General features: G+C 36.5%; 34 protein-coding genes and 7 pseudogenes (1 of these 41 running past the window's edge). 10 read left to right on the top strand and 31 right to left on the bottom strand.

Annotated elements, in window-relative coordinates:
- The 9 genes from C568_RS0100195 to C568_RS0100155 all read right to left on the bottom strand — a co-directional run.
- On the bottom strand, nucleotides 1-6,850 hold the 5' portion of the coding sequence (locus C568_RS0100195; protein ID WP_018780391.1) for an amino acid adenylation domain-containing protein. 305 nt of this gene lie to the left of the window's left edge; 6,850 of the gene's 7,155 nt are visible here — the first part of the coding sequence; the start codon lies at nucleotides 6,848-6,850; its stop codon lies off the left edge, out of view.
- A 14-nt stretch (nucleotides 6,851-6,864) separates the two neighbouring features.
- On the bottom strand, nucleotides 6,865-7,785 hold the full coding sequence (locus C568_RS0100190) for an isochorismatase (RefSeq protein ID WP_006094823.1): 921 nt from the start codon (nucleotides 7,783-7,785) through the stop codon (nucleotides 6,865-6,867).
- A gap of 46 nt (nucleotides 7,786-7,831) precedes the next feature.
- Nucleotides 7,832-9,448: a (2,3-dihydroxybenzoyl)adenylate synthase gene (locus tag C568_RS0100185; protein WP_018780390.1), complete on the bottom strand. Its 1,617-nt coding sequence runs from the start codon at nucleotides 9,446-9,448 to the stop codon at nucleotides 7,832-7,834.
- An 18-nt stretch (nucleotides 9,449-9,466) separates the two neighbouring features.
- Nucleotides 9,467-10,684, bottom strand: a complete 1,218-nt coding sequence (gene dhbC, locus C568_RS0100180; protein WP_006094825.1) for an isochorismate synthase DhbC — start codon at nucleotides 10,682-10,684, stop codon at nucleotides 9,467-9,469.
- Between the two features lie 25 nt (nucleotides 10,685-10,709).
- Entirely contained in the window at nucleotides 10,710-11,495 is a 786-nt protein-coding gene (locus tag C568_RS0100175; RefSeq protein WP_006094826.1) for a 2,3-dihydro-2,3-dihydroxybenzoate dehydrogenase, read from the bottom strand.
- A 742-nt stretch (nucleotides 11,496-12,237) separates the two neighbouring features.
- Complete coding sequence (locus C568_RS0100170; RefSeq protein WP_018780389.1) at nucleotides 12,238-15,327, bottom strand: AAA family ATPase; 3,090 nt, start codon at nucleotides 15,325-15,327, stop codon at nucleotides 12,238-12,240.
- Nucleotides 15,324-16,481, bottom strand: a complete 1,158-nt coding sequence (locus tag C568_RS0100165) for an exonuclease SbcCD subunit D (RefSeq protein WP_018780388.1) — start codon at nucleotides 16,479-16,481, stop codon at nucleotides 15,324-15,326. Before C568_RS0100165 ends, C568_RS0100170 begins: the two co-directional genes overlap by 4 nt.
- Nucleotides 16,482-16,502: 21 nt before the next feature.
- The gene (locus C568_RS0100160; protein WP_016114814.1) at nucleotides 16,503-16,742 is read right to left on the bottom strand and encodes a DUF2584 family protein; all 240 of its coding nucleotides are present in this window, start codon (nucleotides 16,740-16,742) and stop codon (nucleotides 16,503-16,505) included.
- A 475-nt stretch (nucleotides 16,743-17,217) separates the two neighbouring features.
- Nucleotides 17,218-17,475 (bottom strand): hypothetical protein, encoded by a 258-nt coding sequence (locus C568_RS0100155; protein ID WP_003197605.1) that lies wholly within the window; start codon nucleotides 17,473-17,475, stop codon nucleotides 17,218-17,220.
- 458 nt (nucleotides 17,476-17,933) lie between these two features.
- Here C568_RS0100155 and C568_RS0100150 point away from each other — a divergent pair, with 458 nt between their 5' ends.
- The gene (locus C568_RS0100150; RefSeq protein ID WP_018780387.1) at nucleotides 17,934-18,986 is read left to right on the top strand and encodes an enoyl-CoA hydratase/isomerase family protein; all 1,053 of its coding nucleotides are present in this window, start codon (nucleotides 17,934-17,936) and stop codon (nucleotides 18,984-18,986) included.
- A gap of 83 nt (nucleotides 18,987-19,069) precedes the next feature.
- On the opposite strand, the gene C568_RS0100145 is transcribed toward C568_RS0100150, so the two are convergent.
- On the bottom strand, nucleotides 19,070-19,615 hold the full coding sequence (locus C568_RS0100145; RefSeq protein ID WP_018780386.1) for a helix-turn-helix domain-containing protein: 546 nt from the start codon (nucleotides 19,613-19,615) through the stop codon (nucleotides 19,070-19,072).
- Nucleotides 19,616-19,746: 131 nt separating this feature from the next.
- Between C568_RS0100145 and C568_RS0100140 the strand changes: the two genes are divergently transcribed.
- Nucleotides 19,747-20,370 (top strand): LysE family translocator, encoded by a 624-nt coding sequence (locus C568_RS0100140; RefSeq protein ID WP_029426818.1) that lies wholly within the window; start codon nucleotides 19,747-19,749, stop codon nucleotides 20,368-20,370.
- Nucleotides 20,371-20,449: 79 nt separating this feature from the next.
- On the opposite strand, the gene C568_RS0100135 is transcribed toward C568_RS0100140, so the two are convergent.
- From C568_RS0100135 to C568_RS35035, 8 genes and pseudogenes are all read right to left on the bottom strand, one after another.
- Complete coding sequence (locus C568_RS0100135; protein WP_003197594.1) at nucleotides 20,450-21,910, bottom strand: CoA-acylating methylmalonate-semialdehyde dehydrogenase; 1,461 nt, start codon at nucleotides 21,908-21,910, stop codon at nucleotides 20,450-20,452.
- Between the two features lie 75 nt (nucleotides 21,911-21,985).
- The gene (locus C568_RS0100130) at nucleotides 21,986-22,876 is read right to left on the bottom strand and encodes an NAD(P)-dependent oxidoreductase (protein ID WP_018780384.1); all 891 of its coding nucleotides are present in this window, start codon (nucleotides 22,874-22,876) and stop codon (nucleotides 21,986-21,988) included.
- Nucleotides 22,877-22,892: 16 nt separating this feature from the next.
- Nucleotides 22,893-24,608: an acyl-CoA dehydrogenase family protein gene (locus tag C568_RS0100125; protein WP_003197589.1), complete on the bottom strand. Its 1,716-nt coding sequence runs from the start codon at nucleotides 24,606-24,608 to the stop codon at nucleotides 22,893-22,895.
- A gap of 140 nt (nucleotides 24,609-24,748) precedes the next feature.
- Complete coding sequence (locus C568_RS0100120; RefSeq protein ID WP_018780383.1) at nucleotides 24,749-26,509, bottom strand: sigma-54-dependent Fis family transcriptional regulator; 1,761 nt, start codon at nucleotides 26,507-26,509, stop codon at nucleotides 24,749-24,751.
- A gap of 112 nt (nucleotides 26,510-26,621) precedes the next feature.
- Complete coding sequence (prpB, locus tag C568_RS0100115; protein WP_006094816.1) at nucleotides 26,622-27,530, bottom strand: methylisocitrate lyase; 909 nt, start codon at nucleotides 27,528-27,530, stop codon at nucleotides 26,622-26,624.
- A 17-nt stretch (nucleotides 27,531-27,547) separates the two neighbouring features.
- A complete protein-coding gene (gene prpD, locus C568_RS0100110) occupies nucleotides 27,548-28,984 on the bottom strand; it encodes a 2-methylcitrate dehydratase (protein ID WP_016114807.1) in 1,437 nt (478 codons plus the stop codon).
- Nucleotides 28,985-29,082: 98 nt separating this feature from the next.
- Nucleotides 29,083-30,201 carry a citrate synthase gene (mmgD, locus tag C568_RS0100105; protein ID WP_018780382.1) on the bottom strand — a complete coding sequence of 373 codons (1,119 nt, stop codon included), beginning with the start codon at nucleotides 30,199-30,201 and terminating at the stop codon, nucleotides 29,083-29,085.
- A gap of 421 nt (nucleotides 30,202-30,622) precedes the next feature.
- Nucleotides 30,623-30,825, bottom strand: a pseudogene (locus tag C568_RS35035) (HesB/YadR/YfhF family protein); the annotation flags it as partial.
- A gap of 324 nt (nucleotides 30,826-31,149) precedes the next feature.
- Between C568_RS35035 and C568_RS0100095 the strand changes: the two are divergent.
- Together C568_RS0100095 and C568_RS0100090 are read left to right on the top strand one after the other, a co-directional pair.
- Complete coding sequence (locus C568_RS0100095) at nucleotides 31,150-31,587, top strand: hypothetical protein (RefSeq protein WP_026008695.1); 438 nt, start codon at nucleotides 31,150-31,152, stop codon at nucleotides 31,585-31,587.
- A gap of 166 nt (nucleotides 31,588-31,753) precedes the next feature.
- Nucleotides 31,754-32,044 (top strand): hypothetical protein, encoded by a 291-nt coding sequence (locus tag C568_RS0100090; protein ID WP_006094811.1) that lies wholly within the window; start codon nucleotides 31,754-31,756, stop codon nucleotides 32,042-32,044.
- 144 nt (nucleotides 32,045-32,188) lie between these two features.
- Here C568_RS0100090 and C568_RS0100085 read toward each other — a convergent pair whose 3' ends face one another.
- Nucleotides 32,189-34,714, bottom strand: a complete 2,526-nt coding sequence (locus C568_RS0100085) for a PBP1A family penicillin-binding protein (RefSeq protein ID WP_018767193.1) — start codon at nucleotides 34,712-34,714, stop codon at nucleotides 32,189-32,191.
- Nucleotides 34,715-35,368: 654 nt separating this feature from the next.
- On the opposite strand from C568_RS0100085, the gene C568_RS32415 reads away from it, so the two are divergent.
- Nucleotides 35,369-35,575, top strand: a complete 207-nt coding sequence (locus C568_RS32415) for a KTSC domain-containing protein (protein ID WP_018767192.1) — start codon at nucleotides 35,369-35,371, stop codon at nucleotides 35,573-35,575.
- A gap of 199 nt (nucleotides 35,576-35,774) precedes the next feature.
- Here C568_RS32415 and C568_RS0100075 read toward each other — a convergent pair whose 3' ends face one another.
- Nucleotides 35,775-36,779 (bottom strand): GH25 family lysozyme, encoded by a 1,005-nt coding sequence (locus tag C568_RS0100075; protein ID WP_006094807.1) that lies wholly within the window; start codon nucleotides 36,777-36,779, stop codon nucleotides 35,775-35,777.
- A gap of 687 nt (nucleotides 36,780-37,466) precedes the next feature.
- On the opposite strand from C568_RS0100075, the gene C568_RS34520 reads away from it, so the two are divergent.
- Entirely contained in the window at nucleotides 37,467-37,610 is a 144-nt protein-coding gene (locus C568_RS34520; protein WP_003197566.1) for a hypothetical protein, read from the top strand.
- Nucleotides 37,611-37,823: 213 nt separating this feature from the next.
- Here the strand turns inward: C568_RS34520 and C568_RS32410 are convergent.
- Nucleotides 37,824-38,036, bottom strand: a pseudogene (locus C568_RS32410) (YqaE/Pmp3 family membrane protein).
- 335 nt (nucleotides 38,037-38,371) lie between these two features.
- On the opposite strand from C568_RS32410, the pseudogene C568_RS32405 reads away from it, so the two are divergent.
- A pseudogene (locus tag C568_RS32405) lies at nucleotides 38,372-38,581 on the top strand (IS3-like element ISBt2 family transposase); the annotation flags it as partial.
- 28 nt (nucleotides 38,582-38,609) lie between these two features.
- On the opposite strand, the gene C568_RS0100060 reads toward C568_RS32405, so the two are convergent.
- The gene (locus C568_RS0100060) at nucleotides 38,610-40,040 is read right to left on the bottom strand and encodes a sensor histidine kinase (RefSeq protein ID WP_018780381.1); all 1,431 of its coding nucleotides are present in this window, start codon (nucleotides 40,038-40,040) and stop codon (nucleotides 38,610-38,612) included.
- Nucleotides 40,030-40,746, bottom strand: coding sequence for a response regulator transcription factor (locus tag C568_RS0100055; protein ID WP_018780380.1), 717 nt, complete (start codon nucleotides 40,744-40,746; stop codon nucleotides 40,030-40,032). Before C568_RS0100055 ends, C568_RS0100060 begins: the two co-directional genes overlap by 11 nt.
- A gap of 416 nt (nucleotides 40,747-41,162) precedes the next feature.
- Here C568_RS0100055 and C568_RS0100050 point away from each other — a divergent pair, with 416 nt between their 5' ends.
- Nucleotides 41,163-43,484, top strand: coding sequence for a S9 family peptidase (locus C568_RS0100050; RefSeq protein ID WP_018780379.1), 2,322 nt, complete (start codon nucleotides 41,163-41,165; stop codon nucleotides 43,482-43,484).
- Nucleotides 43,484-43,711 carry a hypothetical protein gene (locus tag C568_RS0100045; RefSeq protein WP_003197554.1) on the top strand — a complete coding sequence of 76 codons (228 nt, stop codon included), beginning with the start codon at nucleotides 43,484-43,486 and terminating at the stop codon, nucleotides 43,709-43,711. Before C568_RS0100050 ends, C568_RS0100045 begins: the two co-directional genes overlap by 1 nt.
- Nucleotides 43,712-43,959: 248 nt before the next feature.
- Here C568_RS0100045 and C568_RS31635 read toward each other — a convergent pair.
- From C568_RS31635 to C568_RS30275, 5 genes and pseudogenes are all read right to left on the bottom strand, one after another.
- Nucleotides 43,960-44,504, bottom strand: a pseudogene (locus C568_RS31635) (Rpn family recombination-promoting nuclease/putative transposase); the annotation flags it as partial.
- Between the two features lie 467 nt (nucleotides 44,505-44,971).
- Nucleotides 44,972-45,471 (bottom strand): annotated as a pseudogene (locus C568_RS0100035) (hypothetical protein).
- Between the two features lie 199 nt (nucleotides 45,472-45,670).
- Nucleotides 45,671-48,505, bottom strand: a complete 2,835-nt coding sequence (locus C568_RS0100030; RefSeq protein ID WP_018780376.1) for a DEAD/DEAH box helicase — start codon at nucleotides 48,503-48,505, stop codon at nucleotides 45,671-45,673.
- Nucleotides 48,506-48,760: 255 nt separating this feature from the next.
- A complete protein-coding gene (locus tag C568_RS0100025) occupies nucleotides 48,761-49,378 on the bottom strand; it encodes a DedA family protein (RefSeq protein WP_018780375.1) in 618 nt (205 codons plus the stop codon).
- 246 nt (nucleotides 49,379-49,624) lie between these two features.
- Nucleotides 49,625-49,711: pseudogene (locus C568_RS30275) on the bottom strand (GNAT family acetyltransferase); the annotation flags it as partial.
- Nucleotides 49,712-49,809: 98 nt separating this feature from the next.
- On the opposite strand from C568_RS30275, the pseudogene C568_RS34075 reads away from it, so the two are divergent.
- Nucleotides 49,810-49,923, top strand: a pseudogene (locus tag C568_RS34075) (MerR family DNA-binding transcriptional regulator); the annotation flags it as partial.
- Nucleotides 49,924-50,299: 376 nt separating this feature from the next.
- Here C568_RS34075 and C568_RS0100015 read toward each other — a convergent pair.
- The 3 genes from C568_RS0100015 to C568_RS0100005 all read right to left on the bottom strand — a co-directional run.
- Nucleotides 50,300-51,022: a thioesterase II family protein gene (locus C568_RS0100015; protein ID WP_018780374.1), complete on the bottom strand. Its 723-nt coding sequence runs from the start codon at nucleotides 51,020-51,022 to the stop codon at nucleotides 50,300-50,302.
- Between the two features lie 15 nt (nucleotides 51,023-51,037).
- Nucleotides 51,038-51,721 carry a 4'-phosphopantetheinyl transferase superfamily protein gene (locus C568_RS0100010; protein WP_368659922.1) on the bottom strand — a complete coding sequence of 228 codons (684 nt, stop codon included), beginning with the start codon at nucleotides 51,719-51,721 and terminating at the stop codon, nucleotides 51,038-51,040.
- A 385-nt stretch (nucleotides 51,722-52,106) separates the two neighbouring features.
- A partial coding sequence (locus C568_RS0100005) for an amino acid adenylation domain-containing protein (RefSeq protein WP_018780372.1) occupies nucleotides 52,107-57,671 on the bottom strand: 5,565 nt, incomplete at its 5' end.

The following is a 57,671-nucleotide window of genomic DNA, read 5'->3' as shown; positions in this document are numbered from 1 at the left end:
ATGCACTGCCATCCCTGCGAAGTATATCAATAGCGTTTGCCATATCAAGTGGTTTTCCATCCATGTTATCTGGGTCGTATCCTCCTAATGCAAGTAGGGCAATAAGCGCTTCTTCCTCACTAGGCGCTTCTGTATTTGGTAAAAAGTGACCGGGATAAGAATCCAACATAACAAGCAGTTCAACTTCTTCTCCTTGATTTTGCAAATGAGTTGCCATTGCATGAACAACGTTTCCTCCGAGAGACCAACCTAACAACCTGTACGGCCCATGTGGCTGTATCTCACGAATGTGCTCAAGATAGTCAGCAGCCATTTCGTCTAATGATTTTGGAAGTTCTTCACTTTTTGCAATGCCGCGTGCCTGTACACCATAAATTGGATGATTGCTTCCTAAAGACTTCATTAATCCTGCATAACACCAGCTAAGTCCACCTGCTGGATGTACACAGAACATAGGTAACTCTTCACCGCTTGTTCTTAATGGCAAGATTACATCTAGCGCACTTTGGCTCGTCCCCATCTCAAGTATTTCAGCAAGCCCTGCAACTGTCGGTACCGCAAATAAGCTACCAATACTTAACTCTACTCCTAGCGCTTCCCTGATCCGGCTCATTAACTGCACAGCAAGTAAGGAATGACCGCCAAGATCAAAGAAACCATCATCAATGCCAATTCGAGGTAAATTCAAAACCTCTGTAAATAAATCACATAAAATTTCCTCTTTTGGTGTTCTTGGTCCTCGGCTTATCGTAGATACCATGAATTCAGGTGCTGGTAATGCTTTACGATCTAACTTACCATTTGGAGTTAAAGGTAATTCACTTATCATAACGAAAGCATATGGTACCATATAATCAGGTAGACTAAGTCCTACATATTGGCGCATTTCAGCTGTATCAATGTTTACATGTTCTGACGAAACAATATAGGAAACTAATCGCTTATCACCAGGCTGATCTTCACGTACAATGACAGCTACTTGTTCAACATGAGAGTGCTGCATAATAACGGCTTCAATTTCGCCAAGTTCAATTCGGAAACCTCGAATCTTAATTTGATGGTCTGCACGACCGATATAGTCTAATGTGCCATCTTGACACCAACGCGCCAAATCTCCTGTACGATACATTCGAGTACCAGGTTTCCCGTATGGATCTGCTATAAATCGTTCCGCAGTTAACCCTGCACGACCTAAATACCCACGAGCAAGCCCTGCTCCTGCAACATACATTTCTCCTACCACTCCTGGTGGTACAGGTTGTAAGTAATTATCTAATACGTATACTTTAAGATCTGGTATACTACATCCTATTAAGCTGTTTGCTCGTAAAGATACAATATTTTGATCCAGCTCGATATAGCTTACATGTACAGTTGTTTCTGTAATACCATACATATTAATAAGCTTAGGCGAATTTTCTGGATGACGACTATACCAATCTTCTAGACGACTTAATTCCAGTGCTTCTCCGCCAAAAACGACATATCGTAAGGAAAGCTTTTGCCCTAATTCAACATTTTCGCGATCTGCTTGCATAAGTTGATAAAATGCTGATGGTGTCTGATTTAAAACTGTTACCTTTTCCTGGACAAGCAGATTTAAAAATTCTCTAGGTGAACGACTCACAGTGTGTGGTACGACAACAAGACGTCCCCCATACAATAGCGGCCCCCAAATTTCCCAAACTGAAAAATCAAAAGCATAAGAATGGAACATTGTCCAAACATCTTCCGAATCAAATTGGAACCAATGGTCAGTTGCCCCAAGTAGCCTTATAACATTCTGATGAGGAATCATTACACCTTTTGGTCTTCCTGTTGAACCTGATGTATAAATTACATAAGCGATGTGTAAAGGTGATAGTGGCTGTATTCGTTCCACATTTTCTATATTCTCTTCACCATATTTGTTTAATGTCTCCATTATTTTGAAATCGTCTACTACAATCGTTACGGTCTCTGCACTCTCTATTGTCACTTGTGTGTTCGTAATCATACAGACAGGCCTAGCATCACTTAGCATGAATGAAATCCGATCCGATGGATAATCAGGATCTAGCGGTAAATATCCTGCCCCCGCTTTCAAAACTGCTAACAAACTCACAACCATATCAACAGATCTTGGTATCGCTAAAGCAACCATTTGCTCTGGACCTACTCCTTTTTCAATTAACAGACGTGCAAGTTTATTCGATCTCTTATTTAACTCTTCATAAGTTAGCGTAGTGTCCTCAAATACGACAGCGGTTGCATCTGGCGTTAAGCGAACTTGTTTCTCAAATAATTCCGGTAAGGTCATTTCAGGCGCAATTTGAAAGCCGCCATTCCATTTTTCAAGTACTGTTTGACGCTCTTCTTCGTCCAAAATTTCCAAACGCCCAATAGGTTGTTCTGGATCTTCTACTGCGTCTTCTAATAAATGAATGAAACGACTCACAAGTTTCTGAGCTGTCTCACGCTTAAATAAATCTGTACTAAATTCAAGTAAACCATGTAATCCATTTGGCTGACCTTCAGACGTACTACGTTCACTTATTTCTATCGTCATATCAAACTTCGAAGAACCAACACTCTTAATCTCAAGATGCGTTTCTAGATTCGGTATATCAAGTGTAGCCTCTGGTGTATTTTGAAAAGCTAACATAATTTGGAATAGTGGATGACTATTTCTCGAACGCACAGGGTTCAACACTTCAACAAGTCTTTCAAATGGAACATCTTGATGTTCATATGCTGAAAGGTTAACTTTACGCACCCTGCTTAACAGTTCACTAAAGCTAGGATCTCCAGACGTATCTGTACGTAAAACGAGTGTATTTACGAACAATCCGACAATATCTCCAAGCGCATCATCACTACGCCCAGCAATTGGACTACCTATTGGAATATCCGTTCCAGCCCCTAATCGTGTAAGTAATGCAGCAAGTCCGGATTGTAGGATCATAAACAAACTAACACCATTTTTACGAGCAAGCTCTAATAATCGTTCATGTAACTCTGGATTCACATGAAAATCTATCGTTTCTCCGCAATAGCTCGTTTCCACAGGACGTTGATAATCTGTAGGTAACTCAAGTTGGGCTGGTAACCCCTTCAATTCTTCTTTCCAAAACTCAATTTGTTGTGAAATGAGACTACCTTGTGCACTCTCATTTCCTAATAGTTCTTGTTGCCAAAGGGCATAATCGGCATACTGTACTGGCAGTGACTTCCACTGAACTGATTCACCTTTACAATGTGCTTGATACGCAGTTGCTATGTCTCTTGACAATGGGTTTAATGACCATCCATCCCCTACAATATGATGCAATAATACAAGTAACACATGTTCATCCGGATTTATTTCAAAAAGCTCCATACGGATAGCTGGCTCTTCTGCAAGATTAAAGCTATATCTTACAGCTTCAGCAAGTACTTTAGGTAATTCTGAATCAGTAGTCTGCGTAACAATTAAAGTAGGATTTGCCTCATTTGTCTCCAAAATTTGCTGATGTGACGTACCAAGCGTGTTAGGAAAAATAGTTCGAAGTGTCTCATGTCGATCGACGATATCATAAAATGCAGCTTGTAAAGCTTCTCGATTTAATTCACCAGACATTCGAATGACTACTGGAATATTGTAAGTTGGGCTTGGACCTTCTAAACAATTCAAGAACCATAAACGACGCTGTGCAAAAGAAAGAGGAACTTCTCTTGGACGCTCTACTTTCTGAATAGCTGGCCTTGCACTCTGCGTGCTATCTAATTGTTTAACTAGTTCAGCGACTGTAGGTGATTCAAATAGTTTTCCAATGCCTAATTCCACACCTAATGTTTCACGAATACGTCCCATTAACCGGGAAGCTAACAGAGAATGTCCGCCTATTTCAAAGAAGTTATCATCGATTCCAATCCGCGCTATACTAAGCACTTCCGCAAATAAATCACATAAAATTTCTTCTTGTGGATTTCTAGCTACGCGTTCACTAACAAGTAAATTGAAGTCAGGTGCTGGTAACACTTTCCGATTAATCTTTCCGTTCGGTGTCAATGGCAATTCAGACATCATCATAATTGCTGACGGTATCATATAACCTGGTAGGCTCCCTCCTGCATATGTTCGAATTTCTGCAAGGTCAAGATTTCCATCAGCATCAGGTACAATGTAAGCAACCAAACGTTTATCGCCAGGTCGATCTTCTCGAACGATTACAACGACTTGCTCAACATGAGGGTGCTGAGATAATACAGTTTCCACTTCAGATAACTCGATACGGAATCCATGAATCTTAATTTGATGATCTGCACGACTCACATAATCTAACGAACCATCCTTACGCCATTTAACAAGATCGCCCGTACGGTACATTCGTGTACCAGGTTTCCCGTATGGATTAGCAACAAATCGTTCAGCTGTTAATTCTGGCCTTCCTAAATATCCATTGGCAAGCCCCGTACCAGCAATATATAATTCTCCCACCACTCCTGGTGGTACAGGTTGTAAACCTGCATCTAGTACATATACTTCAGTATTCCAAATTGGTCTTCCAATAGAAGGTGTACCACTCTCTTCTTCATTCATATCCATGAAAGTTGACCAAATTGTTGTTTCAGTTGGTCCATAAAGATTTGTAACATGACAATTTAATTCTTTTAACCGAGACGCTAGATTCGATGGAAGCGCCTCACCACCAACAAGAACTTTAAGTCCTATTAATCTTTCTGGATAATCTGTTACAAGCGCATGCCAAAGTGTTGGTGTAGCTTGCATAATTGTGATGTTTTCCTTTTGAATGATTTCTGTTAATGCTGAAGAATCTTGAACTGCTTCTTTTTGGGCAATTTGAACGCTTGCTCCACTAATAAGTGGTAAATAAATTTCTAAAGCTGAAATATCAAACGCAAAGGTTGTAACAGCCAACAAACGATCATTTACATGTAATGAGAATTGATCTTGCATCGCCAATAAAAAGTTGCTTAAGCTTTGCATCGGCACAACGACACCTTTTGGCTTACCTGTTGACCCCGAAGTATAAATTGTATACGCAGGATTTAAGGGTGCTGCTCCATCAAATGAATCTAGGTTATTTTTCTGGTATCCTCTTAACTCTTCTTTTGTATCCTGATTATCAAGCACAACTCTTGTTATATGATCCCCATTCGGTAAATCACCTAAAACAGAAGAATGTGTTAGGATACAAGCAGGCTTAGCATCGCTTAATATATACGTAATTCGATCCTCTGGATATTCTGGGTCGATTGGTAAATATGCTGCTCCCGTCTTAAGAACTGCTAACATTCCGATAACCATCTCTACAGATCTTGGAAATGCTAACGCTACAAATTCCTTAGATTGAACTCCTCGTTCTAACAAGAAATGAGCAAGTTGATTTACTTGTTCATTTAATTCTTTATAAGTAAGTTCTATTCCATCACATATGACAGCAATAGAATCAGGAGATTTACTTACTTGTTTTTCAATGAGAGCAGGTACACTTACGAATGAACTTTCTTTCATAGTTTGATTCCACTCTACTAAATGCTTGCGTTCCTCATGAAGTAAGAGTTCCAGTTTTCCAATCGGTGAATCTACCTGAAGATCCGATATATCTTCCAGAAGATTCACAAATCTTTTTTTATGATTTATTAACTCTTCTAATCTATATACTTCAGGGTTTGCATCAAAATGAATCCTTAAGCCATTTCCGTCAAACTCGTTTGACACATTTATTGAAAGATCATCAACCGGTCCTGCCGAAAGATTATGTTTAACCCCATGATTTCCTGCAAAACTCAAGGCATAGTCAAATGGCATCACATTAATCATTGGACCAAATAACCTTTGATTTTCTCCCAATAATTTAAGATCTCGGCGTAATTCTTCATGACGATACTTATGATGAAAACGAATATCAAGAACCTCATTAGAAACCTGCCCGACAACCTCAGCAAGACTCATATTAGAGCTTATAGACAAGCGGAGCGGGACTACATTCATGACCATACCAGGGATATTGATCGATGCTGATCCTAAACGTCCCATCATCGGTAAACCTAGAACTATATCCTGTGTACTTGTTAATTTATGTATATAAATCGCAGTTGCAGCTATGATAAGATCCGGCCAATTCGCATTACAATCATGTGCAACCTTCCGCAAAGATTCTGTACTTAAACGAGACAAATGTGCTGGTTGGCGAAGAAATGTCTTCGATGTTCTAGGAGCACGTTCCGCTAAACTTACTACTTCTGGTTGATCTTGGAACCGTTCTAACCAAAAGCTATGATCTTTCTCAAATTGCTCCGATGCACGATACGCAGCATCCTCCTCTAAAATGGTATATAAAGAACCAAATGATCTCTCATCATACGATTGATTATTCATGAATGCCGTATATACTCTTGCTACTCTTTGCGCAAGTAAAGAAAATCCGTATCCATCCATCACAATGTGATGGATGCGCTGATACCAGAAGAAACGATTGGAAGCGACTTTAAAAAGCGCCTCCGTATACAGCTTGTCCTTTTTCAGATTCACTGGCGTAGATAAATCCACTTGCATCCACGCTTCAGCGGCTTTTTGGGAATTTTCTTCAGTACTAACATCAATAATATGCATATGAAATTCAGGTGAATCATCGATAACTTGCCATGGCCCTTTCGCATCTTCTTCAAAGTGAACATGTAAAGATTCAGCTTCCATTACAACTTTACGCACAGCTAATTCAAATGTTTTCACATCAACTGAACCATGTATTTCTATGTATTCACCCGTATTATAAATTGGATTTTTTGGATCAAGTTGCTGCGCAAACCACATACCCGTTTGCGCACCTGACAATGAATGACGAACCTTTTGACAATGAGACATTCGTATTTACCCCTTTATCTATCTGTATTTGATAGCACCTTTTCCTCTTGAGAGGACACCAAATTAAACCAGTCATAAATTGTTGGACGCTCAGCCAAATCTGCGAATGTAACTTCTACACCTATTTGGCGCCATTTCTCTACTAAACTCATAATTCTAACTGAGTCAAGCCCTCTATTTAATAAATCTTCGTTATCTCCAATATCTGCTGGTAATTCACGAAGCAATTCAGCAACTTGTTCACGTACCGATTGTAATGTGAATCCTGTATTTTCTTCTGCTGCAGACGTTTCTTTTAAACTTTGTAAATCTTTTAATAATAAATTCGTTATTATAGTTACTGCACATCGATCAGATGCGTACTGCAAAGCTTGTTTATGATGTTCTTGTGAAAAATCAGCAACCGCATCAGCGACGAAGAATGGTTGTATCCCATCCATAAATGCTTCGCATGCCGTTAAAAGACATCCAATATGTGCATAAACCCCACAAATAATAAGCTGATCACGCCCTTGTTCACGTAAAATCTCTAGAAGATTTGTTTTCTTAAAAGCACTATATCTCCATTTTGTAAGGAAAATATCATCCTCATCAGGAGTGAGCTCATCTACAATTTTCTTCTTGTGAGGCCCATCAGGAATACCCGCCCCCCAAAAATCTTGCAATAATCCTCTTTGCTCTAGCGTTTGTCCACCTGGTTGTGCAGTATAAACGACAGGAACACCAATTTCCTTACATGTTTTTCTGATAGATTGAATATTTGAAATCAGTTCTACTCTTGGTGATTCCTCTGCATGATATGCATCAAGAAAATACTCTTGCATGTCATGAATAAGAAGAACAGCACGTTTCGGATCTGGCTTCCACGTTACTTTATTATTTGGTAAATCTGACTCTAATGGCATTGGGTATACTGAGATAGCTGGAATAGCCATCTAATCACTTCCTTTCGAATTGTTAAGAATATTTATTTGTCATTTATTACTTCATGATAGATTTAAGTTTTTCAGCAATTGCCTTCCGTAATTCTTTCTTACTCACTTTTCCGACACCAGTCTGTGGAAACGAGTCTATAAATTCAATTCGATCTGGAATTTTATATGCCGCAATTCCTCGATCTCTTAAAAACATTTTCAAATGCCCTACAGTCGGTGTTTCCCCGCGAGCTATAACGAAAGCACAAGTACGTTCACCTAAATAATCGTCTGGCATAGATACTATTGCAACATCGTGTACCGCTGCATGCGCTAACAGATGATTTTCAACTTCTTCAGCCGCAACTTTCTCTCCACCACGATTAATCTGATCCTTATCGCGTCCTTCAACCACTAAATAACCTTGCTCATTTATTTTGACAAGATCGCCTGTGCGGTAAAAACCATCCGAAGTAAAGGATTTAGCGTTATGCTCTTCAGCTTTATAGTATCCACGAATTGTATATGGTCCACGAGTTAATAAACTCCCCACTTGACCTGGCTCTACGTCATTATCATATTCATCAACTACACGAACTTCATCAAACTCTGACATTGGTCTTCCTTGCGTATGAATAATGATATCTTCTGCATCATCAAGTCTCGTATAATTCACTAACCCTTCGGCCATACCAAAAACTTGTTGCAATGTACAACCGAATGCCGGGCGTATACGCTTGGCCACTTCCGCGCTAAACTTTGCACCGCCTACCTGTAAAACTTGCAGGCTAGATAAATCATTATTGCGTGAAGCTATTGCGTCAAGCCATACCATTGCAAGGGGTGGCACAAGTGCTGTAATCGTGACACGTTCCTTCTCAATAAGAGAGAACGCTTCATCTGGACTTCCCCCAGAAGCTAGAACAATCCGCCCACCTGCATATAACGTCCCAAGAGTTCCCGGCGAACTAAGCGGATAGTTATGTGCAACTGGAAGCACAGCAAGATACACACTATCTTGATCCAATTTACAAATTTGAGCACTCACTCTTAAACTATAAATATAGTCATCATGTGTTCTGGGAATTAATTTAGATAATCCTGTTGTTCCGCCTGATAGTTGTAAGAAAGCTACATCGCTAGATTTTACTTCTGGCAGATTGACCGGATTCATATAAAGATCACGAATTCCTACAAATTCCTCCGCCTCTCCTACAACAATTACATGTTGCAACGTTGGAACTTTTTCTTTTATTTCTCTTGCAAGTTTTCGATAGTCGAATCCAAGCTGTTTATCAGAAATAATATAAGCAGTTGCTTTAGCAAATTCACAAAAATAGCTTATTTCACTACTTCGGTGTGACGGCAAAGCAAAAACTGGAACTGCACCAATGCGAAAAAGCGCAAAGCAGACTTCGAAAAATTCCGTAATATTTGGTAAATGAAGAACCACTCGATCCGTTTGTTTAATTCCTAAATTTAGAAATCCTGCAGCTAATTGATCTACTCTTTTATCCAGTTCACTATAGCTTAAGTGTTTTTCGCCACTTGTCACTGCAATCTGGTCACCATGTTTCATCGCACGTTCTCGCAGCATCTCTCCAAAGGTCTCTCCGCGCCAGCACCCCTCTTCTTTATATCGATCTGCAAATTCCTTTGGCCACTCCTGGCATCCTGTTAACATCATTTATCCCCCTAACTTCTATTTCAAAGATTCATCATTTAATCCCATAGCCCGAAGCATTGTACGAAACTTAGCTGATGTTTCAGCTAGCTCATCTTCAGGTTTTGACTCCGCAACAATACCAGCTCCTGCGAATAAACGAAGGGAATTCTCTTCAACTTCCGCACAACGAATCGTAACAATCCATTCACCGTCACCATTCAGATCACTCCAACCAAGCATTCCCGTGAAAAATTCTCGATCAAACGGTTCAATTTCGTTAATAGCCTCTCGAGCTTTTTCTGTCGGAGTTCCACAAACTGCTGGTGTAGGATGAAGCGCAAGTGCTAATTCTAATGCAGACACTGATACGTCTAGTAATTCTCCTTTTACTTCAGTAGATAAATGCCACATTGCTTCACTATTTATTAATGATGGTTTTTCCGGAACATGCAATGTACGACAGTACGGACGAAGCGCCGCAGCTACTGCTTCAACAACAACAGCATGTTCATGTAAATCTTTAGCTGAAGAAAGCAACTCATCTGCTCGTCTCTTATCTTCTTCAGGGTCTTTACTTCGAGGTCTAGAGCCTGCAAGCGGATTAGAAATGATTTGCATTCCACTCCGTGAGACAAGTAACTCTGGACTCGCTCCTATGAGTGTATGACTACGCTTTGGTGAAGCATCACAATTCTCTATTTCTTCACTCTTCGGTAAATCTACCGCAAACGTATACCCCTGTTTATTGTGCTGCGCTAAATCACAAAGTAGTTTTTGAATGTCAACCTTTTCTGGAGATTTCAAATCCAACGATCTAGATAGAACGATTTTCTTTAGGTCACCGCTCTTTATTTTAGCTACTCCTTGCTCTACACCACGCATATATTCTGAAGATGACGGAATAGGATTCATTTCATATGTAAGTGCAGGTGATTGCTGGATTCGATCTGTAAAATCAAATTGCAGACGATCTGCTAGCCTGCTCTCCCGAGGTACAACGAGCTGTACCGATTTTGTACGATCAAAAGGCAGCGCTCCTACAACAATTGGATTAGGATGGCCAGCTTGTTTCGCATTGCTTAATACAGCACGAACTAGCTCAGGAAAATTTTCTGCCTGACTATGTTTCACCGTTGCAAATGTTCCTTCGGCAAGTATTGTACGATACGGTGAAGCAAAAAAGAATGAAGATCCAGCTCTATAGTCATCTAGTAATTTTGTCGCTAACTCCTTTAAAGCAGTTGTATGATTCATTATTTTAAAGCCCCCTATATGTAATTTAGATTCCTAAAGTAGCGCCGCCATCAATGCATAGATTATGCATCGTAATATGGCTTGCTTTATCTGACGCTAAAAATAGAACTGCTTCAGCAATCTCTGAAGGCGTTGCTATTTTTTTTAATGGAATTCCTAATCTATATGTATCTTGTGAGCCTGCAATAATTTTTTCAGCCCCATTTTCATCTATCCAAAGTAACCTCTGCATCTCTGTCTCAGTTGAACCAGGAGAAACTAAATTACAGCGAATATTATATTCTGCAAGCTCAAGACCAAGACATTTTGTAAACATCGTTGCAGCAGCTTTGGATGCTACATATGCAGCCATTTCCATTCTAGGTACACTCGCAGCATTTGACCCTACAGTCACAATTGCACCAGACTGCCGTGACATCATACGTCTACTCACAGATCGTGATACATAAAACACACCTGTAGCATTTACTGAAAAAGTCTTGTCCCAATCTTCATCACTTAAATAGTGAATGGCACCCATCTTTAAAATACCGGCAACATTAACTAAAATATCAATTTGCCCCATTGTATCCTCAATCTGATTTACTGTATTTTCCACTGCGGAACTATCACTCACATCTAAAGCGAATACTTTCAAAGAGCTGCCTCTTGTTGCATGATAATCTGAAAGCTTATTGAGTTCTAAAATATTCTTATCAACCGCTGCAACCTTTGCTCCTCTTTCCGCAAGCATGTTCGCTACAGTCTCTCCAATTCCTTGTGCTGCACCAGTAACTAATGCAATCTTCCCATCAAATTCCCCAAAATCCATATTCTCAATTCCTTTCCTTACAACGAATCGATCTAGTTTATCTTGTATATTCTCAATTGCAGATTAATAAAGTTAACCTAATTAATCTGTGCAAAGAAAATATTTAAACAAACATCACCAACTAATAATGATATTGATAATCATTATCATTATATTTACGAAAATCATACACATATTAAACTTATCAGTCAAGTGCAATTTAATCTTAATTTCAGTCTCAATAAACTAGGTAATACTCACTTAGTATTAATTGATAATGATTTTCATTTTCTTTTGTACACCGAAATGATAATGTTTCTCAACAGTCTTGTCAATCTTTTTTTATTTTTCAGATAAAATATTTTATTATGTCCCCATACTTATCTGCATAAAAATCTCTGCTTTTATTGTAAATATAAACTTTTTTCATCCTATTTTCTGTGAAAATAATAGATTTAAAAAATTAAATTGAAACTTTCAAATTTCCTAATTAATAATCATACATTTTATCATTAATTACATAAAAATCTTTATTTTATAATAAAAACCATCATATTGAACATTTAATTTCTCAATAAATTTCTGAAAAAATTTTATTAAGAAATTTATTTAAAAATAACTATTTACATCTTTTTCTCTAAACAACACTTCCTTCAAACATAAATCATACCGATATAACTATATGAAAAAAGGACATATGCCCACTATTAAGCATATGTCCTCTCATAATTAAAATTTACTATTAACCTTTTTATTAGTTTTATTATTTCACCACAAACCGAGTCTCACTACAACCATTCTTCTGCTTCGTTACCTCTAAAACTGCTGGCATTGCGTTTTTCAACTCTTGAACGTGTGAAATAACGCCAATAAATCGTCCTGATTTTTGTAAATCAATCAATGCATCGATCGCTTTTGTTAATGACTCTTCATCTAGCGAGCCAAATCCTTCATCGATAAACATGGTTTCGATAGAAATACCGCCTTCATATGCCTGGATCACATCTGCCATACCAAGTGCTAGACAAAGCGATGCATTAAATTTTTCCCCGCCAGACAATGTTTTTACGTCACGTGTTTGACCTGTATATGCGTCATATACATCTAATCCTAGTCCACTTTGACGATTTCGTTTTTCAACTCTTTCACTTCGTTTTAAATAGAACTGGCCGTTTGATAGTTTACGAAGTCTTTCGTTAGCAATTTGAACAATTTGTTCTAAATACTCAATTAAAATGTAACGTTCAAACGAAATACGACTTTCGTTATCCCCTTTCATGACTTCATATAAATCAACAAGTTCTTGGAAAGCTTTTTCTTCTTCATGAATTTGTTCATCAATTCGTCTAATGTTTTCATGCAAATCGGTAATGTATGCAACTGCACTTTGGGCACGCTGGCGCTTTTCTTTTGTAATATCAAGCTGAATTCCTAACTCTTTCATTTGTTCTTCTAGAGCTGTAATGTCCGTCCATTCTTTCCCGCTTAATTCATTTACTAGTTCCTCAATTTGTTTAGCCAATACTTCTAAGGATGAATAGTACTCTTGAATTTGCTCATGCAAATGCTTCATTTCTACATCTGTTAATTTTGCTTCTTTATAAGCTTGTTGGTCGATAAATCCACCTTGTTCAAGCTCTGTCGTAAAGCGAAGTAAAGTCTCTTCTTGCTTTTCTTTTGCATGACTTACTTGCTTTAGAGCACCATCGTACTCAGCTTGTATGCGTATATTTTCATTTTGCCAATATTGATAAGCTTCTTGTACTTTCTTCCACTCCTCTTCCATAAAGCGAAGTGTGCTAACAGCTTGATCAAATTGTTTTTTCCAGGCTTCTAACGTTTGTAAGTCCTCATGGGTTTTTTGCTGATCATGTTCATAGGACGTACGAAGTTGCATGCACTCCATTTCAGTACGATGCTGCATCACTTCAGCTTCGCGTTTTTGCTTCTGTAATTCTTCTACTTTTTCTTCTAATCCTTTTACACTTAACGCTAGCTGTTTACGTTTTTCTTCACTTTCCTTTAATGTGTTTACCTCAGCTGCTAGTTGTTTTCCGTTTTGCACTAGCGTACGGTATGTTTCAACTAACTCTTCTGAACGGTATCCTCGTTTTACGACTTCATCTATTACTTGCTCATATTGTAATCTGTAGAAATTCCATTTCTCTTCTACTTGAACATGTAATTTTTCAGCAACTGTTTTCTTTTCGCGCAGTTCATTTAGCTGTTTTTCATCAATGGAATCTCCACGTTCTGTAGCTTTCTTTGGATGATCTATGCTACCACATACAGGACAAGATTCACCTTCATGAAGATGAAGAGCTAACATTCCTGCTTGTTCATTTAACCAACGATGCTCCATCTCTTCATATGCTTTAACTGCAACCTCCATCTTTTGATTTGCAACTTCTTTTTCTTGTTCATATTTTTGCTTTTCTTGCCAAACGTCATATGCTTGCTTTAGTACCTTTGCATCTTCCCGCATATTTGTTAGCTCTTCTACTTTTGCTACATATTGCTCAAGTGCAACCTCTAGCTGTTGTAATTCTCCGGCAATTTGTTGTTTTTGAGAAATCTGTCCTTCTAGCTGTTTCTCAAACTTCTGAATACCTTCCTTCAATTTCCCACTTTGAAGTTCTGCCTGTTGCAATTTTGATTTTTTCTCTGCTAATGAAGCAATAATTGGCTGTAACTCTTCTAATCTTTGTACAGTTTTCTTACCTTCTTCACGAACAGACTCTTTACCCTTTAATTCTTCATATTTCTCATAAGCAAGTTCAAACGCCTTAACCGTCTTTTCTTTTTTTACAGATATTTGTTTCAATAATTGTTCAGCATTTTGTTCACTCTGTACCGCTTCTTCATACCATTGTTCAAATGGTAATAATCGTTTCGCTTGTTCAGCAAGTTTAAAGCGTTGTTCTTCTGTTTCTATTTGTTCTCGATTTGCTTGTAAAACTGCTTGTTTCTCTTGTTTTTGCTGTAAATCTTTGAACTTTTCATTAATAGACTTAGCTGTATGAAAACGATCTTCGGCTTTTTTTAATTGCTGCGTTTGCAATGTTTGCTGCGCTTGTAATTGTTCAACTTCCGCCTCATAGCAATTTTTTTCTTGTTCAAGCGCTTCGACTACTTGGTGCGTATTTACATGTTCCTGTTGAACTAATGTCTCTAATAATGAATCATCTCGAACCGGTAATTTAAAAACATTACGGAAGTACAGTTCTCTTTCTTTTTGCTTTTCTTGTAAGACGTCTTTCCACTGTTTACGTTTTTGATCTAACAATTCACGCATTAATTTATAACGATCTGTTTTAAAAATACGACGTAAAATTTCTTCTTTATTTTCTGTTTCAGACGTTAATAGTTTTCGGAATTCTCCTTGCGGAAGCATAACAATTTGACTAAATTGATGTTTGCTAAGTCCGATTAAATCTTCAACCTTTTTGTTCACATCTGTCACATGAAAACGATCCACACATGGAACCTTCTCATCACCTATTACTTCATATAGCTCAACAGCATGCCCTGTAACTGTTTTATTCCCTTGTTTTTTATGACCGAGCTGTCTTTTTATTTCGTATTGCTTTCCTTTCAAACGGAAGGTTAATTCTACACTTGTGTATATATTATCATCAGCAAATTGGCTACGTAGCATACTCGTATCACTACGTTCTTCTCCGCTCGCTTCCCCATATAATACATAACAAATCGCATCAAATATCGTTGTTTTCCCAGCTCCCGTATTTCCTGAAATAGCAAAAATACGGTGATCGCCAAGATCGCTGAAATCGATAACTTCTCGCTGTTTATACGGACCAAATGCGGTCATAATAAGCTGAAGTGGTCTCATCCTCGTTCACCTTCCCGTTCCTGCACTGTTTGTAATACGTCTAAGAAAAGACGTTCTTTCTCTTCTGATAAATCTGAGCCCTTCATTTCTCTATAAAAAGCTTTCAAAAGGGATAGATCATCTGTTTTATGTCTAGAAACAGTAACTTCATTGGTTTCTGTAAATTCTCGTCTTTGCATAGAGCGTTCAACATGCATAGCATTTGGATATACAGAACGAATTTTTTCCATTGGCTGCAGTACAGGATTTTCATCTAATAACTTTACGAAGACATAATCTTCACTTGTTGGATACTTTAATAAATCATCTATTTTCGCTTCTACTGTTCGCATTTGGCGACGAGGTGTAAATAAACACTTTTCTATTTCCACTTGACCTGTTTCGTCTAATTCCACAATATAATACCCTTTTTTATGCCGCTCTTCAGAAATAGAATACGCAAGTGGTGAACCAGAATAACGAATCGTTTCATTACGTACAAAGTGCGCTTGGTGCAAATGCCCAAGTGCTGTGTAATGAAACTTATCAAAATAATGACTATTTACGTATTCAGCACCGCCGATGGAAAGCGGACGCTCTGCATCACTCGTATTTTCTTCTGCTTCACCTGAAGAAGTGACAAATGCATGGCCTACAAATACGTGTCTTGCTTCTTGATTCATCGTTTCTGAAAGTTCATTCATGAAAATACGCATCGCATCATCATGCGACCGAATATCTTCATTTTTCATCACATGTCTTACAATACTTGGATCCGCATATGGGGTTAAATGGAAATGCACTTCCCCATACTTATCATGTAAAACAACTGGTTCATACGGAAATTGAAATTGGCCAACAATATGTAACCCTTGTTTTTTCATTAAACTGCTGCCAAAATGAATACGGTCTGGACTATCATGATTCCCTGCTACTGCAATTACTGGCGTTTGTAAATCAATCACTATCTTTTTTAATACATCATTTAGTAAATCTACTGCTTCTGTTGGAGGAATCGCTCGGTCATACAAATCACCTGCAATAATTACGGCATCTGGTTTTTCTTCTTCCACAGCTTGAACGAACTGATCTAATACAATTCGTTGATCTTCGGTCATATACACACCGTGAACAAGTTTTCCTAAATGCCAATCCGCTGTATGAAAAAACTTCATCTTTTCCTTCCTTTCTCTCTTTTAATTTACTGATTGTAATGAAACCAGTTGGTAGTTAAGTGTTGTCTTCCCATCTTCCCACTCTAACTTTTGAACGATTGCACTACCGATTCTTTCTTGATCAGATTTATATAAAGGTAACATTTCATCCACAGCAAATAAATGATAACCGTCTAATATTAATTGAAAGATATTTTCTTCTATATGTAATCTCATTTCTTTTTCATTTGAAATAATCTTTGTATGCATCTCAAATTTCATATAAATACAACCCCTTTTCTAGTTCTCTATACTTTAATAGTATAGCGGCTATTCACGATTGACAAGTGAATACATGATGAAGAATTCACTTTCACATTCATTTTATTTTTTTATGCTATATGTATTTTTTAAATTATAATACGGTATGTGAAATTAACAATGTTTCATGTGGATTTGAAATTAAGTCACGATGTTTAAAATAGAATCGCTGATGTCGCGTGACCGTTTGGAAAAGAAGAATGAGCTGAATGTTCTACAAGTTGAATGATTTTATATGATACAAAAAACAGTCCCAATAAAAATATGATTCAATAAGTTGATTAATATCCTAAAGTCAAAGCAATAATAGCTTAAAAAACAAGTATACAGAAAGCAATTTTAGAAAAGCAGGTAAACAGTAATATGAATTCACATCTTCAAATTCCGGTATAAATTGTTTAATTTCATAAAAATAAAGATGCCTTTTCAGGCATCTTTATTTTTGCAAATACTCTTTCATTATATAGTACAATACAGTTATTAAAACAATTGCTATAAAAAATGAGAATGATGCCACGATATATCCATCTTTATTTAACACATAACACAGTGAGATAGATAATATAAAAACCGGAAATACGAGACGTACTTTATCTTTAATTTCTTCTGTCGTATCTGTACGATGAAAATACTGTGTAATTCCTACCATGAGAGAAGACAAAATAATAACCGATAATAGCAAAGGCCCTGGCATTCCGATCTCCCCTTTCTCTACTCCTATTATATACAAACTCTCACTTCGTTAAAAGCAAGACAATTCAGTAAATAAAACAAAGTGAAGTTGCTATCCATATTGAATTCATTCCAATTACTCATTTTCTTTCAAATTAAATATGGTATATAGTATTCCCTTCATTTTCAAGTTACAAACAATACCCCTACATTTTAAATGACTGATGTTGTAATATTCATTTTCATATGTTGAAATCCTGCAAATATAACTCGTCAAAATATGCACCATTCTAAAAAGTATCTAGTTCGACGTCTAAATGTCCATTTGTTTAGACAGTTAGACACTTTATTACTGGCATTTCTTCTTAATTAAGGACATTAAAACTGGCACGCTACTTGCAATATCAAATAAATTATAAAGGACATTTTAGCTTGTATCGAGAAATAAGAATGAGAAGATATATAAGAGGAGGATTCAAAATGACTGAAAATGTTTTATTTTCCATTCACGAAAATGGCGTCGCGTCAATCACTTTAAATCGCCCAAAAGCACTTAACTCTTTATCTTATGATATGTTACATCCGATTGGTCAGAAACTAAAAGAATGGGAAAAAGATGATCGTATTGCCGTAGTAATCTTGAAAGGTGCTGGCACGAAAGGATTTTGCGCTGGCGGTGATATAAAAACATTATACGAAGCACGTTCAAATGAAGTTGCATTACAGCATGCTGAACATTTTTTTGAAGAAGAATACGAAATAGATACTTATATATATCATTATCCAAAACCAATTATTGCTTGTTTAGATGGAATTGTAATGGGTGGTGGCGTCGGTCTTACGAATGGGGCAAAATATAGAATTGTAACAGATCGTACAAAATGGGCCATGCCTGAGATGAACATTGGTTTTTTCCCAGACGTTGGAGCTGCTTATTTCTTAAACAAGGCTCCTGGGCAGACTGGTCGGTATGTTGCGTTAACAGCATCTGTTTTAAAAGCTGCTGATGTATTATATATAAAAGCTGCTGATCATTATATGCCATCGGAAACTTTACCTACTTTCCTAGATGCAATCGAAAAGGTAAATTGGCATGATCAAAATATACATATCACTTTAAAAGAACTCATTAATAAATATGAAACAGCTCCTAGTGTAGAAAGTGAACTTGTTTTCTTATTAGAAGAAATTGATCAACATTTTTCATTCCATACAGTTGAAGATATCATCCATTCATTAGATAATGCTGACGGATCCTTCGCTTCAAAAACGAAAGAAACATTACTATCAAAATCTCCGTTCTCATTAAAAGTAACATTAAAACAACTTATTGACGGAAAGGAAAAATCGATAGAAGAATGCTTTGCAACAGATCTCGTGCTCGCTAAAAATTTCATGAGGCACGAAGATTTCTTTGAAGGAGTACGTTCAGTCGTTGTCGACAAAGATCAAAATCCAAAGTATAAATATAAACAATTAAGTGATGTTTCAGATGAAGATGTCAATCGCTTCTTCAATCTGCTTAATGCCTAATCAAAAAGCTAGATGAAAGCAACCTATTTGCTGCTTCATCTAGCTTTTTTCTTTCTAGACATATGTATTATGTATCTTCATTATCAGAACGATGGAGGCGTTACAGCGAATAAAATAACGGCATCTTGATCAAATAGATTCTCCCATTTATGTTTCATGTAAGAAGGGATTTTCACACTATCCCCGGGGTATAAAGTGTATATATCTTGCTGTAAATACAAGATAATCTGTCCTTCTAAAACATGAGCAATTTCCTCTCCTTTATGCTCTAAAAGTTTTTCGGAGGAAACAGAATTAGGTGGCAAAGTCATTAAAGATACTGCCAAAGCACCCGTTAAATCTGGTGATAATAATTCATAGGATAAATTTCCTACGATCATTTTTTTACGTGCATTCGCTCTTATAACTAGATCATCCGTGTTCGTATCTTCAATGAGAAAACTAAAAGTTGGAACTTCTAAAGCCTTGGCTAGCAATTTCAATGTTTGAATCGAAGGATTAGCTAATCCTCGTTCAATTTGACTTAACATAGAAGGTGTTATTTCTGCCATTTCAGCTAACTCTCGCATACTCAGCTCCTTATATTCCCGAAGCTCTTTCACCTTTTTTCCGATATTTATATTTTCCATACCTCATGCTCCTTCAAACAATATGATAGATATATTTTAACATACTTAAATTTTATTTATCATATCACTTAAATTGTGTTAAACTATTTTTAATTAAATTTTCTGAAAAACAAGCACAGAAAGGTGGAGTGATTGTGGAGAACTATCTTCTTTTTATTATCATGTCTATTTGTCTTATTATTTTACCCGGTCCTGATACTGCAATGGCTACAAAAAACACTCTTACTTCAGGAAAAATAGGAGGTGTAAAAACGGTTTTCGGCACATGTATCGCCCTTTTAATTCATACTTTAGCTGCTGTAATTGGGCTTTCCGCTATCATTGTTAAATCTGCTCTCTTATTTTCTATTTTTAAATATGTTGGTGCCATTTATCTAGTCTATTTAGGAATAAAAGCACTTTTATCTTTAAACAGCATAGATACAAATGAGTTACCTATGAAACGTGCAGATGAAAACAGCTCTTGTTTTCGCCAAGGGTTTCTTACTAATCTTTTAAATCCTAAAGTCGCTGTATTCTTTTTGACCTTTTTACCACAATTTTTAAATCCTAACCATAATACATTCATTCAATTTCTAACCATGGGTCTTACCTATCTCGTTTTAACCGTGATATGGTTTGCCTTTTATATCTTCTTAATTGATAAAATCAGTGTTTTCATGAAAAAACCAGCTACTCAAATATACATCCAAGGACTTACTGGTATTGTATTAATTGGATTTGGTATCAAATTAGCTTTTGAAAAGAATAGTTAACGATGAAAAGTACCCCCTCTCTAATGAGGGGGGTACTTTTTGTACATGTAACAAGTTACATGTATATGCTATTCATCTATTAAAACCAGCGCTCTGTCACAACTTTTTTACGTGTATAGAATTGAACACCGTCTGTTCCATTTGTTCCAAGATCACCATAGAAGGATGCTTTATTTCCAGCAAATGCGAAGAATGCCATCGGTGCTGGAACGTTAACGTTTACGCCAATCATTCCTGCATCGATATTATCACGGAATGTTTGCGCATGTTTACCGCTTGATGTATAAATAACTGCACCATTTGCAAATTTGGATTGATTTGTAAGTTTAATGCCTTCTTCTAAATCTTTTACTCTCACAATACTTAAAACTGGAGCAAAAATTTCATCTTGCCAGATTTTCATATCTTGATTCACACCATCAAAGATTGTTGCTCCAACAAAATATCCTTCACGGGCTTCTTCATTAATTTTACGACCATCTACTAATAAAGTAGCCCCATCTGCTACACCACTATTAATATAGCCTAGTACACGCTCTTTATGAGATTCACGAATTAATGGACCTACATAATTATCTTCATGGAAACCATCGCCAACTTTTAATTTACGTGTTTCCGCTACTAGTACATCAATAAACTCATCAGCAATTTCATCCACAACAGCTACAACAGAACATGCCATGCAGCGCTCTCCACTGCTCGCAAATGCAGAACCAATAACACCTTGTACTGTTTTTTCAAGATTGCAATCTGGCATAACAATCGCATGATTTTTCGCTCCTGCGAGTGCTTGTACTCGTTTTCCATATTTTGTTCCTGTTTCGTATACATAACGTGCAACTGGCTCAGATCCAACGAATGAAACCGCTTGAATGTCCTTATTTTCTAGAATGCTATTTACAACGTCTTTTCCGCCTTGCACTAAATTTAAAACTCCTTTTGGGAAACCTGCTTCATAGAATAACTCTACCAGTCTCTCAGCTAAAAGTGGTGTTCTTTCAGATGTTTTTAATACGAATGTGTTACCGCAAGCAATTGCTAATGGGAACATCCATAATGGAATCATCATTGGGAAGTTAAACGGTGTAATACCAGCAACAACTCCAATTGGGTAACGCCAAATCGAACCATCAATTCCACCTGCAATGTTCGGGAGTGCTTGCCCCATCATTAAATTTGGTGTTGATGTTGCCAATTCTACAGCCTCAATACCACGCTGTACTTCACCACTCGCATCTTTTAATGTTTTTCCATTTTCTAATGTGATAATTTTCGCAAGCTCATCTTTATTTTCTTGCAAAAGTTGTAAATATTTGTATAGCTGTCTTGAACGATTTGGAACCGGCACTTTAGACCATGTTTCATAAGCTGTTTTTGCAGCTTCAACAGCACGCTCCACATCTTCTTTTGGAGAAAGCGGAACATAAGCGATTATTTTCCCAGTTGCAGGATTTGGAACAGCTTCAACTTCCGTACCAGTAGATTCTACCCATTCACCATTAATATGATTTTTCACTCGTTTAATTTCTGTTGTAATCATTGTATTCGCTCCTTTTTTATTGTTATAAGTTCGAATTGTTTCTCACAATTTATAATTCGACGCTATAACCATTCATTATTCATGACTAGAGATTACTTGTTCACTTATCTTCTTATATAAAGCAGCCATGTCTTTTTCCCCATACCCCGCTTTACCCGCTTCATCATACAAGTTCAACAGCATTTCACTTACTGGTAAGTGAAGTTCACTTTCTTTTGCTAAATCAACCGCAAATCCTAAATCTTTCTTTAATAGATTTACAGTAAAACCTGGCTCATAGTTTTCTGGTGCAATAAAGCTTTTATAGTTGCGCTCATAAATTCTACTTTGTCCGTAACTCACATTTAGAATATCAAACATTTTCTCTAAATCCATATTGTTTTTCTTCGCTAAAGTCAAAGCTTCACTTACACCCGCTGTGTAGAAACCTATCAATAAGTTATTAATAAGCTTTACAGTCGTGCCACTATCAATTTGTTCACTTACATGAAACACATTTGCCCCTAATACTTCCATCACTGGTAAACCTTTTTCATATACTTCTTTTGATCCACCGACCATAAAAGTTAATGTGCGATTTTCTGCTCCAATCACCCCACCACTAACCGGTGCTGCTAAGAAATCTACTTTTTTATCATTAGCAGCTTCTGCTAATCTTTTATTCAATTGCGGTGCTACTGTACTGGTATCAATTAGAACAACATTCGGATGACTATTCTCAATTAAACCCTCTTCTCCAAAATAAACCGCTTCCACAGCTCGCGGAGATGGTAAACTTGTAAAAATCAAATCACATGTTTCTGCCAAGTTTGCAATTGATAAGCCGATGATTCCTCCATCTTTCTCAAAAGAAGCCTCAGCATCTTTATTTAAATCGACGCCATATACAGTGCAATTTGATTTAACTAAATTTTTAGACATTGGAAGGCCCATATTACCTAAACCAATAAAACCAATCTTTTTCATATTGTTCTCCTCCTATTTAAACAATATATTTTCCGCGATTTATAATGGCTTTTGCAATTTCTCTCTTTTTCATAAATATGTTCGTATATAGAGGTATTGACAGTTGACGAATTTCATCTAGAATAGCGTTTCTATTTTGCTCTTCTTGTACTGCTGCAGAAAGAAGAACCATTGCCGCTGATTCTACTTTACGATATCCTTCCTCACAAAGAACATCTGTTACGAACTGTTTTGTACGTTCTTTTTCTTCACCATTTTTACTCACTGCTTTCTTCGTACGTAAAAATGCTGATTCCATTACATACACATCTTTCAACATGTCTGCTAATACGCGTGAATATTCTTGTTCTTGCTCGATTTTTAATTCAGGAGTTTGAGATAGCGTTTTCAAAGATTGCTTCAATAACTGTTTCGATAATAAAATATAACGATGGTTTCGTTCTATATTTTCAAATGTGCCTTCGTCTACTTGATCTCCTATTTGCTTCGTTTGTTTCATTAACATTTTCGCAACTGTTAAGCGGTTAATTTCATTCGTTCCTTCAAATATACGACTAATTCTAGCATCACGATATAATCGTTCTACTTCATATTCTTGCATATAACCGTAGCCACCATGAATTTGTACAGCTTCATCCACAATATTTCCTAGTGTTTCCGAAGCATTCACTTTATTAATGGCACACTCCATTGCAAATTGAGACATTTTCTGCATGATGCTTCCATCCCCATTTGTCTCATGAATTGCCTCGTCAATTACGCCTGCTGTTCGATAAGCTGCACTCTCTGCACCGTATGTAGCGATAATCATATTTGCAATTTTCTCTTGAATCATCGTGAAATCAACTAATTCTGTTTGAAACTGTTTTCGTTCTTTTCCGTATTGAACAGATAAACCAATTGCTTGTTTTGCTGTTCCAATATTTCCAAAAGCGAGTTTCAATCTAGCGAAATTGAGGATATTAAGGGCTACGTAATGACCCTTTCCAACTTCCCCTAATACATTTTCAACTGGAATTACAACATCCTCTAAAATGAGTGTCGCAGTCGAAGATCCTTTAATGCCCATTTTCTTTTCTTCTAAGCCAATTGAAACACCTTCACATGTTCTTTCGACAATAAATGCTGTCATTCCTTTATTTGTCTTTGCAAAAACAACATATACATCAGCCATATGAGCATTTGTAATCCACTGCTTTTCCCCATTTAATTTCCAAGTTGTTCCTTCTTCATTTAATACAGCGCTTGTTTTTGCACTTAATGCATCTGATCCAGCATTAGGTTCTGTTAATGCATACGCTCCAATCCATTCGCCTGATGCAATTTTAGGTAAGTATTTTTCCTTCTGCTCGTTTGTGCCATAGTATATATATGGCAATGTTCCTACACCAGCATGAATATTAAAGGAAACACTAAATGCTCCTGCATATCCCATCTTTTCTGCTACAAGGCCAGAAACTGCCTTTCCTAATTCGAACCCACCATATTCTTCTGGTACCTCTATACTTAACAACCCAAGTTCTCCGGCCTTTTCAAACAACCCGCGAGAAACTTGATAATTGTGCTGCTCGATATTTTCAATTTGAGGAACAATTTCCTGTTTAACAAACTGTTCTGTTGTTTTTGCGATTAAATCTTCATCACCTGAAAAATCTTCCGGTGTAAAAAAAGTTGTATTAAGATTCTTATTCAGCGAAAAAAATTCGTCCCATTGCAACTTTGTTTTCTCCATCTGTATCCCCCTATCATTTCGGTCTTCATTTTCTTTATATGCAAAATCTATGCCAAACTAAAAACTTGATAGAACCTGGGCTAAATAAATAGAAAACGTAAAACTGTCTAGACAGTTTTACACTGTTTATAACAATTTGTCTAGATTTTGAATCGTGATAATTTGTTATAAAGAGTCGCCCTAGAAATCCCTAACAATGCTGCTGCCTTTGACTTATTCCCTTTTGCTTCTTTTAAAACGCGTTCAATTAATCCTCGCTCTTCCTCTTCACGTACCACTTTCATCGCTTCTTGCTTTGCTGGTAAAGACTGAATCATAGGTACTAATTTTTTCTGTTCCATATCCCGATAATAGAATTCTTCTGGTAAATCCTTAGCTCGTATATGTACATCATCCGATAGTGCAAATAGTCTTTCTAACACATTGATTAATTCCCGAACATTTCCTGGCCAATTGTAATGGAACATAAGGCGTAATACTTCTTTATCAAGTGTCTTTTCTTTAGCACCATACATTTGACATAACTTTTGTAAATGTTCTTCGACAATGAGTGGGATGTCTTGCTTTCGAAAACGAAGTGGTGGAATATGAATCGGAATAACATGAAGACGATGATATAAATCTTCTCTAAATGTACCTTCTCTAACCATTTGTTTTAAATCTTTATTTGTCGCTGCAATTAGCCTAAAATCAACTGGAATTGGATGTGTACCACCAATTCTTTCTATCTCCCTTTCTTGTAAAACACGTAAAATTTTCACCTGTGTTAATAGAGACATATCACCGATTTCGTCTAAAAATAACGTGCCATGATTCGCAAGTTCAAACTTCCCTGCTTTCCCGTTCTTTTTGGCACCTGTAAAAGCACCTTCTGCATAACCAAACAGTTCGGATTCTAGTAAATTATCAGGAATAGCAGCACAGTTCACACTGATAAATGGACCGTTTTTTGTTATACCTGTATCATGTATAGCTCTTGCAAATTGCTCTTTACCAACACCACTTTCTCCAGTAATTAACACAGACGCTTTCGACCTAGCTGCTTTTCGAGCCATTTTTTTCGTTTCAGAAATCGTCTGACTTTCTCCAAGAATATCTTCGAATCGAATTTGCTTCTTCTTCGGTTTAGAAAATAACGGTTTGACAGCACTATCTTTTTGATCAAACCTCTCTAGTATTTTATAAATATCTGAAATCCCTTCATGAATAAGCATGCCTACAGCACCTATCACTCTTCCTTGCTTCCAAATCGGCATCCGATGCACAACTAAATTTTGGCCTTGCAAACGATGCACTTGATTTCTTTCTGGTACCCCTGTTTTTAATACAACTGGAAGCCTCGTATTCTCAATTACATTTTCGGCCAGTTGTCCAATTGCTTCTTCTTTCGATACTCCGACAAAGCGGCTATACGTATCATTAAACATTTGAATGACGCCGTTTTCATCCACAATCGCAATGCCTTCATACGCAGTGTCGAAAGACAAACGAAACCATTCAATTAATTGTTGTGATTCTTTTAATTGCTGTTTTAGAAACTTTTGAAAAGCGAAAAGTTCAGGCTTGTCTATGATTCCTACAAGTACTCCGTCTTGTTCAGTTGTCACATAAAATGGTATATCCTGTAATTCGTTCATAGTTGTTTTCATACTACCCTTATTAATAGAATTAGTGACAATCATATGAACTAACATACTTTTATCACTTTTTTGTTGTATCCACTGAATACAATCTGTTAGTTTTACAATGCCAATCATTTGCTTTCCATCTAGCACAGGAAGTTCATCCTTTGATATTTTAATAAGAAGTTTAACTGTTTCAGTAATCGTATCGTTACTTCTCACAAACTGGAAATCTTGCTGCATCCATTTTTCTACAGAGAAATCTTTTGTAGAACTCATATCTTCTCACCTCTTGTATACAACAATTCAAATCATATAAAAAGGCGATGAATTCTCACATCAAGCAGTTGTTCTTGCCCAAGATGTCCCATCATCGCCTTTCTTCTCTGTTCTATTGATCTTCAGATAAAACTGTTTTTGCAATTCCGTTATCTAATTCCTCAAAATCATGATACGAAATTGTTTCATACAATTCACTTCTCGTTTGCATGTTAGATAACCCTTCTTTTTGTGAGCCTGTTTCTTTAATTAGCATAAACACACGCTCATATGCTTTTGCTGCAACGCGAAGTGATGTAACCGGATAAATCACCATTTGGAAGCCCATATTTGCAAATTCTTCTGCACTATAATATGGAGTTTTCCCAAATTCAGTCATGTTCGCAAGCAACGGAACATTTACTTTACTGTTGAACAAACGGAATTCTTCTTCGGATTGAAGTGCTTCCGGGAAAACAGCATCTGCACCTGCTTTTACATAAGCAATCGCTCTTTCAATTGCTGCATCTAATCCTTCTACACCGCGAGCATCTGTACGTGCTACAACAACAAGTGTTGGTGCTACTTCTTTAATCGCTTTAATCTTCTGTACTAATTCCTCAGTGGAAACAAGTTTTTTTCCATTTAAGTGTCCACATTTTTTCGGTAATTGTTGATCTTCAATTTGGACAGCGGCTACATTTGCTTCCACCATCTCTACAGCCGTTCTTGCTACATTTAACACTCCACCAAATCCTGTATCAATATCGACAAGAAGAGGTAAGTCCGTTGCTCTAACAAGATCTCTTGCTCTGTCAGCTACTTCAGTAGACGTTACAATACCTAAATCTGGCAAACCCTTACTTGCTGTATAAGCAGCTCCCGATAAATAAAGAGCTGAAAACCCAGTGTTTTTTGCAACAAGAGCAGCCATTGCATCATGAGCACCAGGGATTTGTAAAATTTCAGGTGCCTCTACTAAAGCTCGGAATCGATTAGCAAGCTCTTCTTGTGTTGACGGTTTATTCACAACCCAAGCCATTCTTATTCCCCCTATACTTAAATTAAGAAAAGATCTACAAATTCATTTACATTCATATTTTCTAACTTTTCTTCATTCAAACAAGCTTCATGAATTTTTTCTTGCTGTTTATTAGAATAATGAACAGCCATATTTGCAGAAAACTTTTGAACAACCTTTGGAATCGCTTCGTCTCTACGGAAACGGTGACCTAATGGGTATTCACACTCTACGTTTTCTGTTACTGTGCCATCTTTAAAATGAACTTGAACAGCGTTGGCGATTGAGCGCTTGTTCGGATCAAGGTAATCCAAACTATACTGTTTATTTTCTACAACAACCATCTTATTTCGTAATTCATCTACACGAGGGTCAAATGCAACTTCATCCTCATAGTCATCTGCAACGATATCGCCTTTTAATAGACCAATTGCAGTAATGTATTGTAAGCAATGATCGCGGTCAGCTGGGTTATTTAATGGACCTTCTTTATCAATAATACGAACCGCCGATTCATGTGTTGTAATTGTAATACGGTCAATTTCCTCTAATCGCTCTTTCACTTCTGGATGTAATTTCACTGCGCATTCTGCAGCTGTTTGAGCATGGAATTCTGCTGGATATGATACTTTAAACAATACATTTTCCATTACATAAGAATCTAAAGGTCTTGCTAATTTTAGTTCCTGCTTATTAAATAATACATCTTGGAATCCCCATCCTGGTGCAGATAATGCTGTTGGATAACCCATTTCACCTTTTAATGCAGTAAGTGCAAGGTAAACACCACGGCTTGTTGCATCCCCAGCTGCCCATGATTTACGTGAACCTGTATTTGGGGCATGACGATATGTACGAAGACTAGAGTTATCAATCCATGCATGAGACAATGCATTAAAGATTTCTTCACGCGTGCCACCAAGCATTTTTGTAACAACTGCTGTTGTCGCTACTTTTACATATAATACATGGTCAAGACCAACGCGGTTTAAACTATTTTCTAATGCAAGTACACCTTGGATTTCATGAGCTTTAATCATCATTTCAAGTACATCGCGTACTTTTAATGGTTCTTTTCCTTCTGAAATACGAACGCGGCTCACATAATCTGCAACAGCTAAAATTCCACCTAAATTATCAGACGGGTGTCCCCATTCTGCAGCAAGCCATGTATCGTTATAATCCAGCCAACGAATCATACATCCAATATTAAAAGCACCGCGTACTGGATCAAGTACAAATGATGTTCCTGGTACACGTGTACCATTTGGCACAACTGTTCCTGGTACAACTGGTCCAAGGAGTTTCGTACATTCAGGATATTGCAGCGCTAAAATTCCGCATCCAAGCGTATCAAGTAACACATAGCGTGCTGTGCTAAATGCTTCTGAGCTCGTCACCTCTTTATTTAATACATAATCCGTAATCTCTTCTAAAATTGCATCTTTTTGTTTAATTTCATTTGTTTTAATCATGCTATCCTTCCCTTTCTGTCGAAAATTCGTTATTATTGAGGATGGGTGTCGGTCAAACACCCACCTGGCGGGCGGCCTTAACAACTCCCCAGTTGTTTTTATTTGCTAAGCACATGTCGCTCGCCGATATAATTTACACGTGGGCGGAACAAGCGATTGTTTGTATGCTGTTCAATAACATGCGCACATAAGCCTACTGTTCTAGAACTGAAAAAGATTGGCGTGTACAGTTGAATTGGAATACCTAACATCCAATATACTGGAGCTGCATAATAATCTAGATTCGGATAGATTCCTTTTTCCTTCTCCATAATTTTCTCTCCAGCTTCACACATTTCATATAATGTATAATCACCTTTTACATCACATAACTGTTTTAAAGCTTCTTTCATCATGAGTGCTCTTGGATCTATCTTCTTCATGTAGACGCGATGTCCAAATCCCATGATTTTTTCTTTGTTATATAATTTTTTTTGCAGTAACTCTTCAAATTTCTCAACATTTCCAGCTTCTAACAGCATGTACATAACTGCTTCATTTGCACCGCCATGTAGGCTTCCTTTTAAGGATGCGACTGCTCCTGTTAAAGCACCATATAAGTCTGATTGCGTAGATGCGATAACGCGAGCTGTGAATGTAGAGTTTGGCATTTCATGTTCACTATATAAAACTAAAGAGCGGTCGAAGATTTTCTCTTCAAGCTCAGTCGGTTTTTTACCAGTTAACATATAAAAGAAATTCGCACTATACGATAACTCCTGAAGCGGCCCAATTGGCTCTTCATTGTTTAAAATATGATAACTGTTCGCAACAATATTTGGCACTTTGCTTAACAATTTATAACCACGACTTTTGTTCACTCCTAGCGAACGGTTTTCAATATCGTTATCATAACCAGCTAATGCTGATACACCTGTACGTAACCCATCCATCGGGTGTGTTTCTTTTGGCAATGCTTTTAAAACATTGAATACACCTTCTGGTACTTCATATTCTTCCTTCAATTTCTTTTCAAGTTTTTCCTTTTCATCCTCATTTGGTAGATGTTCTTCTAATAAAAGGTGCACAATGTCTAAATAACCTTTTGTCTTTGATAGTTCAATTAAGTCATATCCTTGAATAACAATTTCACCTTTTACCGTATCGAGAAACGAAATTTTCGTCTCCGCTGCGACTACACCATCTAATCCCGGGGAAAATTTTTCTTCAGCTTTCATTATCATTTCCTCCAATCCTAATAGATCTTCGTGCACATAACTGTAAGCCTTTACAACATTGTGAACTACATTTCTATCTCAATGTATCAGAGTTTTTAGAAGATTTCAATTTATTTTATAATGATAAGTTTCCTATACTTTTCCTGCTGTAATAAAATTGTTTTTTAAGAATAACGTCTAAATTTTTTATCAAAAAGCCCATTGTCCCTTCTTTTTCTTTCAAACCGAAATATATTGATTTTCAATAAAATTCCATATAAAGCTTATACAACAAACAATTTACTCCGTATATTTTATTATCTTTTTTCAGCACACAAAAAAGCGAGTTGTACATATACACAACTCGCTCACACTTATTTTATATATCGATATTAATTAAATACAATTTTTATATAAAATATTTTCATTTTTAATAAAATTATTATTTTACATAGTTAAATTCAATTTCGTCCATTTTCTTATGATAACTTACTACTAAATCACAGTCCCGAAAATACCAAATATCGTCGGAATCGACAAAAAAAATTGAATGCCATCCTGTTCAACAGATGCGGCTATATCTTCTGACACCTCAAAAGCCACTCCTAAAGAATAACTAGGCTGAATGGTGCTATTATCTCCATATAAAAACTCATAAAAGGTATTATTTATTACAATCATATTGTATCTTTTTATACAGGAACTTCCTTCCGTAAATAGATGTGTTTTTATAAAAAAAGTCCACCATCTATAGTTGGAGTTAGTCTTTCGACTATTGAACTATTAAATAAGTTTATATTTTTTTTGAATATAATTATTGAAAGCGGCTCTTCATTTTAACTTCATGCCCCCAATACGATTTTTTAATAAAGTTTTCTGTAGAGCTTATATACCTTTTTAGTAAGAATGTCCAAGCTATTCTCTAGAGTCTTCATATTATAAGGTATCAAACAATAGGTGGTGAGAATTATAACGCATATTATTGATTTTCAAGCTATTCAGCCACGTAGTAAAACAAATGCAAGACAACCAATTCCAATTGACCATTCTCCAAAAAGAAATTCAGTTGCTCAGTTACGAGTAAATATTCCACGTAGAGACTCCCGTGACAACACAGTAGAATTAATCGCAACAGTTGGAGTTGAAGGAGTTACAAACATCGCTCAAATCGTATTTCGTATTTTCCGCGATAATACTGAGATTTTCAACACTCAAGTTGGGATCGAATCCACTGATTCAGAACAATTTTATGCTGTAACCTTCCAAGCAATTGACAAAGATCTAAGATCCGGAACTCATATTTACACGCTTACTGTTGAAAATATGACTGCTGGTGCCGAAGCTGCAATAGTAGGTCCGGTTTCTTTTAGCGCGTTAGCTATTGGCAACGACCACGATTGCTGTTAATGAAACTACTACAATATCTAAATGTCTTTCCAACAAGAAAGAACTCATTTCTGTTCTTTCTTGTTCTTTTTTATATACATTCTATACTCTGTAAAAATTCGCGTGCACATTTGCAGCTCGTGCAAGAATATACTGCTATACAATACGATTTAGGGGTGATTCTTTTATGTATTTATTTCCAACAAGAATTGCCGTTGTAGCCCCAGTTGCCTCTCCTTCTGTCCATTCTGTTCCCGTTCATACAGCAACTTCTGATGTTGGCATTGAACTCCCAGCAACTTGGCAGCAATATCAATTATCAGGTGGAGTAACACCTTCATTTTGGCATCACGGCACACCTCCTAGTGGCACTACCTATTATGGTCATCCTCCCCATTCTCCGTATCCACCTCTCCAGATTTTCTATCATTTCCCATCAATTTATTTTCAAAATTTTTATGGGACCTTCAACATTTGAACATATATATATTCTTCCATTTCATATACAGTATTTTTATACATGATAGCATACAAAAAAACACCTAAGTTACCGATCGATCTCCGGTATCCTAGGTGTTTTCCATACACTTTTATATGATTGAAACTTTAAAAAACATTATATTTATTGACCACCATTTGGAGTTGCCTCTCCTTGACCATTTCCATTGCTCGGTTGTGTTGCATTTTCATGGCCGTTTCCACCGCTTGGTGGAGTTGTATTCCCCTGGCCATTTCCGCTGCCTGGCGGGGTTGTATTCCCCTGGCCATTTCCGCTGCCTGGCGGGGTTGTATTCCCTTGGCCATTTCCACTGCCTGGTGGAGTTGTATTTCCTTGGCCGTTTCCACTGCCTGGTGGAGTTGTATTTCCTTGGCCGTTTCCATTGCTCGGCGGAGTTGTATTCCCTTGACCATTTCCATTGCTCGGCGGGGTTGTATTCCCTTGATCATTTCCACCTTGATTATTTGTTGCATTGTCTTCATTTTGTTTATTTTGATCATTATTTTGCTTATTTTCTTCATTTTGTTTTTGCTCTTGTTGTTTTTTATCTCCATCTGTTTGTTGCTGCTGTTCTTGCTGTTTATTTTGACCATCATTTTTCTGCTGTTCACTTGAGTTTGAATTTGACGTGCTCGGATTTGGAGAAGAATCTCGTTTTGCACCTTTCACACGTAATTCATCACCCTCTTGAACAACACTACTTGGCGCCTTAAAGCGTGACGTATTTGTTCCAAATTTACTCATCATTTCTTTAAAAATCTGTTGTGCAATTTTCGTATTTTTGCTGCTTATATAATCTTCAGGACTATCTTTCATATATCCAGTCCAAACTGCCATTGTATACTGCGGTGTGTAACCCGCAAACCAACTATCACGCGATGCACTAGATGGTATACCATATTTCGATATTTGTTCAGATGAATAGTTTGTTGTTCCTGTTTTACCTGCCACATCTAAAGAACTTACATTAGCTGCTGTACCAGTACCAGAACTCACAACAGAACGTAGCATATCTGTGATCATATATGCTGTATAATCTTCCATAACACGTTTCGATTTTGGTTCAAAACTTTGTGATTTCCCATCAGGATAAACCACTTTTTTAACAAAGTGTGGTTTTGTATATTTACCATCATTACCAAATGTAGCATATGCTCCTGCAATTTCAGTTGGCGATACTTCATTTGTACCAATTGCTGTTGACTCAACTGCATCTTTTTTAAATGGAATACCTAAGCTTTCTGCAAAGCTTTGTGCTTTACTTAATCCTACCTCTTTTGCTGTTTTAATTGCTGGTATGTTACGAGACCATTTAAGAGACTCACGCATTGTTATCATACCTTTATACGTTTTATCAGCATTTTGAACCTGTTGTCCTGTCGAATATTTATATGCTGAATCATCGAGTTGATGATAAGTTGGCCATTTTAAATATTCAATTGCTGGACCATAGTCAAAAATTGGCTTCATTGTTGAACCTGCTGAACGATCTAGTTCAATTGCCATATTATGCCCTTTGAATGTCGCTTTATTTTCACCACGTCCACTACCTATAGCACGAATTTCTCCAGTTTTTGTATCCATAAATGTAAAAGCACCTTGGAATTTATCATTTGGATAACTAATAATATTTTTGTTTAAAAGATCATCAGCATATTTCTGCGCTTCTTGGTCTAAAGTTGTGTAAATAGATAACCCATCAGATCCAACGTTTGCATCTGGTAACTCTTTCTCTACTTCCTTCACAACAGCGTCTATAAATGCTGGATATGGCATTTCTGTAACTTCTTTAGGAGGAAGTAGTCCGTCGGTTACAGGGACCTTCGATGCTTCTTCCATTTGTTTTTTCGAAATATATCCATGTCGATTCATTAAATGTAAGACAACATTTCTACGCTCTGTTGCCCGCTCTACATTTTGCGGTTTTGTTGGATCATAAATACTAGGGCCTTTTGGTAGTCCTGCAAGCATCGCAGCCTGTGGTAAAGTTAAGTCCTTTAATTCTTTTCCATAATAGTTTTCAGCTGCTGTTGCAATACCATATGAGCGGTTCCCTAAATTAATCTTATTTAAATACATTTCTAATATTTCATGTTTTGAATATTGCTGTTCTAACTTATAAGCTAAAAATATTTCTTGTGCCTTACGCTTAGGGGTTTTATCCATAGACAAGAAATAGTTTTTAATAACCTGTTGGGTAATTGTACTTCCGCCTTGTGAGCCATAATTCCCAGTAAGGCTGACTAAAACAGCACGTGCAGTCCCTTTGAAGTCAACACCACTATGATCATAAAAACGTGCATCCTCTGTAGCTAAAAATGCATTTTCTATTAACTTAGGTACTTGATCATACGTAATATTTGTTCGTTTCTCTTTCCCATATTCATATATCAGCTTTTTATCTTTATCATAAATTTTTGCTGATAATGGATTGACAAGCTTTTCCTTTTCAAGTTTCGGAGCATCTTTTATCATAATGAAAAAAGTAGTTACTCCTCCTACGAGCGCCACGATTCCAAGTATTAAACATCCAATTAAAAATTTACGAAAAAACGATGTTTTACCTTTCGTTTTTTCTACATTAGCACTTGGTTGCTTTTTCTTTTGTACTTGTCTTCGCTCTTCTCGAGAGCGATAATTTTCTGACATCTTGCTTTCTCCTGCCTTTCAATTCTCCCGTTGATTTACACGAAAATGAAACCAACATCTTGATTTCACCTCAACAAATAAGCCTATATACTTTGGACAACTTTTTCCCCTCTATCTTTCTAATAATACTTACATGTAACACATATAATATAAGAGGTTGGCTTTCATTTTGCTTTTGGCATAAGTTAATTCGAAAATTTTAAACAGCAAAGTATAAAAAACATATAACCTCGTATAAATAATATACTTTTTTTTCATTTGGTCAAACTTTTTTATTTGAAAAACTATTACTAGTAAATCAATAGTGAAATAAAAATATCACACCAATATGAATTTCGTGTGAACTCACAATAAACTAAGCGATCACAAAAAACAGTACTATATAAATACAAATTGAAAAACCGACATAAAACCTTTCTTTTTTAGGTAAAAGAGAGCATCCGGCCATGCATAGAAGCGATCAGACCCTCTTCCTACCCCATAGAAAATGAGTGCAGGCCACCCTTTGTTCTTCATAGCAGCGACTTATATGTCGGAAAATCAAAATGGATATATAATATGCAATGTATAGCATCTAAGTATTATAATTCTATAAATTAGCAGGATTTCCCTTTCTTAACAGCTAAACATATTGAAGAAGGGAGATGAACTAACATGACTTTATATCCAGTAATTTCTAAAAACTTAGTCGCTGTAGGTTATAATCCATCATCTATGATTTTACGAATTGAATTCAGAAATGGCACATATGATTTTTACGATGTACCAGAAAGTATATACACAGGATTACGAAACGCGCAATCCAAAAGCTATTATTATGACACCTATATTAGAAATTCCTATCGTCACACCAAAATTTAATCAGTAAGGTTCCTCATTCTCCTAACTTCTTTTCTTGCACTGACTTTCGAAGTAGTGATATTACTGTCTGCAAATAGCATGATAAATAGGAAGCAATTTATATCATTGTATAAATGATTATCTTATGTAAAACAAAAATGGTATTACATTGTTTATCGAATGTAATACCATTTTTAAAATTTAAATATAGCTTCCAATACTACTTGATCACTACTTGCTCCTCTTTAATCCAGCTGCTTTGTCCAATATCAATAGCACCCTCTTTTCTTGCCCAAACACGATAAGAACTTGAACCATCAATCAAACCTTTAAAATTTATACATTCAGGTTCTGCATAATAATTAATTCCATATCCAACAGGGTAGTTTGAATATGCATGGAACCACTCTACATCAAAGTGCTCTAATTTCACCCACTGTTTCTCGTTTCCTAATTTAATCATATCCTTATCTCCACCACCCCAATATCCTTCAAAAATTAGATACGGAATTTTATTTGTGATATGTCCAGTAAATATAGGCTCTTCAGGATTCTTATATAGATTAATTCCGTAACCTTCAGGGTATTTCGAAATAGCAATTCCAATACCTACTGGTTGTCCTAAATTGTCCTGCACCTGACTTGTACCATCTATAAACCATGAAAGTGACTTATCGCTAACTAAATAATTCAAATCAACTTTTCCTATCCCGTCAATATTTCCTGTTTCAGTATATTGCCATATATCACATGGATATGCTGGTTTATTACCACCATATCGCGGAATCCAAAGGAAATCCGCTCTCACCCCACTTAAACCATACTTATTATACATGTGATGACCTACGTACAATCCAACTTTCCAACCCGCAGCTTTACAAGTATCAATAAATGCTTGGGATGCTTCAGCTAACTGATCAGGACCACAACTTTTTAACGTATCATCTTCAACATCAAGAACAAGAAATTTAGCGTTAGCACTTACTCTTGCCATAAAATCTTTTGCTTCTACAATTGCATCTTTAACAGAAACATAACAACCATAAGCATATGCTGCATGTGAAATACCACGTTGTTCCAGATTCGTTACATAGCTTGTATACCGCTCATCAACTGTTCTTGAACCATACTGCACACGGCATATTGCAAGATCAATCTGAGGTGCTACCACATCCCAATCGATATTACCATTCCACTTAGAAATATCAATAATATGTTTGCCCATTATTCATCTCCTCCTTTTGTAATATCACATTTAAATACTTAGAGAAATACTTCAATCTCCCCTCCAACTTGTCCATATACTTGATCGATTCCGACAATATGAATATAGTAAGAATCGATTAAAATAGGTGTGTGTTTTGCCAGTTCGATTTAATACTTTATCGAACGCTAAAGTGAAACTTTAATCAGTGGGGAGCTTACTACCCGCGAATAGAGGGATAAATTAAATATTCAATCAGGATATAAAATGTTATATAACGCCCTATCATGACTCAGTTATCTGCCTTCTATAAAACAATTTTCATCGTACACTTTTTAAGAAACAATCCTAAAAATTACTTACCACTATACTTATAGTAGTAAGTATCTATACTAAACATTGGTAATATTCAATACAAACATTATCAATTAACTATATGAGTCAACTATGTTACATTAATACCACGGTTACTATTACCGTTAAATCCTTGCTCCCTTCAAGGATTTAACATACTCTCCTAATCCAATATGTATAAAAGAAAAAAAGAATCTGTAACAGATTCTTTTTTCTCATGCTACAACTTAAAAGAGTTTAACAAGAACATATAAAGCATGACTCCCCAGCAAAAAGACCTTTAAATATAAAATTCTGCAAATAACCTATTCTCATTTGTTATACTTAATATGAGGAACGATTGTTACAATTTATATGCTAGCAGAAAACAAAGCAGATGATACAAATTCCTTTTTTCCAAACAAAGCTACAATTATAACAAATGATGGTGAACAAAAAGAAGCTCATCCGTTATTAAGTCAGCAAATTGGTGGTGAATTTACTGGCAAAGAAAAATAAGAAGGCAGTGTAGTCTTCCTTCTCGATGGTGATCCCGAAAAAATTAATCATTTAAAATTAGTATTTAAAGCACCACAAAATAAAGACTCTGTAACAATTGGTGAAGAAAAAACAATTGAATTTGATATGTAACACAAAAGCCGACTTTTTTAAATAAAAGTCGGCTTCCTTCAAAAAATAAGACTTTGTAATATGAGCTTTTAGACATACCACTTAATCTTTATTTCTATTATTGATTTTGTCATATGCTCTAATTTGTTTTTCAAGACGCCTATCTGCTTTTTTATCATTCACCACAAGAATCGCATGGATAACTCCTGGTACCCAAACAATCAATGTCAAAAAGAAGTTTATAATTGCTTAAAACGGTTTTTCGCAAAGTAGAACCGCAAGTGGTGGAAAAAGAATTGCTAATAAATACATCATTCTTATCAGCTCTCCTTATCATTTACTTGTTAATTTATCCCGCATCGACGGACAGTAACACTCCCACTTCAAAATTCAGCTAAAGCAAAGAGGTTATGAATGAAATATCCGTAAAGCCCCATTGATGCGGGCTAATAATCAAATGATAAAAAGCATCCTATTGGACCATCGCCATCAAGTTAAGAAAAGCAAATACCCCAAAACGAAGAAAATGAGTTGAATTCTCATAAATAACTGTAAAATAATAAAATTTTCGTTTTGGGGACACTTCAAAATATTAGCTTGATGGGTATGTATAGTGATCCCTATTATGTATTATGAAACATTACAATTTACTATCACGGGTACGTCGAGAGAAAAAGAAGTATAGCAATGGTGCTGAATTTGTGGTAGTACCACATCTCTTAGAACGACAATTTAAAGTATCAGCTCCCAATGAAAATGGTTTACTGATGTGACATACTTGACATTTGGAGAACGCATCTTGTATCTTTCCACCATCATGGATGCCTTTTAATCGTGAAATTATTAGTTGGGTGATAAGCTTTCAGATTTTAGTTAAAAAGAACTTCATTATTTTTGCAATAGAGTCTTATTGTAACCAGTCTTAGGAAGGGTGATTTGAAATCTCGTTTTCCCTTCGTCTGTATGTAAATAAATTTGGCCTCCGTGTTTCTCCACGATATGTTTTGAAATGGTTAAACCAAGACCTGTTCCCCCGTCGCTTTTTCTTGATTGATCTCCCCTAAAAAATGCTTCAAATACTTTTTCTTTTACCGCATAAGGAATGCCGATGCCATCATCGATGATATTGATATGTATCTTTTGAGTATCTTCAATTAGTGAAATAAGAATGTTTGTTCCTTCTGGGTTGTATTTTAGGGCGTTGGACAGTACGTTAGAAACGGCACGATATAACAATGTATAGTTAAACAAAACGTATATTTTCTGAAAAGGGATTTCAAATTGAAAGTTAAATTGTTTTTCTTCAAACAGGCTATAATATTCTGCAGCTATTTCACGAATAAATTCACAAATATCCAATGTGTCAGTTGGAAATGGATAGTCAGGGCTTTCAAGTTTAGACAACTCAAAGACCTCCTCAATTAATTCTGTAATGAGTCGTGCTTTTGTATGTATGGTATGTAAAGCTTGCTGTTTCCTCGCTTCCTCCTTAATAAGACCCAATTGTAGTGCTTCAACATAGCTCTGAATAGTTGTAATAGGAGTTTTTAAATCGTGAGAGATATGGACAAGCATGCGCTGCTTGCTTTTTTCTAATTGTTTTTTCTCAATTTCTGTTTTTTCTAGTTTTTCAGCCATTAGGTTAAAGTCATTCTGTATTTGCATTAATTCATAGTTGGATGTAAAACGAAGCCTTTTGTAGTAATAGCCATTTGTGATGTTTCTAATTCCATCAGCAATTGAACGTAAAGGATTTGTTATTTTCATAGCCATCCAGCGGCTATATATATATACATTAAGCCCGAATAAAAGGAGAAAAAGGACAAAGGTTTGAAGTAGCAATTTTGTAAAAGCTGTAATATGGTCTTTCGCTGCACTTGTTATCGAGAACTCTTTCTTTACATATGTTTTTGGAATCTTAACGAGACAATAAGCTGTTTTCCCGTCTTTCGTTTTAAATGGTGCTAGAGAAGAGTAGTACGGATTCTCCTCTTGATCGTAAAAAAGGGTGTTTAATTCTTTTTCCGTATAGGCGGACGATTTATCTTGTTTTTTTCCTTTAACATAAATAACTTGCAGATTTTCATCGAGAATTTCTACCCAACCATCAAATGACTCAATTGCCTCAGAGGGGATGTCTGCATAGTTCTGTCGTACGATTTCAGTCGCTTTTAAATTAGACAACATAGTATTATCGAACTTCTGTATCATTTGAAAATTTAAAATGACCAGCAAGATAACGACAGTAATTCCAACGGTCAACGAGAAGAAAACATAAGTTTTAATTAAGGTGTTAAATATCTTATTTTTATCGCTCATTCAATTCTTCCTTTTTAGCAAATCGATATCCTAAGCCTCGTATAGTTTTTAAATAAACTGGATTTCTCGGATGATCTTCAATTTTTTCTCTCAATCTACTGATTTGAACCATAATAGTATTGTCATCCGAATAATAATGATCGGACCACACGTTCTCAAAGATTTGTTTTTTCGTAAAAATACGACCTGGCTCCCCCATAAATAGCTTCAATAATTTATACTCAAGGGCGCTAAGTTTAATTTCGTGTCCCCGCTTGTCAAGAATACAAGAGTGGTGATCCAACACTAGGTCATCAATACATGTTTGAGAACCCTCTTGATTAAGTGAGTCAGTATTAAAATCATATGTTCTTCGAAGTTGAGCTTGGATTCGCGCTAATACCTCCAACAAGCTGAATGGTTTCGATATAAAATCATCTGCTCCTAGCCCTAGTCCCATAATTTTATCCATTTCTTGATTTTTGGCAGAAAGAATAATAATAGGCATTTTATATTCTTTCCGAACTATTTTAATCAATTCGTACCCATTAATATTCGGCATCATAATGTCAATAATAGCTAGATCAATTTTAAATTTCTGTATAAATTTTAAAGCTGATTTACCATCACGCGCTTCCAGTATCGAAAAGCCTTCCATTTCCAAAAAAAGTCTTAGTATCTCTATGATTTCAGGCTCATCATCAACGATTAAAATAGTTCTCACCATCTTCTCCCCCGTTTCTACTAGTTAAAATCTTGCTTAAAACTAACATTTCCCTTTTGTAAGATTATTGTAAGATAAATGACAGTTAAGGGAAAGATTAACATTGTAAGGTGGAGTTATCTTAAACGAAAGGCAACTGAAAAAACTTATAAAGAAATGCAAACTAAAAAAGCTAACTACCGAATAAATCTAGAAAACTTGAACATCATGATACTTGTATGTTAAGTGGCTTCCAGTTATGCATTTGATTAAAAAAGTAGGTGAACCAGCACGTGTAAAATCTGCTCAGTGTAAAAAGAATTTACCCCTAAGATGTTTAGATTCGTATCATAATCAAATCCTCGAATGTGAAAAATGAATGTTTCTATGTTTCTAGTGTACTAGAGTGGATGTTCTAAATAGTTAAAGGAGTGATAGATATGTCATTATCAGTAACCTATGAACAGTATGAGAAAGCAGAGCGTCTGCTTTCTTGGAACACTGTAAAAGATGTATGTAACGGTAAGGTTTTTCCTAATTGGTTAGATAAAGGAAGCCATTTTTGGTATCAAAGAGATATACAAAAAGAAAGTGAATGCGGCAAACAATTTGTATTAGTTAATCCACGATTAAACACTAAAGAATCCGCTTTTGATCATGCTAGGCTTGCAGAATCTCTCTCAAATGTAATTAACCGTCAGGTCGACCCAGATAACCTTCCCTTCAATTCCTTTACTTATATCAATGAAGAGAAAGCAATTCAATTTGAAGTAGATGAATCCACGTGGATTTACGATTTAGCTAAATACCAGTGCAAACAAATCAGGACTAAAAAAGTACCTGCGCATGAACTTCGATCCCCTGACGGGCGCTGGTCTGCGTTTATCAAAGGATATAATTTATTTGTACGTTCTTTAGAAACAGGGAAAATCATCCAACTAACTCATGATGGTACGCGATACTATGATTATGGTATTCAACCGGAATCAGAAATTTCCGCTGTCGTTAAACGATTATATAATCCTAAAATTCCACCAGCAGCACTCTGGTCACCGGATTCCAAACAAATCTTGACGCACCGGCTTGATCAACGCAAGGTACGAAAAATGTCTCTTCTACAGTCAGTTCCTCCTAAAGAAGCAAAGCCGCCTGTCATCCATTCGTATCGTTATCCACTAGTCGGAGATAAACACCTTCCATTAGCCCAATTTGTAATTTGCGATATTGAACAGCAATTGATGATTCAATTGGATACAGAACCTATGATTACGGGATTAGTATCACCGCTCAGTCCTAGTTGTCAAACAGCTTTTTGGACAAACAACAGCGACTTTGTTTATTTCACAAAAATGTCTCGTGACTATCGATCTATGCAATTTGTTGTCGCTAATGCAAAAACTGGTGAAATTCAAACTTTGTTAGAGGAGAAAAGTGAGACTTTCCTATTTACAGATCTCTACAACATCAAAAGTGGAAAAGGTATAAATGCCCAATGGTTATGCCATGATAACACTTTTATTTGGCATTCCGAGCGTGACGGATGGTCACACCTTTATCTTTATGATAGTCGTACAGGAAGACTTAAAAACAGAATTACCTCTGGATCCTGGACAGTCCGTCGATTAATTGGTGTTGATGAACAAAAAAGTTGGGTGTATTTTACTGCTAGCGGCCGAGAGCCGGGACGGGATCCTTATTTTCAGCATCTTTATCGAGTTCAGCTAGATGGATCAGACCTAGTGCTCCTTACACCTGAGGATGCTGAGCATGACGTGTTTATTTCTCCTGATTATTGTTTTTTTGTAGATACTTTTTCACGTGTAGATATACCACCTAAATCTGTATTGCGTTCAACCGATGGAAAATTAGTTTGTGAACTGGAACAAGCTGATATTGAACTTCTCTTATCAAATGGATATCAAATACCAGAACGTTTTACTGTCAAGGCTGCCGATGGGATGACTGATTTGTACGGAGTACTGATTCCTCCTGCAAGCACAAACACAAAGTGTAAGTATCCCATCTTGGATTATATCTACGGTGGTCCTCAACTACTCCACACGCCAAAAGAATTCATTTGGGGAGGGGAGTATTCAGTAGAACAACCGATTGATCTAGTCGGCGGTGCCCAATCTTTTGCACAGCTTGGCTTCGCCGTTATTCTAATGGATGGAAGAGGCACACCTTACAGGTCAAAGGGCTTTCATGATTTTTCTGATGGGAAGCTGGAATGGTCTGCAGGAATTGAAGATCATGTAGTAGCTATTAAGCAACTTGCGGAACAGTATCCTTTTTTAGATTCAGAAAAAGTAGGTATTTACGGCGAATCTGGAGGTGGATATGCAGCCGCTCGAGCTATACTGACTTATCCGGATGTGTATAAGGTAGCAGTATCTGGGTGCGGGAACCATGATCAACGCTTATACTTAGCGGCTTGGGGAGAACGATTTCAAGGACTTTTCAATTCAGAACTATACCGTGAACAAGATAATACTAGATTGGTTAAGAACCTAAATGGAAAGTTACTTTTGGTAACAGGAGACCTGGATGATAATGTCCATCCTGCTTTAACCATGCGAATGGTAAATGCTTTGATTAAAGAAAACAAAGACTTTGACCTACTGATTCTCCCTAATCGGCAGCATGGGATTTCTGTAGATGTTTACTTTATACGTCGACGATGGGACTATTTTATACGAAATTTAATGGGAGTAGAACCACCAAAAGAGTATGCGATTAAAGATCCTATGTTTCCAGGATGATGAAGATACTCAGTCCTGGCTTAAAAGATGGAAATGCTAAACTAAAAGATAAAGTAGCTCCATGGGCTGAACAAGCGGTCAAAACGGTAGTTGCTTTAGAGTTATATGGTCCCGAAGTGACGAAATATCGAGATGGCGCGGTAAGATATTATGCGAAAAGAAATATGACCCACCAGGAAGCAGCGGCTATGATTACCAGAGCTTTTCACAAAAACTTTGGCAACTAAACCATATATAACTGAATAACTAATCCAGCATAAAATTGAAGTTTGGATACCCTAGGCTACTGCTATTATTGGCCCAGCAAAATAAATAAGGTCAACCAGAAAATCCGGTTGACCTTATAATTTAATCACACCCGTTAGCTCAGTACGTTAACTGCCTCATTATTTTTTTCATATGTGTAACTGTTGCATATCCCCTTCTAATTTTTACTTTCACCTTTAAGGATAAAAGACTTTTATAATTCCATGTATTATAATAACAATTTGTGAATTTCTTCAATATTTAGACCAGTGAATTTTGCAATGTCTTCTAACGGCATATCATTCTTATGCATACCACGAATTAATTGTATTTTTCTTTGTTCACTCCCTTTTTCTAAGCCCTTTTCTAGCCCCTCCTCTAAACCTTCTTCACAAGCATGCGCTATTTTAGCTTGTTCATCTAGAAGTACTTTCTCACGAACTTCATACGCTGTTCGGAATGTAGAGTCATGGCTTATATTCTCCCATTTATTCATTGCCTTCTTTAAAATTGGATCTTGATTCATCGTAATCTCCTCCAATGTTTGAGTTAAATGTTCGTCTTCATGTGCTGGCAGTAATAACATCCAACGAACAAACGCATTTTCCCACGGATTCACTTTTTTTTACGTTATTTTTTTACAAGTTTTGGTATCTCTGAAAAATGTATTTCAATGTCATCACTTAAGATTTGTTGCGTTTTTGTATTCCATAATTGTCCGATAGTTTGAAATGCTTCATCGTGAGAAAACAAAATAAAATCTAATAAATCAATCATTTCTAAGTTTCCTTCTCTCCTATATCTAACCTCTTCACATCAGAACGTAACACCACCGTACCTACTTCAAAATTTGTTAAGGACTGTTAGATTTCTCCTATTTCTGAAATTTATTTTATTAATTTAATATGGTACGTGAAATTATCTATGATAATTGTATTTTTTTGATGGGAGAATGAGATTTTACTATTTTGCTAATGAAGAAATCTGAAAAAATAAAAAAGACACCTATAATGTGCCTTTTTCTGACTTGATAACCACTTTAATTTTAATAATATAAGTGCTGGACTCCCATCCAATTACCATTTTACCATATCTATCTATATTGTGTGTTGAGAAAATGAATTCAGCACATTACTTTGTTAAGGGAAATTACGTTTTACTCTCTTTTTTCTTTATGCACTTTTTCAGGTTCTGGTGCAGATATATGAAGAAGAACATGGATGGTAGTAGGTTCTCGTATTTTATGCTATAAGTCCAAACACTTGAGGAATAAACTCTTTCTGATTTTGAACAGACTTGTCCTGTAAAATAATTTTCTCTTTTTTATCATATGCATCGCTTCTATTCCAGAAAGAATAGCCTTGGTAGTACGAAAAGATTTCAATCCAACCATATTAGACATAAAGCTTTGAAAATTAAAAGAGTGTGTCGTTAATACCAATACTGGTATAATCCAAATCAATAGTATGGAACCTACACCAAAATAGATAGATCTTTTCTTCCATTTAATATGCTTAAACCATAAGGAAGCCCCAAAAACTAAAAGCGAAATTAATATAACGATAGAGAGTAAAACAAAAATATAATCGAAAATTGAAGGTACACTTGCATGAACTGTACCATCAATATAATCCCCGGTTCCCTTAAATAAAGATACGAACCAATCTATAAGCCAGGAAATATCAAATGGTAGATCTTCGCTTTTCGTTTTAGAAGAAGCAGTGGAATACAACACCTCCAAATCATTCATCCCCTTTCTGAAAAATACAATATCGATAGTATAAGGATATATATTTTTCTTCTATAAACTAAGAAAACAGGAAAAATATATTTGAATAAGTAATTAATTTTTTAAAATCTGTCTCTAAATCAAAAACAAAAAAGAGCTGTAAATTTACCATTACAGCTCCTATTTCTAAAAATTCATAAGGTTGTCTATTTCATTTTATTTCAGCTAATTCTTTTGCTAAATATCGATAAGCAATGTCAAAATACTCTTGTTTCCCCCAACTTTCTGCATTCCCAATCACTACGAATACCTCTTTTGCTCTACTTGCTGCAACATTGAGTAAATTTGGCGTACTAGAAGCCCATTTTAGTGGACCTTGTTTTTGATTATCTACTCCTAATACAAAAATAACCATTGGTGCCTCTTTCCCTTGAAAAGTGTGCACAGTCCCAATTTCAATATTTTCATACTCTTTCCCAGGTAGTTTTTGTTGTTTTAGTTGCTTTAATTTTTGAACAACACTTACAAAAGGTGAAATAATATAGCAAGATTTATCTGGGTTATCTTGCGAGAATTTTTTTGCAATCTCAATTGCTTTTTCACCTTGTTCGGGAATAAAGTGATTTCCTGACCCATATATTTTCCCACCTATATCTAACCATTGGCTAACATATTGAGGCTTACTTTCTTTACTTTTAGTATCCGTTAATCCGTAGAACATTTTACCTTGATACGTTGTTTCATTACATATTGAAAACATTGGATTTTCACATCTTCTATGAACACGCAGAGGTGACCCTAACCATGTTTTATTCTGATTCGAGTCAATCATCTCGCCTCCATATCTATTATTAAGATCAGCAAACTCTTGAACACTGACTTCATTTCTAGTTAAACGATAATAGAAATTATATTGCTCATTTATTCCAGCACTGTCATTTGCAATTAGTTTAAGTTGGTCATCACTTAATGTAACAACAGGAGGAATTTGCAAGGGATCTCCTACAACAACAACATTCCTAGAGCGCCAAATCGCACCTATTGCAGATTGGGGAGTAGCTTGGCCTGCTTCATCAATAAACAACCAACCTATATCCTCCGTCTTTAAATCTTTTAAAAACCTTGCAATGGAAGCAAATGTTGATGAGATAATTGGAGTGAGTAAAAATACAGTATCAAACATAGCTTGAATGAAATTGTCTCTTTGGGCTTCGTTAATTTGAGAATCAAGATTTCCTTTTTCTTTACCGCCTAAAAAATAGGTTTTTGCTAAAGATAAGTTCTTTTCAATCCTGCCTTGATTTGCAATTAAAAAAGCATTATATTCACTCATTAACTTTGCAAAAAGTTTACTCCGCTCGCAATTCATCCGCTCATTTTTGTTTTCACCGTCGATATTCACAAATTGTTCCTCTGATGTTTGCCATTTCTTTTCATTAACATTATGAAAGACATCATTCTCTTTTACCGTAGCTATCTTTTTCAGCACATTTTGTTCTAATTGTTTAAATGAATATACGTTTTCATGCTCTAAATCACCAACACGCTGTAAATCCTCTGTAATTGTAGTGAAGTATTCCTTTATATTTGCAGTTTTCCCCATTGCCGCAGAAATTTTCCCCCAGCATTTTTTCTCTTTGTCGAATCCCAAGAATTGATAACCGTTTTTCAGTAAATCTTTATCTTTTGGTAAATCCACGCTTATATTTTCAACTGCAGAATTATTATTAGATGTTACTAAAATACGATACTCCTTAAGTTTAGGGTGAAAGGAATAATAATAATCTTCTTGTCCCTCCGCAAATTGCACTTTTGAGAATACATCTGTGGCCTCTTTTAGAAACTTTACTTTTTCAAATAAAATATTCGCAAATACGTCTTTTAACAACGTCGTTTTACCTGTTCCCGGTGGCCCATTAACAGAAAAAATAAAGCCATTATCTTCTTTTGATTCTGCAATAATAAGATTTAAAGCAACCTGCTGCATGAGTCCTAATGGAAATTCCGAGGGCCATCTCGTAATTGGTATTTTTCGTAATATGCTCTTCATTTCACTTATACTTTCATTCTTAAATAAATCCACCCTCTCACCTGAGTTTTTTAATGCTTCCCAGTTACTTAAAGATAAATAGGTTTCTAAAGCTTTACCAACAGAGCTATCTTTAATTTCATATTTTACTTTTTCTAAATCATTTATATAAAAACTGTTTACGCCTACATGTTCTTTATATGTTAGACGGACATATTTTTCATATTCTTTTTCACTGCAAAACCGAAATACACCATCTTTATCGAAATGTCTCTTTGAAATATATGATTGCAATATACTTTGAATATTCCGTGTCAGCTCTTCCCAATTTTTAAATCTGATATGTATATAATTGATATCTTGTTCTAAAGAATCTTGTTCTTTTAACCCACTAAATTCAAGCGTTTTGTCTTTTTTTCCATAATTATCACTTTCAATTACAGATGATATCGTATTGATTAAATCTGATTCTAGCTCCTTTAGACTCTTCCCTGTACGTAGAAAGTACTTCACAATCGGACTAACCACCACACTAGATTCGAGCGAGGTATCAGGGATTAGCTTAAGCATCTGATTTAGTTGAATATGGATCAAAAAACTATTCGGGTCCTTTTGGAAATCAGTAAAACTCGCTTTTTGTTTAGATTCATTCGAGAAATACCTTAATACTTCATTTTTTGCTACTGGCAAATAAAATAATGACGCATTATTATCTGCAAGATATTTTCCTTTTGCGCTATTTCCTTTTTTTTGAAGGAATATTTGCATATCCTGATGTGGAGTTCCATTAGGATTGATAAAATCTGGTATATGAATATTAGGTTCTTTGTGAAAAAAACTTTTAAATGAATGCATAGTTATAGACTCTTTATCGCAATTCATGAAATTGAAATGCTCTAATTCAATAAAATAGTTAAGTGTTTTTGTTGCCGTCTCTTTATAATTCGTTTTTTCTTTATCTGTATCTTTCCTTTTGTTTTGAAAAAAGAATGGAAATATTTTCTTTAACCCTTTCATTATTAGCCTCCTAGTAGCAGAATTTACCTAAATTATACAAAATTATACTTAGATTATTTAATACAATTCTTTTTCTTTCAATTATTTGTATGGATATTCATAATTGATTTTTTATATAAAATATATCTTTTCCCGGTTCTAGGATAATGTAAGTAATTTGTCAAAATGAAAAAAGACCCGTTTGTGAGGTTTGGTTTTGATAATAAAAAGGTGCTTTCATGATTAGAAAACACCTTTTCAGTCTACTACTTTATTTTAATAGCCAATACTTTTTACAAATACACTCTTTAATTTTTTTCGAAAATGAATACCTAACGTAATGGCTACAATGATTATCGCTCCGAAGATAATTTTCCCAATGTGCTGTCCAAGCACTTCAAATATATCATGTAAGTTTCCTCCTAGCCAATAGCCACCGATTAAAAAGAAAGATACCCAGAATAGAGCACCAGAGTAGATCGTTATGGCAAAACGACGGAGGGGTAAATTAATAATCCCTGCAAAGTAACCAGTAAAATGACGTACACCTGGGGCGAAAAATCCAATAAAGATAAGGAAATATCCATATTTATCAAACCACATTCTCGTTAAATCAATTTTTCTTTGTGTTAAAAATACATATTTTCCATATTTCTGTACAAAAGGCATACCAAGTTTATTGCCTAAAAAGTACTGAATTGTCATCCCAGCGCTTGTACCAATAAATGATAAAATAATTAAAAGCGGTAATTCTAAATCTCCTTTATGTGCCAAATAACCCGCATACACTAACGTCGGCTCCCCCGGAAACGGAAATGCAATATATTCTAACAATGTTCCAACAAGTACTACATAGTAGCCATATTGCTGAAATAATTCATAAACCCATTCCATGTTGTTTTCTCCTTTTTTTCTACAGCATTAATTACGTACAATAACTAGTGATTACACTGGCGTTCGTAGGAATCTCGGCATTTCAATGCTGAGTAGTTTCAAGCCTTTACTGAGAGCGATAATTAAGAAAATAGAAGTTCAACCTAACCATAAAGGTATAAAGCGGAAAACCATATCACAAATGAGGGATACGGTTTTTACTATTATTTAAAAATCATAACAGTATAAAATACATTAAGTTTTGCCTTCATTGAAGCCAAATGCTTCACCAATCAATTTTTTAATAGACTCATAATCTTCTTTAACTAGACTTCTGTATATTACTTTATCCATCTTTGTAAACTCCCTTTTATATAAGTAAATTTTCATTTCGTATGTAAATATCTTATTATAATAATAATGTCTCCTCTAAGAGGAGAGTCAACGGTAATATTAGAAAAAATATAAAGGAAGTGATTAGGGTGAAAAACTTATTTTCTATTGGAGAAGTTGCTAAAATAAAGGACATTACCATAAAAGCGTTAAGATATTATCATAAAATGGGATAACATTAATGCAAAAAAACGATATTCTTTTTGTAGGAATTTACAGAAAGAATATCGTTAGACCCAAACTACTCTTAGATTACTAACAACAAAAGACAAGCCTATATGCTAAGTGGTTTTTGACTACAGTATTCAAAAACGCATAGGCTCACGCCTAAGAACATTCATCTCTCACCTAAAATTGTTGTTTCACACCTTCACATTTTTGAAGAAGGAGTCTTCTGTCGAAACATGATAAATTGTTTTGAATTACATCATAATCTGTCATTGAACTGTCCATGTAGATCTCTATGTCTCTATCAAATGATTTTTGTATTAGAACCTAATTTTTTTACCTTTGATATTTTTTCCAGTCTTAAAACCGATTTAGAAAATTCTAAAAATACATTAAGGATCTTTGAGAAACTAACTTTCTTATAATTATGCTTGCTATTTCCTCGATGTTTTCATGTAGAAAGAAATGCTTACCTTCAAAAGAGTGGAATGTACACATTTTATTTGTGTATTGCTCCCATTTTTTTACCTCTTCATATGAAGTTAATTCATCATTTTTTCCATTTAAGATCAGAAAATCAATGTCACATACTTGTATATTATTATTATGTATATATGTCTCTACGATTTTAAAATCCGCTCTTAGAATGGGGAGAAAAATTTCCATTAATTCTTCTGATTGAAACACCTCGGATGGTGTACCACCCATAGCAATAACTTCATTTTTAAATTGTTCATTAGATAGATTGTGTCGGATATCTTTTATTTTGCTATTTGGATGATTTCTACCAGACAAAACAAGAAACTCAGGTAATACGTCATTGGAAATTTGTATTTTCCTGGCTAATTCATAGGCGATCAAACTTCCCATGCTATGTCCATATAGAATATATGGTGAATTATTTAGCTGCTTAATAATAATTTTATAGATATCATTTACAGCCTCTTCAATACTATGATAAAGGCTTTCTTCAATTCTATATCCCCTACCGGCTAACTCTATAGGGATTACTTCAATAAATGGATTAAAGTATTTTTTCCATTTTGAGTAATTAAACGCAGATCCCCCAGCATGTGGCAAACAAAAAAGTTTAATCTTCGTCATTACTGTCTCCTTCGATTAAAATTTGTTTATATTCTGGCAAATTATATAAATATCTTTAATTATTATCTCCTTTGGTAACTCATCTAGTGTTGCACAAGCAGACATCTTATAATTAGGCTCAATATTATATTGTCTAAAGTGAAAATTTCGAGGTATGTTCTTGTATGAAATTGAATTTTGAGCTTCTTTTTTTATGGAGAATGAATTTAACGGGATATAAAGCCCCTTCCCAATAGTTTTTATATAACTTTCTTTTAACGTCCAAAGATCAAAAAAATAACTAATTTGTTCATCAGAATTTATATTAGATAAATCATGAAATTCTTCCTCTGAGAAGAATTCTTGTGCTAATTTAAGAGCGTCTATTTCTGAAATTTTTTCTATATCAATACCAACATTTGAATTAGCAGTAATACAAACCACCCATTCTCCTGAGTGCGAAATATTAAAATGAAACTCAGAAAAATTTTTAACAAAAGGTTTTCTGTGCTTATTATATACAAATTTAATTTCGTCATTATTAATTTTATATTTTTCACAGATTAAAGAACGGACTAACAAATCTCCTATCAAAATCCTATTAATATCGTCCAATTTTATTAAACGCTTTATTCGTTCTCTTTTCTCATTTGAAATCAAATTACTAAACTGATTAAACAAATCATTATCAATATTCTTTGGTATTTTTACAGCGTGAATTCGTATTATAAATCACTTCCTTTTTAGAGATGTAAAATCTTATGTATTACGTAACACCCTTGAAATACATATAAATCAAAAAAAATGTATATTTACATATTAATGTAAATATACAATTTTCACCTGGAAATATAATTAAGATACTCGGTTCTGGTGCAGAAACTTCAGGGTAATTGCATCATAATCTGTCATTGAACTGTCCATGTATGTTTCTATGTCTCTATTGCACCAGAACCCTATACAGTGCTGCTATTGATATATTCGTAATGTCTCAAATTTGATGTACAGTCATTAAGCGGCTTTTTTTGCATTCACATCACTATTCACAAATAATACCTTTGATAGTGAAAATTTATGTTCATAAAGTTGTATCTTTCTAGACACTCTACTTTGTGGTTAACGAAAGGTACGTTCCCTCTATCCCTTCTAATTCATTTACGAGACATTTGGCTATCTTTTCCACTGCTGGGGAGAAGACAATCTCTTCGTGCGACCCAGGCACCGAATACTTATTCACTTTCCCCTGTAATAACGGCCTCCAATCCGTGAATAAATCTCTACCTTCTTCAGCACTGAAGTAGATGACCTCCCCAAAATATGGCGTTAAAACATGTTCTGCCATTAAATTTAGACCCTTCCTGTGGGCATTGATAATCTGCTTTAGACTCGTAAGATCCGCATCAGGCAGGAGCACTCCTTCCACGATCAACTGATCAACAAGCATGTCCTGTTGATGAACGAGTTCTTCTCCCTGCTCTACTAGATCTAAATGGATGAAATGCTTCAATATATAAGAAAGCATATCATCCTCTGTCTTGTGATCCTGTTCTGAAGGTACCTTGGTATCCATGAGTACCAACATCTCAACTTCTTCTCCCTGGTTCCGTAGTATAGTTGCGATTTCATAGGCGATGGCACCGCCCAGAGACCATCCTCCCAGACGATACGGCCCCTCTGGCTGAACTCGCTTCATTTCCTCGATGTAGAGTTGAACTACTTCCGACAAAGTCAACCCGTCCATTCCTTCTTTCTCTACGAGAGGATTCTGTAGACCATAAAATGAGCAGTGATCCTTGAGTAACCTTGCTAGCTGAATGTAACAGAATACATTACCCATAAACGGATGAACACAGAAGAAAGGCCTTTTCTCTGACTCTTGTAATGGAACCAGAACCGATAACGATTTTTCCATACCATGATTGTCACGGATGAGACAAGCGATTTCTTCCACTGTCGGGTTCTCAATCAGTGCGGACACCTTAATCTCTTTTCCAAATTTCTCTCTGACCTTTGAAATCAATTTGATTACCAGGAGAGAGTGACCCCCTCTATCGAAGAAATCATCGTTTACATGGACATCTTCTATCTGTAGCACATCCTGCCAGATTCTAATCAGCTGATACTCGATTTCATCCCGTGGGATAATTGGTGTAGAAAAGGTACTTTCTTTTTGAATCGTTAAGCTGTTCAGTGCCTTTCGATCAACCTTCCCATTTGTTGTAAGCGGAATCGCGTCTACCTCAATAAAGTGTGCAGGAACCATATAATTCGGTAAATGTGTTTTCAGATGCTCCCGCCATTCATTTACACTTCCTTCACCAACTACATAAGCTACCAATCGTTTGTCTCCTGGATGATCCTCTCTTACCAGTACAACAGCTTCTTTTACGGACAAATGCGCCTGCAAAGTTGCTTCAACTTCTCCCAGTTCAATCCGGAAACCACGAATCTTTACTTGGTCATCCATACGACCATGGAACCGGAGATCACCGTCAGGCAGATAACTTGCTTTGTCCCCAGTGTAATAGAGACGTTCCCCTGACTTAAACGGATGCGGAATAAATTTTTCCTCTGTGAGTTCCGGACGATTAGCATAGCCACGAGCAAGACTCTTTCCTCCGATATAGAGATCTCCAATCACACCCACTGGCACCGGCTGAAGGTGAGAATCTAACACATATACTTCTGTATTCGCAATCGGTCGACCAATCGACGGAGTACCTGTTGTCATTCCTACAGGCACATAACAATCAGTGGTAACGACGGTATTTTCCGATGGACCATACTGATTAATCACCGCAAAAGGGATTTGTTCAGATGGATACTGTGTTAACTGATCTCCTCCCGTAATGATAAAACGGAGATTCGTCTTCTCTGGCCAAGATAATTTCAAGAGTCTTTCCAGAATAGGTGTAGGCGCAAAGCTAGCCGTAATCCGTAAATCAATGAGCCAATCTCGTAGAGCCTCCGGATTGATTCGCAACTCTTCTGTCGACAGGTATAGTGCTGCACCAGCAGTGAGATAAGGCCAAATCTCCTGGACGGCTGAGTCAAAGGCAATCCCCGCAATTTGAGTCGCACGATCCTGTTCTGTAATTTGGTATACCGCTTGATGCCAAGAGACCATATTCATCAATGACCGATATTCGACCATGACACCCTTTGGCTTTCCTGTGGAACCAGAGGTGTAGACGATATAAGCTAAGTGCTCGGGTTTCACTTGCCGCTTCGGTGCGATCACGCTTTCATCTGTTATTTCTTCTAATCTCACCGTTTCGACCTGCTCAGAAAGGCTTTCTTGCGCTGCTGTCGTCACTACGATTTGGATCCCTGCATCTTCAATCATGTATTGTAACCGTGATTTCGGATACAACGGATCTAGAACGACATAGGCCCCGCCAGCTTTTAATATGCCAAGTAAACTTGACATGAGCTCAGCCGATCTCGGGAGGTAGACACCCACAACTGATTCAGGACCAATCCCTTTTCTCTGCAAAACATGTGCCAACTGATTTGCCCGCGTATCCAGTTCACCGTAGGTCCACTCTCTCATTTGATCGACCACTGCAATCGCATCGGGACGTCGTGCTACTTTGTCCTCAAATCTGTCGCAAATAAGACCCTCTTGGGACATTTCCATTGCGGTGTCATTCCATTCTTCCAGTAGTTGCTTCTGTTCTGTCTTCGTAACATACACCAGCTCCGACAGGGTTTGATCAACATTCTCGATCATTTGCTTTAACACCTGGCGTAAATGACCCAGCATCCGTTCAATAGTTAATCCATTAAACTTGCTACGATCATACATCAGCTTTAACGATAACTGACTTCCTGGAACAACAGTCAATCCTAATGGATAGTGGGTTTGCTCTACTCCTTCCAAATCACCAATTTCTAGATTTCCTGAAGACTCCTCTTTCACCGGGTAGTTTTCAAACACATACAAGCTATGGAACAGCGGTGTCCCTCTTGGAACTTCACTCCATCCTTGAATCTCTGTCAAAGAAGCGTATTCATATTGTCTTCTTTCTATCTCTTCCTCTTGTATCTTCTGTAACCAATCCCTTACTTTCAGATCATCTGTCAATTGGATTCGCGTCGGTGATGTGGTAATAAAAGGACCTACGATGTGCTCGACATCAACAATCTCCGTAGGGCGTCCCGAGCTTGTTACACCAAAGACAATGTCGTTCTCGCCACTGTATCGGCTCATAAGATATGCCCACGCACCTTGGATCACCGTACTCAAAGTGAGCTTATTACGCTTCGCCCAGCTTTGTAACGCTTGGGTCTGCTCTTTTGACAAACAAACACCCTTCTCTGTATAGCCTTTTTCTTGCTCTTTACTCTCTAAGCCAAGCAGGGTTGGTGCTGTAAAACCTCTAAGTTTCTCTCTCCAAAATTGTTCCGCCTGCTCCTGCTCCTGCTCCTGCTCTTTCAGCCATTTAATATATTTCTTGTATGGCGATGACTTGGGTAAATTCACAGCCTCTCCGTTCATCCTCTTCTGATACACTGTAAGCAATTCGTTAAAGACCAGTGGCAAGCTCCATCCATCCAACAAAATATGGTGATGCGTCCAAACAACCCGATATTCTTCCTCCGCTTCTTGAATGACAGTCACCCGCATCAATGGCGCCTCATCAAAAAGAAAAGCTTGTTTTCGATCCGATGCCAAAAAGGCTTTTCGTTTCTCCTCTTTTTCTTCTACAGACAGCGCACGCCAATCCACTTCATTCAGCTTAAATGGGATATGATCATACACCACTTGTAAGGGCTCTTCAATTTCATCCCACACAAATGCTGAACGAAAAATTTCATGCCGCTGAATCACCGATTTCCACGCCTGCTCGAAAGTAAGGATATCCAATTTCCCTCTAACCAGGAAACTCAATTGCACCACATAAGGCGCTACATGTTCATTCTCTTGATCATGCAGTGTATGAAAGAGCATGCCTTCCTGTAAAGGCGATAGCGGATACAGGTCGGTAATGGGATGATTCTTTCCACGAGTCATCTTAGATAGTACTTTGGTCAAATCTGCTTGGGTGAGATTTGCCATCGCAAAATCCGAAATGGTCAGCGCAGATTCTCCATCCGAAGAGTAAATCAATCTACTCAGTTGATGGAGCATATTCTCTGCAACACTTTGAATGGTTGACTTCGCAAACTGTCCAACATTGTACACCCAAGTGAACTGAAGTTTTCCATCGGTTACAATTCCGATTACATCGATTAAATGTGATCGCTTGGAACCAGGAGCATGGTCTAAGCGCGTAAACCCGGTCTCCGGAACAACCATCGCATCGTCAGAGAACATTTGGTCAAATTGTCCAAGATAGTTAAAACTAATGGATGGTGTAGGCTGAGACTCCAATCGCTCACGCATCGCTGGATTCAAGTACCGCAAAATCCCATAGTCAACGCCCTTATTAGGAATTTGGCGCACTTGTTCTTTGACTGCTTTTAATGATGCAATTGGCGTGTTGGCACCTGTAGTATTTAAGTGAACAGGATAAATACTTGTAAACCATCCTACAGTTCTCGATAGGTCAATGTCTTCAATAATCTCTTCTCGACCATGACCCTCCAGATCCACGGTCAGCGTCGAATGACCTGTCCATGCTGCCGTAGCCTGTACCAATGCTGCCAATAGTACTTCATTGATTTGGACACGATGGGTGCTTGAAATCTCTTGCAATAACGAACGGGTCTCTTTCTCATCCAGCACCACGGTAATCTCCTCAGTTGCTGCGTTTGCTGGATCTTCGAGGGTGACATCCACTGGTAGCATAGCCACTTCTTGTTCGAACTGCTGCTCCCAATAATCACGCACTTCTTGCGCAATCCCAGCTTCAGCGTAATGATGCAATTTCTCCGACCACGCTTTAAAGGATGTACTCTTCGTAGGTAATTGGATCTTCTGATCCTGGCTCGCTTGATTATACGCCGTTTGTAGATCCTCCAGTAAAATCCGCCAAGAAACACCATCCACTGCTAAGTGATGAATCACCCAGAATAATCGGCCGGCTCTTTTCTCACCTTCATCAAAATACACCATCCTCATTAGCGGTCCTGCGTGTAAGTGTAAGCTTGCTTGTGCAGTGTCAATCTCCGTTTGAATTACTTGATTCCATTCTGCTTGCGGCACTTCGTCTAATGAAATCACGGTCAGCGTCGATTGTTCTTCGATCCCTTCGTTCCGCTGTTTCCAAGCTCCATCCGGTAAACGTTCATATCTTAAACGCAAGGCATCATGATGGATTAGAAGGGTACGCATAGCTTTCTCCAGTAATACTATATCCAGTTGCTCTTTTGTTCTAAAAAACATGGATTGATTCCAATGGTGTGGGTTAGGATGATCTTGTGCAAAAAACCATTGCTGGATTGGTGTAAGGATCAGTTCTCCAGTTACAACTCCCTGCTCTGCTTGTACACCCTGTTCTTCTTTGACTACTTGCGCCAACTCGGCAATCGTTTGGTGTTCAAACATTTGCTTTGGTGTCAAATGCAAACCTGCTTGCTTCGCACGAGAGACAATCTGAATGCTGAGAATCGAGTCTCCACCAATTTCAAAGAAGTTATCATGGATTCCCACCTTTTTAATCCCTAATACTTGCTTCCAAATGGTAGCCAGTGTTTCTTCTTTACCATTCCGGGGTGCAACACA

It is taken from the genome of Bacillus sp. 95MFCvi2.1 (assembly GCF_000374965.1).
Lineage (GTDB): Bacteria > Bacillota > Bacilli > Bacillales > Bacillaceae_G > Bacillus_A > Bacillus_A pseudomycoides.
The sequence above is the reverse complement of the archived record's forward strand: the minus strand, read 5'-3'. Positions and strand labels throughout refer to the sequence as shown.

Excerpts from the sequence above, each read along its gene's own strand:
- C568_RS0100045 (WP_003197554.1), top strand. The coding sequence starts at position 43,484 with ATGAAGATACTCAGTCCTGGCTTAAAAGATGGAAATGCTAAACTAAAA.
- C568_RS0100165 (WP_018780388.1), bottom strand. The coding sequence starts at position 16,481 with ATGAAGTTTTTTCATACAGCGGATTGGCATTTAGGAAAACTTGTTCAC.
- dhbC (WP_006094825.1), bottom strand. The coding sequence starts at position 10,684 with ATGAATCATACAACTGCTTTAAAGGAGTTAGCGACAAAATTACTAGAT.
- C568_RS0100015 (WP_018780374.1), bottom strand. The coding sequence starts at position 51,022 with ATGACGAAGATTAAACTTTTTTGTTTGCCACATGCTGGGGGATCTGCG.
- C568_RS0100090 (WP_006094811.1), top strand. The coding sequence starts at position 31,754 with ATGTATTTATTTCCAACAAGAATTGCCGTTGTAGCCCCAGTTGCCTCT.
- C568_RS0100075 (WP_006094807.1), bottom strand. The coding sequence starts at position 36,779 with ATGGGCAAACATATTATTGATATTTCTAAGTGGAATGGTAATATCGAT.
- C568_RS0100185 (WP_018780390.1), bottom strand. The coding sequence starts at position 9,448 with ATGTTAACAGGATGCCAGGAGTGGCCAAAGGAATTTGCAGATCGATAT.
- C568_RS0100030 (WP_018780376.1), bottom strand. The coding sequence starts at position 48,505 with ATGAAAGGGTTAAAGAAAATATTTCCATTCTTTTTTCAAAACAAAAGG.
- C568_RS0100150 (WP_018780387.1), top strand. The coding sequence starts at position 17,934 with ATGACTGAAAATGTTTTATTTTCCATTCACGAAAATGGCGTCGCGTCA.
- C568_RS0100135 (WP_003197594.1), bottom strand. The coding sequence starts at position 21,910 with ATGATTACAACAGAAATTAAACGAGTGAAAAATCATATTAATGGTGAA.
- C568_RS34520 (WP_003197566.1), top strand. The coding sequence starts at position 37,467 with ATGCTAGCAGAAAACAAAGCAGATGATACAAATTCCTTTTTTCCAAAC.
- C568_RS0100055 (WP_018780380.1), bottom strand. The coding sequence starts at position 40,746 with ATGGTGAGAACTATTTTAATCGTTGATGATGAGCCTGAAATCATAGAG.
- C568_RS0100190 (WP_006094823.1), bottom strand. The coding sequence starts at position 7,785 with ATGGCTATTCCAGCTATCTCAGTATACCCAATGCCATTAGAGTCAGAT.
- C568_RS0100130 (WP_018780384.1), bottom strand. The coding sequence starts at position 22,876 with ATGAAAAAGATTGGTTTTATTGGTTTAGGTAATATGGGCCTTCCAATG.
- C568_RS32415 (WP_018767192.1), top strand. The coding sequence starts at position 35,369 with ATGACTTTATATCCAGTAATTTCTAAAAACTTAGTCGCTGTAGGTTAT.
- C568_RS0100120 (WP_018780383.1), bottom strand. The coding sequence starts at position 26,509 with ATGAGTTCTACAAAAGATTTCTCTGTAGAAAAATGGATGCAGCAAGAT.
- C568_RS0100060 (WP_018780381.1), bottom strand. The coding sequence starts at position 40,040 with ATGAGCGATAAAAATAAGATATTTAACACCTTAATTAAAACTTATGTT.
- C568_RS0100175 (WP_006094826.1), bottom strand. The coding sequence starts at position 11,495 with ATGGATTTTGGGGAATTTGATGGGAAGATTGCATTAGTTACTGGTGCA.
- C568_RS0100155 (WP_003197605.1), bottom strand. The coding sequence starts at position 17,475 with ATGCCAGGGCCTTTGCTATTATCGGTTATTATTTTGTCTTCTCTCATG.
- prpD (WP_016114807.1), bottom strand. The coding sequence starts at position 28,984 with ATGATTAAAACAAATGAAATTAAACAAAAAGATGCAATTTTAGAAGAG.
- C568_RS0100170 (WP_018780389.1), bottom strand. The coding sequence starts at position 15,327 with ATGAGACCACTTCAGCTTATTATGACCGCATTTGGTCCGTATAAACAG.
- C568_RS0100085 (WP_018767193.1), bottom strand. The coding sequence starts at position 34,714 with ATGTCAGAAAATTATCGCTCTCGAGAAGAGCGAAGACAAGTACAAAAG.
- C568_RS0100160 (WP_016114814.1), bottom strand. The coding sequence starts at position 16,742 with ATGAAATTTGAGATGCATACAAAGATTATTTCAAATGAAAAAGAAATG.
- C568_RS0100125 (WP_003197589.1), bottom strand. The coding sequence starts at position 24,608 with ATGGAGAAAACAAAGTTGCAATGGGACGAATTTTTTTCGCTGAATAAG.
- C568_RS0100025 (WP_018780375.1), bottom strand. The coding sequence starts at position 49,378 with ATGGAATGGGTTTATGAATTATTTCAGCAATATGGCTACTATGTAGTA.
- prpB (WP_006094816.1), bottom strand. The coding sequence starts at position 27,530 with ATGGCTTGGGTTGTGAATAAACCGTCAACACAAGAAGAGCTTGCTAAT.
- mmgD (WP_018780382.1), bottom strand. The coding sequence starts at position 30,201 with ATGAAAGCTGAAGAAAAATTTTCCCCGGGATTAGATGGTGTAGTCGCA.
- C568_RS0100050 (WP_018780379.1), top strand. The coding sequence starts at position 41,163 with ATGTCATTATCAGTAACCTATGAACAGTATGAGAAAGCAGAGCGTCTG.
- C568_RS0100145 (WP_018780386.1), bottom strand. The coding sequence starts at position 19,615 with ATGGAAAATATAAATATCGGAAAAAAGGTGAAAGAGCTTCGGGAATAT.